We start from the raw sequence: 44,376 nt of genomic DNA, 5'->3' as shown, positions 1-44,376 counted from the left end.
CAGACGGTGCGGCAGTTGAAGACGTGGTCGGAGCAGCACCGTGACGAGGTCACGGCGCACCAGGAGGACTTCGACGCAACCCACTGACCGACCGGACGTGCTGTGCCAGCCAGTATCGCGCTCCGTCTCGACCTCCGCGGACCTCTGGCGGGAAGTGGAATCGGGTTCCGGCTCAGAACTGCTCCTCGACTCACCAGCGTGCCCGTCTCGCTCGCCGATCGGCAACTGGACACTTCTTGTGAGTCTCTGCGTTGACCCACTGGCCCGGAGCGGTCACGGCTGGCGCAGAATGATGATCCTGGCGATGAGCGCCCAGGCCTGGAGTGGGAACACCGTGATGCGTTCTGCCATCTCGATTCCGACAGGCCGACGGGGTTGACGATGGCGATCGCGGTCAGGATGAAGCCGAGCAGCCCCGTGATCCCGAGCACGAGTGCGGAGCGACGAACAATCGGGCAACCTCGGGTCGACCCGGAACGACCGGCGACGACGAGGGCGATGTTCCCGACGATGAAGATCGGGAGAGCGCCGACGGAGTGTCCGGCGATGTTGACGTCCTCTGGGATCAGGCCGACGATGATCCAACACCGTCCGGCAAGGACGACCATGACCTGCCATGCCGGCTTCCGGCGGGTCTGGGACCAGGCGGTGGACACCAAGACCGTTCCGAGGGCCGTTGAGGTGCTCACGATCCTCACGGCGGCTGGAGACCACGCGCACGTCGCGCCGTGACCACCCTCGGCACCGACTCGGTGTCGACCGGCCCACTGTCATGAGTGGTTCAGGCGTTGACGGTGGTACCGCGGCGTCGATCGATCCTGCACATCGCGAGGGCGATGGCTGCTGCAAGGACTGCTCCGACCGTGTTCATGAACCAGTCGTTCGTGTCGCACCGGCGGCCGAGCGCGGGTGCGAGGGCCTGGACGGCCTCGATGCCGGCGGAGAGCGCGACCGCACCCGCGAGGACCGTGAGGGGGCGGCCCGTCGCAGCTCCGAGGAAGAGCACGAGCGGCAGGAGCAGCGCGACGTTGGCGAGAGTGTCGAGGCCCTGGAAGGGGACGGAGAACTGCACCGTACAGCTGACACCGCCGGGTCGGGTGCCGTCGGGCAGCAGGGTGAGGACGAACGCCGCGACGAGCGACACCGCGGACAGACCGAGCAGCACCCCGCGGAGGCGCAGCCGGTGGAGCACCCATGCGAGCACGGCTGCGAGCACGACGACCACCCAGAACCCCGCGCGGAACAGGGATGCGTGTTCGACGAGGAACGTGGAAATCATCAGGAGGCCTTCCGGTCGCGGTCGCGGTCTCGGTCGCGGTCGTGGTCGTGGTCGTGGTCGAGTCGGTCGAGCCAGATGCGCATGAGTGCAGACTCCTCCGGGAGGAGCGCGTCCGACGCCCCCTGCTCGAGCTGGGCGCGGACCTGGCGACGCGCGGCCGCGCTGGCGCCGTCCGGGTCCGAGGCGCCGCCCCGGCGCGACGGGGCGACGAGGACCGCGTCGAGGACGGCGTCCCGCAGGGTGTCAGCGACCTCGCTCGTGCCGACAGCGTCGGGGTCCGCCATCCGGTCGAGCGCGAACCCGACGTTGGCAGCCAGGAGCATCGTCGCCGCGACGGGGACGTCGATCCGGAGCATGCCGGCGGCGGCGCAGCGGGACAGGGTCCGCTCGAGCAGCACCGTCAGACCGTCCCTCGCGGCGCTGCTCGCCCAGGGGCGCGGTGCGAACATCAGCCGGTAGAGCGCGGCGTGCTCGCGGGCGAAGGCGAGGTGGTCGTCCCAACCCCGGCGGAGGTCCACCGAAGGGTCGTCGGACACCTCGAGTTCGGCCTTCCGCTGCGTGTAGCGCTCGAGCCCCGCGTCCGCGAGGGCGTCGAGCAACCCACGCTTGTCGCCGAACAGGCGGTAGAGCACCGGTTGGGTGACACCCGCCGCCTCGCACACCGCACGGGTGGCGACGTCGCCGTCGGGCGCAGCGACCAGCTGCTCCTCCGCGGCGCGGAGCAGATCGCTCCGGAGTGCTTCGTCAGTACGGGCCATGCGCCAATCGTAGCGCAGGTTGTATCGATGATCGTATCCGTGTTAGCGTCTGCGTAACGTCGAAATGAACGACGCGTACCAGTGAAAGGAAGCACCATGAGCACCGCACCCGAGCGCATCGCCGTGGTCACTGGCGGATCCCGCGGCATCGGCCGCGCGATCTCGACCCGACTCGCCGCAGACGGTTTCACCGTCGTCGTGAACCACGCCAGCGGCACAGACGCCGCAGCCGCCACCGTCGCCGAGATCGAAGGAGCAGGCGGGCGCGCTCTCGCCGTGCAGGCCGACGTCGCCGACGAGCACGCCGTCGCCGCGATGCTCGACCGGGTCGAGACCGACCACGGCGGCGTCGACGTCGTCGTGCACTCCGCCGGACGGCTCGCCCTGTCGACCATCGCCGACCAGGACCTCGAGGCCCTCGACGCACTCCACCGGACGAACATCCGTGGCACCTTCGTCGTCGCGCAGCAGGCAGCCCACCGACTCCGGGCAGGCGGCGCCTTCGTCGGCTTGTCCACGTCGGTCGTGGGGACGCAGGTCCCGACCTACGGCGCGTACGTCGCGAGCAAGAGCGCGGCGGAGGGCATGGTGATGATCCTGGCGAAGGAGCTCCGCGGCCGGGACGTCACCGCGAACGTCGTGGCCCCTGGGCCGACGGCGACCGAGCTGTTCCTCGACGGCAAGACGCAGGAGCAGATCGACGCGCTGGCGAAGGTGCCGCCGTTGGAGCGCCTCGGGCGGCCGGAGGACATCGCCGGCGTCGTGGCGTTCCTCGTCGGGCCCGACGGCCGTTGGGTCAACGGGCAGACGATCCGCGCCAACGGCGGGATGGTCTGATGACCACGCCCCGCATCATCCTCGTCACGGGCGCGTCCAGCGGCTTCGGTCGACTGACCGCGGAGTCGCTCGCGCGGGCCGGCAACGTCGTCGTCGCGGGGATGCGTGCCGTCGACGGCCGGAACGCACCCGCCCGCACCGCGCTCGCGGACCTCGCCGCGCAGGAGGGCCTGCAGCTCGGCGCCGTCGAGCTGGACGTCCAGTCGCAGCAGTCCGTCGACGACGCCGTCGACACGGTCGTCCGCAAGCACGGACGCATCGACGTCCTCGTGCAGAACGCCGGGCACATGGCGTACGGACCCGCCGAGGCGTTCACGCCGGAGCAGTTCGCGGCGCTCTACGACGTCAACGTCGTCGGCGCCCAGCGCGTCGCCCGTGCCGCCCTGCCGCACATGCGCGACCGGCGATCCGGCCTGGTCGTCTGGGTCGGCAGTTCGTCCACCCGCGGCGGCCACCCGCCGTTCCTCGCGCCGTACTTCGCCGCGAAGGCCGGCATGGACGCCCTCGCCGAGAGCTACGCCGCGGAACTGATCCGCTTCGGCATCGACACCACCATCGTCGTGCCGGGGGCCTTCACCTCCGGGACGAACCACTTCACCAACGCCGCGGTCCCCGACGACACCGCACGTGTCGCAGAACACGACGCCGAGTACGGGACGCTCCGCCAGGACCTGACCGGGCGTCTCGCCGCGATCGTACCGGTGGACGCCGACGTGCAGGACGTCGCCGACGAGATCGTCCGCCTGGTCGGTCTCCCCGCCGGCAGTCGCCCGTACCGGGTCCACGTCGACCCCTCGCGCGACGGCAGCGAGGTCGTGTCGGCGGTGGCCGACCGCATCCGAGCCGAGTTCTACCACCGCGTCGGCATCGGGGACCTCCTGTCCGCGAACGCCGCACTCTGACCCCGGACCGTCCGGGACACCCACCGAGAGGAACACCATGCCCTTCGCCAACATCAAGGTCCCCGCTGACACCCTGACCCCCGAGTCGAAGAAGAAGCTCCAGGACGCCGTCACCGACGCCATCGTCGCCGCGTACGGCGAACGAGCCCGCCCCACGACGCTCGTCATCCTCGACGAGGTCGCCGACGGCGGCTGGATGCTCGGCGGCACCATCCTCAACGAGGCGCTGCTCGGCCGCGTCTGATCGCCCGCCCGTGGTGGGGGCCGGCACGACCGGCTCCCACCACACTCCGCGGGTCGACGCTGCTGCTCACCGTCGACACGCACCCCGCACCTGGGGCTCCGCCTGCGGCCACCCCAGACACCGTTCTCCGAAACCCGACACAGTCGCGCGTCCGCGATCTCGGTGTGTCGACACTCCTGAAGGAAGACCATGCAGCTCACCCAGCGAGCACGCCGCACCATCGCCCTCGCCGTCGTCCCGACTGCGGTCCTGACGTCCGGCCTCATCATCGCGCAGGCGTCCTACGCCGCCTTCTCCGCCACCACGAGCAACGCCCCGAACAGCTGGTCCGCCGGGTCGGTCGCGCTCAGCGACGACGACTCCGACACCGCGCTCTTCACGGCCACCGGCCTGAAGCCCGGCGACAGCCAGACCTCGTGCATCGTCGTCACGTCGACCGGCTCGCTCCCGTCGACGGTCAAGCTGTACGGCACGAGCCCCGCGACCACCAACGCGCTGTCGAGTTCGCTGAACGTCTCCATCACGCAGGGCACCGGTGGCACCTTCGGCAACTGCAGCGGATTCACCCCGCTGCCGTCCGGCGCCATGGTCTGGTCGGGCACCCTCGCCGACTTCGGGACGACCGCCACGAAGGCCTCGAACGGCGTCGGCACCTGGCGCACCGCCGGCGGCTCACCCGAGTCGCGCACCTACCAGATGACGGTCGCACTCGACCCTGCGACGCCGAACTCCGCCCAGAACGGGACCGCACGCATCGGTTTCACCTGGGAAGCCCAGAGTTCCTGAGTCCGGTCGTGGTCGACGTCGCCCCGCGTCCGGACGGACGACGCGAACGGTCCCCCGCAACGGTGGCGACGCTGTCCGAGGACGCCTCTACCGCGACCTGGGTGGTGTTCGTCGCAGCACTGCTCGGCCGCACGGTCCTCCTGGTCACGGTGGGCCTGCTGCTGTGGGCAGCGCTGCCCGCGGCGTGGGCGTGGATCCCCACGACGGTGGTCTCCGGCTCGATGGCGCCGCAGATCCGCCCCGGCGACGTCGTCGTCGCCATGCCGGTCCACGGTCGGGACGTGACGGTCGGGCAGGTGCTCCTGGTCGAGGACCCCGATCGCCCGGGAGCGCTGCTGCTGCACCGACTCGTCGCGCGGACGCCGTCGGGTGCCCTGCAGCTCCGCGGCGACGCCAACCCCGCGCCGGACGCCCGGACGGTGGACCCAGAGGACGTGCGCGGCATCGGCGTGCTCCGGGTCCCGCTGGTCGGTCTCCCCGCACTGTGGGTCCGCGAGCACGACACCGGCAGGCTCGCCGCGGCGGCGCTCGGACTCGGCGGCGCCCTCGTGCTCTCGTCCCGACTGAGCGGCCCCGGCGGGTCCGAGGTGACCCGTCCGGTCGGGCACGGACGGCGACGGCGACGGTCCGGCCGGGCGGAACGAGCCCGGAGCGTGGCCCTGATCGGTGTGCTGGCCGCGGGCCTCGCCGTGGCGGTCGTTGCGAACAGCGCCGCGCACGCGGCGTTCACGGCGGCCGCCGCGAACACGGCGGACCGCTTCGCCACCGGCACCTTCCCGTGCCTTCAGCGCGCCCCGTTCGCGCACACGTATCTGACCTACCGCTTCGACGACGCACCCGGGACCACTGCGGCCGACGGATCCGGGAACGGGCACCACGGCACCCTCAGGCCGGGCGTCTCCCTCGCCCCGGGCACGTGTCGTCCCGGGGACAGCCCGTCCCTGCTGACCGGCGGGGTCCGCGGGCAGGTGATCACGGACACGGCGATCGAGGCGCCGCAGGTGTTCGCGATCGAGACCTGGTTCAGGACGACCACCACCACCGGCGGGATGCTCCTCGGCTTCGGGGACCTCCAGACCGACCAGTCCACCAAGTACGACCGCCAGCTCTACCTCTCCGACGAGGGCGCCGTGTTCTTCGGCGCCTACAACGGCACCAACACCGCGATCAGCTCCGCAGCCGGCCTCAACGACGGCGCCTGGCACCTCGCCACCGCGACCATGGACGCCTCGGGCATGCGCCTCTACATCGACGGCAAGCAGGTCGTGGCGAACAGCAACACCAGGGCCGAGGTCAGCACCGGATGGTGGCGGATCGGCTTCGACAACCTCAACGGCTGGCCCGGCAACCACACGACGTTCCACTTCAAGGGCAACCTCGACGACGTCACCATCTACGACGACACGTTGTCGGCAGCAGCTGTCGAGGAACACTTCGCAGCCGGCCGGTGAGCGGCAGGTCGCCCCGGCGTCGCGTGCCGAGACGTCGGAGTTCAGCCGAGCTGCTGCTCGATCTGCGGCAGGAGCATCCGCACCGCCGCGGTGACGACGTCGTCCACCCGGTCGGGCGGGATCCGGCCGGCGGCCGCCAGCGCGCTGATGCCCTCGGTCGTCGCCGCGAGCAGGAACGGGATGGGGCCCATCGACGACGGGTCGCGCTCGCCGAGCAGCTCCGCACCGAGCGTGAAGAACCGCTCCGCCGAGGACCGCGAGGCCTCGTCCCGGGTCTCGCCCTCCGTCGAGGCGAACATCAGCTGCATGAGGGGCCCGTTCTGCTGGGCGAAGCGGACGTGCGCCCGGACGTACGCCGTGAGGCGAGGCTCGAGGTCCCCCGGTCCGCGAGCGGCCTCCAGGTGACCGCGGAGCTCGTCGAAGCCGTCCGCGGCGATCGCGCCGAGGACGGCGTCGCGGTCGCGGAAGTGGCGCAGCGGCGCAGCGTGGCTCACACCGACGCGACGCGCGAGTTCACGCACCGTCACCGCCTGCTGCCCCTCCTCGATCAGCAGCGCGCGCCCCTCGCGCACGAGCTCCTGCCGGAGCGACCCGTGATGGTACGTCCGCGCTTGCGCACTCATGCCTCCAGTGTAGGCGTTGACAACAATGTTTGCAGTGTCTACATTGGCGTCATGGACGACACCAGGACCGGTCGGGCACCGACCGACGAGACCGTGATCATCACCGGCGGCACGAGCGGCATCGGGAGGGCGACGGCCGTCGCACTGGCCGGGGCGGGAGCGCGGATCGTCCTCGCGGTCCGGAACACGGCGAAGGGGCGCGCGGTCGCGTCGACCCTCCCGGGAACGCCGGGAACGCACCGGGTCCGCGCGCTCGACCTCGCGCGACTGGAGACCGTCGAGGCGTTCGCGGCCAGCATCGGCGAGCCGATCGCGATCCTCGTCAACAATGCCGGCGTCGAGTCGAAGGACCTCCAGCGGACCGCGGACGGGCACGAACTCCAGTTCGGCACGAACCACCTCGGGCACTTCCTGCTGACGACTCTGCTCCTGCCGCACATCACCGACCGGGTCGTCACCGTCGCCTCCCAAGCGGAGCGTATGGCCCGACTCGACCTCACGGACCTCGACTGGTACCGACGCACGTACAACGGCGGCCGCGCCTACGCCGACTCGAAGGCCGCCAACCTGCTCTTCACCTCTGAACTCGACCGGCGGCTGCTGGCGGCGGGGTCCCGCGTGCGCGCCCTCGCCGCGCACCCCGGGCTGGTCAAGACGGCCATCTACGAGCGACCGGCCGGAGCGCGCCCCAACCTCTGGGACCGACTCGTCCCGGTCCTCGGACAGGAGCCGGAGGACGGGGCGCTACCCTCCCTCATGGCCGCGACGGCCGACCTGCCCGGGGACACCTTCGTCGGGCCGCAGCGCATGATGCACATGCGGGGCGGCGCCGAGGTGATCGGGCGGTCCAAGCGCGTGCAGGACCCGGACATCGCGGCTCGTCTCTGGTCGATCTCGGAGGACATGACCGCAGTGGACGCCCGCCGGTGAGCACCGTCCGCGTCGACACCCCGGCGGTCCGTCCCGGGGCGCGCGGGTGGCATCGACCGCTCGTGGCCTTCGCCGCGGCGATGTGCGTCTGGGCGGTGGTCTGCCTCGTGGGGATGCTCGTCGACCACCGCACGCTCGCCGCGGACCCGATCTGGGCGAAGCCGCTCAAGTTCTCGATCTCGCTGGCGCTCTACGCGGTGACGCTGGCGTGGATGCTCTCCATGGTGCAGCGCCCCGTCCTCCGTCGACTCGGCTGGTGGGCCGGGACCATCGGCGCGGGCGCGTCCCTCCTGGAGATCGTCGTCATCGCCGTCCAGGTGGTGCGCGGTGTCGGCAGCCACTTCAACGTCTCGACGCCGACGAACCAGCTCTTCTACCAGCTCATGGCCGGCGGGGTCACCCTGATGTACTGCGCCACCCTGCTGGTCGGCGCCGCGGTCGCCGTCTTCTCGCACCTGCCGGACCGGGCAACGGCCTGGGCACTGCGGATCGGTCTCGTCATCGCGCTGGTCGGCCTGTCCGTCGGCTTCCTCATGGTCGTCCCGACGGCGGCGCAGCTCGCGGACCCGGGTTCGGGGACGTACGGGTCACACTCCGTCGGCGGTGACGACGCGTCCGGCGGCATCCCCTTCCTCGGGTGGAACACCGTCCACGGCGACCTCCGGGTGTCCCACTTCGTGGGAATGCACGCTCTGCAGGTACTCCCCCTCCTCGCGCTCGTCCTGCCGGCGACCATGCGCGAACAGACTCGGCTGCGCGTCGTGGTCACCGCCGGGGCGGGCTACGCCGCAGCCACCTCGATCACGCTGTGGCAGGCACTACGAGGCCAGTCGGTCCTCCACCCCGACCTCCTCACAATCGAGGTCGTCGGAATCGTCGCCCTCCTCACGGGCTCCGCCTCAGTGATCATCCGCCACCGAAACTCGTGACACTCATCGACGAGCCACGAAACGATCAAAGGCTCCTCGAAGACCTCGCTAGGGGATCGGTCGGTGAGACAGGTCGGCTACGAACCGAATAGGCCGAGAGCCCCCGCAACGGCCACAGAGCAACCCGCAACCACCGCCACCACGCCCCCGATGATCGCGGCCAGTCGCTGATCCTTATTCATCCCCATGCCCCGAGCTTAGAGGTGTCCGATAGCCGGTCCTGGACCGGACGCAGTCGCACGCAGGACCGGCTCAGCGACCGCCTGTCGCACATGGCCCGTCCGCAATCGTTCTCGGTGAAGGGGCGCCATCCGGAGGCGTCCACAGCTCGGGAAGCACGAAAACGCCCCGCCGGCCGAAGCCAGCGGGGCGTTCCCTCGAGTCAGACCAGGATCAGAAGTCCCAGTCCTCGTCCTCCGTCACGACGGCCTTGCCGATGACGTACGACGACCCCGACCCCGAGAAGAAGTCGTGGTTCTCGTCCGCGTTCGGCGACAGCGCCGACAGGATCGCCGGGTTCACGTCCGTCGTCTCCTTGGGGAACATCGGCTCGTAGCCCAGGTTCATCAGCGCCTTGTTTGCGTTGTAGTGCAGGAACTTCTTGACGTCCTCGGTCAGCCCGACACCGTCGTAGAGGTCCTGCGTGTACTGCACCTCGTTCTCGTAGAGCTCGAACAGCAGGTTGAACGTGTAGTCCTTGATCTCCTGCTTGCGCTCCTCGGAAGCGCCCTCGAGGCCCTTCTGGAACTTGTAGCCGATGTAGTACCCGTGGACGGCTTCGTCGCGGATGATCAGGCGGATCAAGTCGGCAGTGTTGGTGAGCTTGGCGCGCGAGGACCAGTACATCGGCAGGTAGAAGCCGGAGTAGAACAGGAACGACTCGAGCAGCGTCGAGGCGACCTTGCGCTTCAGGGGGTCGTCACCGGTGTAGTAGTCGAGGACGATCTGAGCCTTCTTCTGCAGGTTCACGTTCTCGGTGGACCAGCGGAAGGCGTCGTCGATCTCGGGCGTCGAGGCGAGCGTCGAGAAGATCGACGAGTAGCTCTTCGCGTGCACCGACTCCATGAACGCGATGTTCGTGTAGACGGCCTCTTCGTGCGGGGTGATCGCGTCGGGGATCAGGCTGATCGCGCCGACGGTTCCCTGGATGGTGTCGAGCAGCGTCAGGCCGGTGAAGACCCGCATGGTGAGCTGCTGCTCCTCCGGCGTGAGCGTGTTCCACGACTGCACGTCGTTCGACAGCGGCACCTTCTCGGGCAGCCAGAAGTTGTTGACCAGACGGTTCCAGACCTCGACGTCCTTGTCGTCCTGGATGCGGTTCCAGTTGATGGCACTGACCGCGCTGATCAGCGGGATGGACTTGCCCGTGGCGTGGACCGGGTCGGTGAGGGTCATGGTCTCTTCCTGAATGTAGCTTGCCGTCGAGGTGAACGGGGCAGGCCGTAACCTGCCCCGTCCCAGCGCTTACACGCGCTGCGTGATGGTGCCGCCGGGGTTCCGCTTCGCGGTTGCCTCGGTCACGAACCGGCCGCTGCTGGCCGACCGGCTCACGGTACGGGAGTTCCCAGTCCCGCTACCGACGCGCTCGGTGGTCGTCTTCGACGGCCAACGAGCGGCAGCAGCGTTACTGACGAAGCGCCCACTTGCCGCACTCCTGTTAACGCTCTTGCCCACTGTCATCACCTCCTCTCGGGGCTACCTCAGCCCCGAGAGCCCGACCCGGGAGGGTCGGTTCGACTCATGTACAGTGGACGTTCCAGCCGACAAGTTGGAGTCCCTGTTAGGGGCTGTTCAGGACCAGGTTTTCGCGAACCTGGTCCTGAGCTCTTTGTGGACTTGTATCGACTGGAGGCGCGGGGCGGGGCCCGCCCCGCGCCTCCAGGAAGAGAGCAGCAGCTCTACAGCATGCAGCTGACGCAGCCCTCGACCTCGGTGCCCTCGAGGGCGAGCTGGCGCAGACGGATGTAGTAGATCGTCTTGATGCCCTTGCGCCATGCGTAGATCTGCGCCTTGTTGATGTCGCGCGTGGTGGCGGTGTCCTTGAAGAACAGCGTCAGGGACAGGCCCTGGTCGACGTGCTGCGTGGCAGCCGCGTAGGTGTCGATGATCTTCTCGGCACCGATCTCGTACGCGTCCTGGTAGTAGTCCAGGTTGTCGTTCGTCATGAACGGCGCCGGGTAGTAGACGCGGCCGAGCTTGCCTTCCTTGCGGATCTCGATCTTCGACGCGATCGGGTGGATCGACGACGTCGAGTGGTTGATGTACGAGATCGAACCGGTCGGCGGGACGGCCTGCAGGTTCTGGTTGTAGATGCCGTGCTCCTGGATGGACGCCTTCAGCGCCTTCCAGTCGTCCTGCGTCGGGATCGCGATGTTCGCGTCGTCGAACAGCGAGGCGACGCGCTGGGTCGCCGGCGTCCACGCCTGCTCGGTGTACTTGTCGAAGAACTCACCCGACGCGTACTTCGAGTCACGGAAGCCGTCGAACGTCTCACCCGTCTCGATCGCGATGTTGTTCGAGGCACGCAGGGCGTGGAACAGCACCGTGTAGAAGTAGATGTTCGTGAAGTCGATGCCCTCTTCGGAGCCGTAGTACACCCGCTCACGAGCGAGGTAGCCGTGCAGGTTCATCTGGCCGAGGCCGATGGCGTGCGACTTGTCGTTGCCGTCCTCGACCGAGCGGACCGACGAGATGTGCGACATCTGCGACACCGAGGTCAAGCCGCGGATCGCCGTCTCGATGGTCTTGCCGAAGTCCGGCGAGTCCATCGTCAGCGCGATGTTCAGCGAGCCGAGGTTGCAGGAGATGTCCTTGCCGATCTCCTTGTAGGACAGGTCCTCGTTGAAGGTCGTCGGGGTGTTGACCTGCAGGATCTCCGAGCACAGGTTGGACATGTTGATCCGACCCTTGATCGGGTTGGCCTTGTTCACCGTGTCCTCGAACACGATGTACGGGTAGCCCGACTCGAACTGGATCTCGGCGATCGTCGTGAAGAAGTCACGCGCCTTGATCTTCGTCTTCTTGATGCGCGGGTCGTCGACCATCGCGCGGTAGTTCTCGGAGATCGGGACGTCGCCGAAGGGGACGCCGTAGACCTTCTCGACGTCGTACGGCGAGAACAAGTACATGTCCTCGTTGTTCTTCGCGAGCTCGAACGTGATGTCCGGCACGACGACACCGAGCGACAGTGTCTTGATGCGGATCTTCTCGTCGGCGTTCTCGCGCTTGGTGTCGAGGAACTTCATGATGTCCGGGTGGTGCGCCGACAGGTAGACGGCACCGGCACCCTGACGCGCACCGAGCTGGTTCGCGTAGGAGAAGGAGTCTTCCAGCAGCTTCATCACGGGGATGATGCCCGAGGACTGGTTCTCGATCTGCTTGATCGGGGCGCCGGCCTCGCGGATGTTGGAGAGGAGCAGGGCCACGCCGCCGCCGCGCTTCGAGAGCTGCAGCGAGGAGTTGATGCCGCGCGAGATCGACTCCATGTTGTCCTCGATGCGGAGGAGGAAGCAGGAGACGAGCTCGCCGCGCTGGGCCTTCGCGGTGTTGAGGAACGTCGGGGTCGCGGGCTGGAAGCGGCCGGCGACGATCTCCTCGACGAGGTCGATCGCGAGCTGCTGGTTGCCCTGCGCCAGGCCGAGAGCGGTCATGACGACGCGGTCCTCGAAGCGCTCGAGGTAGCGCTTGCCGTCGAACGTCTTGAGCGTGTAGCTCGTGTAGTACTTGAACGCACCGAGGAACGTCTGGAACCGGAACTTCTTCGAGTACGCCAGGTCGTTGAGCTGCTGGATGAACTCCAGCGAGTACATGTCGATCGTCTCGCGCTCGTAGTACTCGTTCTCGACCAGGTAGTCGAGCCGCTCCTTCAGGTTGTGGAAGAAGACGGTGTTCTGGTTGACGTGCTGCAGGAAGAACTGCTTGGCAGCCTCACGATCCTTGTCGAACTGGATGTTCCCGTTCGCGTCGTAGAGGTTGAGCATCGCGTTGAGGGAGTGGTAGTCCATCCCCGTCTGCGGCGACGTCAGATCGACGTCTGCAACTGCTGCGTCCAAAATGCATCCAATCCTTGGTTGACCGCCTGGACGTCGTCCGGCGTTCCGAAGAGTTCGAACCTGTAGAGCAGAGGGACGCCGCACTTCTGCGCGATGACGTCCCCGGCGAGGCCGTAGGCCTCGCCGAAGTTCGTGTTGCCCCCGACGATCACGCCGCGGATGAGCGAGCGGTTGCGTTCGTCGTTGAGGAACTTGATGACCTGCTTGGGCACCGCGCCCTGCCCGTTGCCGCCCCCGTACGTCGGCAGGACGAGCACGTAGGGCTCGTCGGCTTGGAGGAACGGATCACGCGGGTGGAGCGGGATGCGGTCCGCGTCCCTGCCGAGCTTCTCGACGAAACGGGCCGTGTAGCCGGAAACGCTGGAGAAGTAGACGAGGCGACTCATGCGCGCGCTCCTTGGGAGAGGTGCGGACAGCAGATCGGGGGTGGCCCGTCGGAGGCGGTGCGTGCCTCCAGGCCGGCGGAGGTGCGGGTCCCGTGACGGGACCCGCACGCATCACGCGAGTTCGGCGCTGAGCGTCGCGATCTTGTCGGGACGGAAGCCCGACCAGTGGTCGTCGTCGGTGACGACGACGGGGGCCTGCATGTAGCCGAGGCTCTTGACGTGCTCGAGCGCTGCCTCGTCCGCGGAGACGTCGAGGACCTCGTACTGGATGCCCTTGTTGTCGAGGGCGCGGTACGTCGCGGTGCACTGGACGCAGGACGGCTTGGTGTAGACGGTGACGGCCATGATCTCCCCTGGTTCTTGCTGGGTGTTCCGATGCTGTGGAGGTGGTGCTGATGCTTGTCCGCAGACACGGTCCGGGAGGGGCCGCTGCGATGACTCCACACTACATCTAGTGGCTGGCCCCCGCACCGACCACAAGAGGAAGTGTTACAGCCGTGTAGTTCTCCACAAGCTCTCCACAGTGTGAACACCTCGGGGAGGCCCGTGATTCCGCCAGTCTGGGGCCGACCACCGACACTTCCCCACACACGTGGACAGGTTCGATCCACATGTGTGGAATCCGACGATCGGCGTGTCGCGGAGGGCCCTCCGGAGGTCGCTCGTCCCCAGTGCCCCCGGACGGGTGACAGCCCCTTCCGTCCGGTCCGTACACTCGTCTCGTGAGTGCCTACGGACCCCTGCTGAAGACCCCCGGCGTCGGTCGCGTCATCGCTGCGCAGCTCACCGCCCGGTTCCCGTTCGGCATGCTGTCGCTCGCGTACCTGCTGCACGTCGAGCACATCTTCGGCTCGTACGGCGCCGCCGGTCTCGTGCTCGCGACGACCAGCATCGGCCAGGCGATCGCCGGACCGCTCACCAGCCGGTGGATGGGCAGCTGGGGCATGCGCCCGGTGCTCGTCCTGACCAGCGCGGTCGCGCTCGTGAGCATGGGCGTCGTCGCGTTCGTGCTCATGCCGCTGTGGGCCTACGTGGTCGTCGGGTTCCTCGGCGGCCTCGCGGTGCCGCCCGTGCAGCCCGCGGTGCGCACCATCTACCCGAAGATGGTGACCTCGTCGCAGCTCACGCCCCTGTTCTCCCTCGACGCGAGCGCGCAGGAGCTCATCTGGGTGGCCGGGCCCGTCATCACGACGTTCGTCGCGACGCAGATCGGGACCGTGCAGGCGATCGTCGTCGCGATGGTGTTCCTGGTCGTCGGCGGCGTGTGGTTCATCGCCTCCCCCGAGCTCGGCCGCGTCCGCATCCCCCGGTCCAAGCGCGCGTTCGGCGTCGTCCTCCGGCGCCCCTCGGTCGTCGTGGCGACCCTGACCGGTCTGCTGCTCATCGGCGCGTGCTCCGCGGTCGAGGCGAGCGTCACGAGCGTCTTCGGCGAGGGCAGCCCGAACGCCGGCATCGTCCTCGCCGTGTTCGCGGTCGGGTCGCTCGCGGGCGGCCTCGCGCTCGGACACCGCCCGATCTCGCGCAACACCCTCTGGGCCCGCATGTCGATCGTCTTCGTCGGCCTCGCCCTGGCGGTCGGCGGCACCGACTTCTGGTGGCTCTGCCTGGCGCTCGTGATCGCCGGCGCCGGCATCGCGCCCGCCCTCGCGGTCATGTTCGGCTCGGTGTCGGCGACGGTGAAGTTCTCCGACACCGCCGAGGCCTACGGCTGGATGGGGACCGGGCAGCTCATCGGCGCGGCCGGCGGCTCCGCGGTGGCCGGGTTCCTCATCGACGCGAACGGCCCCACCGGCGGCATGACCGTCGGCGCCGTGATGGCCGCGGCCGGGGTGTTGCTCCCGCTGTTCACGAAGCGGTGGCTGCCGGACCTGCGCGGTCGCGACGCGAGCCCCCTGCCGGACACCGAGCCGGTCACGCTGCCGAGCTGACGCGGCGCGCCGACGGGGCGGGCGTGCCTGGTCGGACCGGGCGTGCCTGGACGGACCGGGCGTACCTGGTGGAAACGGGCGTACCTGGCCGGATGATCCGACCAGGTACGCCCGGTTGCACCTGCCACAGCAGGCGTCATGGGAAGGAACGGGCGTCCGGCCCGTCGTCGGTCCGGGAGGCCGGCGTCCGGCGTCAGGCGCGCGTGGCGTAGAACGGCGTCCAGAGGTCGGCCATCGGCATGAAGGAGCCGAAGAAGTCCTTGCCGAAGCGCAGCGCGTAGTCCTGCGACGGGCGGTCGCCCTCGGTCGGGAAGCGGATCTCGAACGACCCGTCGGCGGCGACCGGCGCCAGCGTCTGGTAGCCCTTCCCCGCCGCCGCCTGGACGGCCTGCGGCTTGTTCTTCTGCGTGACGACGCCGCGCACCAGCACCTCGTCGCCCTGGATGACGCTCGTGGTGATCGTCACGTTGCGGTAGGCGATCGTCGGGCCGGTGTGCTCGGCCTGCGCGCCGGCGGCGGCGACGGTCGGCGCGGCCTCGTGGGCGGTCGCCGCGGTGGCCGGGGTGGCGGCCAGGAGCGAGGCACCGAGCGCGAGGGCGACGCCGGCGGTCGTGGCGAGTCGGGCGGTCTTCTGCATGGGGGTACTCCTTCAGGGTGACGGCCCGCTCCGTCGGCGGGCCGGGACGATGATGGCGGGGAGCGACTGTGGGCATTTCGTATGTCATGTCTTCGAAGGAGGACGGTCCCAGCAGGTCCGGGCAGGATGGCGGGATGCTGCCCGTGATCACCCTCCGTGACGGCGCGACGATCCCCGCGGTCGGGTTCGGCGTCTACAAGGTCGACGACGCCGAGGCCGAGACGGCCGTCGGTCTCGCGCTCGATGCCGGGTACCGGCACGTCGACACCGCCGAGATGTACGGCAACGAGACGGGCGTCGGGAAGGCGATCCGTGCCTCCCGGCTGGACCGCGACGACGTCTTCGTCACCACCAAGGTGTGGAACGACCACCAGGGGCGCGACGCGACCCTGCGGGCGTTCGACGCCAGCCTGGGACGGCTGGGACTCGACGCGGTCGACCTCTACCTGATCCACTGGCCGGCGGCGGCGAACGACCGCTACGTCGAGACCTGGCGGACGCTCGTCGAACTGCGCGAACAGGGTCGGGCACGGAGCGTCGGCGTCTCGAACTTCCAGGTGCCGCACCTGCAGCGCGTGATCGACGAGACCGGCGAGGTGCCGGCCGTCAACCAGGTCGAGCGGCACCCGTGGCTGCCGCAGCGGGAGCTGATGGCGTTCCACGAGCAGCACGGCATCGTGACCGAGGCGTGGTCGCCGCTCGGGCGCGGGCGGCTCGTCGACGACCCGGTGCTCAGCGGCATCGCGGCGGCGCACGGGGTGAGCGTCGCGCAGGTCCTCGTGCGGTGGAACGTGCAGCAGGGGGTCGTGGTGCTGCCGAAGTCGGTCACGCCCGCGCGGATCCGGTCGAACCTCGACGTCGACGGCTTCGTGCTGACCGACGAGGACCTCGCGGCCATCGCGACGCTCGAGTCCGGCCAGCGGACGGGGTCGCACCCGGACGCCGTGTCCTGACGGGGCAGGACCGGCGTCGACCCGCCGGACCCTGACAGCGCGGGGCTGGCGCCGGTCAGCCCTTCCGGTCCTCCTCGGACTGCCACGGCAGGTGCAGGTCACCGGGCTCGGGCTCGACGTCACCGGCGTCGTCCGCACCACCGGTGCCCGGCGCAGCGACGACCCGCGACGGGTCGATCCCGTCCTGCTCGAGGTCCTCGTCACTGCGCTGCTGCGTCTGCGACGCGACGGTCTCCCGCTCACTCGACGGGCTGTAGGAGGTGTCGGCGGCCCGCTGCTCGGACTCGCTCACGCCGTCGCGGTCGTCGCCGTGCGCAGCGTCGCGCAGCGCGTCGTTGCGCGCGCGGTCGTCGGACGGCTCGGGGCCGCGGACGTCGGGGGTGTTGTCGCTCATGCCCCGCACAGTAGGCGTCGACCCTGGGGTACCGGTTCGGTCACGACGGCGCTGATCCGGTTCCCGCTCCGGTACGGTCGTCCCGACGAAGGGGGACGTTGATGGGTCGGACGAGGACGCGGGGCGCGACGGCCGTCGCACTGGTGGGTGCGAGCACGCTGCTGTTGGCGGGCTGCTCGCTGTTCGGCGACGACGCACCGTTGCCGGCGCCGACCGGGCATGCGGCACCGAGCGCCTCCGCGACGCCGGGGCCCGTCGACGGGTCGGCTGCCGCCGACGCCACCGCTCAGCCCGTCGCGGCGCCGCAGGCGGTCCCGACCGGAACGGTGGTCGCGGAGACCGACGCCGTGTCGAAGTCCGGCGACACCGCGGTCCACGTCAAGGTCGTCGCGAACGACCACGGCACCTTCGACGCGGAGCTCTCCGGCTACCGCACCACGCAGCCGCAGCCGATGTCGGTGGAGTTCCGGCGCACGGCGCAGTACGGGGACGGCTACGACGGCCGCGCCGTGAGCACGACGAGGTGGGGCGCGCAGGCGCAGCCCCCGGCCGTCGTCAGCCTGTCCGCAGCAGGGGCGGATCCGGACTGGCTGCGCACCGTCGTCCTCGTGCCCGACCAATCCGACGGTGACGACAGCGACCGCCCGTGGGCCCACAAGGTGCTCGCGATCGGCACGCTGTCGTGGTCGATCCCGGACCCGGAGCCGGATCTCCACGTCACGCTCGGCAAGGCTCGCCCGGGCGCCTACGGCTACGCGTTCGACGCCGCCGACGAGACCCTCCGCGGGACCACCGGCACGCCGGTCAGCTACCGCGTCAACCAGGGTGACGACCTGATCACGATCGCGAAGCGCTTCGGCGTCACCGTCGCCCAGTTGCGGTGGCTGAACCCGCAGATGGAGACGGAGGGCGACGACTGGGTGATCAAGGGGACCCTGCTCAACCTCGACCCCGCCACGCGCTGACACCGGGCGCGGGCGCTGTTCCGTTACGCTCGACGGGCAGTCCGCACCACCCAGGAGGTCCCACCGTGACGATCGTCGCAGCCGCAGACGGCTCCGCACTCGGCAACCCCGGCCCGGCCGGCTGGGCCTGGTACGTCGACGACGACCGGTGGGCAGCCGGCGGATGGCCGAAGGCGACGAACAACATCGGTGAGCTCACGGCCGTGCTGCAGCTGCTCCGCGCCACGAAGGACACCGGCGAGCCGCTGCACATCCTGTGCGACAGCCAGTACGCGATCAAGGCGTGCACCGAGTGGCTCGCCGGGTGGAAGCGGAAGGGCTGGCGCAAGGCCGACGGCAAGCCGGTGCTGAACGTCGAGATCATCAAGGAGCTCGACGCCGAGCTGCAGGGCCGCACGGTCACGTTCGAGTGGGTGCGCGGGCACGTCGGTCACGAGATGAACGAGGCGGCCGACGTCCGTGCCCGCGGCGCTGCGACGGCCTACCAGAACCGCACCGAGGTCCCGACGGGGCCGGGCTGGCCGGGCGTCGAGGTCACGGAGCCGTCGGCCCTCCCCGAAGCGACCCCGCCCGCGACGCTGTTCTGACGCGCGTCAGTACGTCCCGTCCCGCCGGTCCTGCCGCGTGATCTGCTCCCCCGACGCCGGGTCGACGCCCGACCGGGTGGTGGTCGTGGTCCGACGTCCGCCGAAACCGACGGCGAGACTGATGATGAGCAGCACGACCCCGGCCGCCATCAGGATGTAGCCGATCAGGCGCAGGTCGACGCCCGCCACCTGGAAGTCCAACGCGAACGCGACGATGGCGCCGATCACGATCAGGGCGATGCTCGAGCCGATGCGCATGGCAGGTCCTTCCGATGGTCCCGACCGCCGGGTGGCTCGGGATTCCCACCGAACCTACCGAGAGTTCAGCAGCGACGTTCCCACAGGGCGACGGTGCTTCGCAGGTGGTCGTACCGGTACGGCTTCGTCTCCCCGGTCGGCTCGTAGCCGAGGGCCCGCCAGAACGGCTCCGCCACGGCCGCGTTCGTCGCGACGATCCCGAGCCGCAGCCGGGTGACCGTCGAGGCCGAGCGCGCCAGGTCCACCACGGCGTCGTGCATCCGACGACCGAGCCCACGGCGGTGGGCACCGCCCCGCACGACGAGGAGGCCGACGAACGCGACGGCAGGGTCCGGGTACCCGACGAGCACGTCCGTGAACGCCACGAGCTCGCCCCCGTCCCACAGCCCGAGGCCGTGCTTGCCGGACGGGTCGAAGCCGTCGGGCACCGAGATGAGCGCGCTCAGCCCGTCGGACGGCCCCGGCGGGTACCCGGTGATGCGTTCCGCGTACGACGGCACACTCTCGAGCAGGCCCTGCAACGCCTCGACGTCGTCGGGACCCAGCAGACGGAGCGACAGCGCCACGATCAGTCCACGTCCACCTCGGACCAGCCGTCGAAGCGGCCGATCTCGGTCACCCGCACGACGGCCTCGCCGGTCTCGTCCGAGGCGTCGAGGTCGATCGTGGCCGAGAACCCGAAGTCCTTGTCCCCTGACGGGTCGGCGAAGATCTGCCGCGCCCGCCAGGTACGCCCTGCGCCGTTCTCGTCGAGCACGAGGTACTGCATCGAGCGGGCGTCCCCGTCGGTGCCGATGGTGTCGTGCTCGTCGTAGTACTCCTCGAGCACCGCGTCCCACTCGTCCTGACCGAAGCCCGCCGCACCGTCGAAGGCAGCGAGTCCCGCGACGTCGTCCGCCGCGGCGAGCAGCACCCGCTGGAAGAGCGCGTTCCGCACGAGCACCCGGAACGCCCGCGGGTTCCCGGTGAGCCGGGCGGGCTGCGGCGGAGCGATCTCGTCGTGTTCCGCCGCGGCCTCCGCCACGTCGCCGTTGACCAGGGCCTCCCACTCGTCGACGAGCGACGAGTCGGTCTGCCGGACGACCTCGCCGAGCCACTCGATCAGGTCGTCGAGCTCGGGGGTCCGCTGTTCCTCGGAGATGGTCTGCCGCATGGTCCGGTACGCGTCGGACAGGTAGCGGAGCACGAGTCCCTCGGACCGGGTGAGCTGGTAGAACCGCACGAAGTCGCCGAAGGTCATCGCCCGCTCGTACACGTCGCGCACGACGGACTTCGGGGAGAGCCGGAAGTCGAGCACCCACGGCTGCTCGGCGGCGTACGCCTCGTAGGCGGCGGTGAGCAGCTCGTCCAGCGGCTTGGGCCACGTGACCTCCTCGAGCAGCTCCATCCGCTCCTCGTACTCGATGCCCTCCTGCTTCATCCGGGCGACGGCCTCGCCGCGCTCCTTGAACTGCTGCTGCGCGAGGATCGCCCGTGGGTCGTCGAGGGTCGCCTCGACGATGGACACCATGTCGAGCGCGTACGTGGGCGACTCCGGGTCGAGCAGCTCGAACGCGGCGAGCGCGAACGGCGACAGCGGCTGGTTGAGGGCGAAGTTGACCGGCAGGTCGACGGTCATGCGGTACTGCCCGTCGATCTTCTCGATCACCCGGGCGTTCACGAGCGTCCGTGCGATGGACAGCGCGCGTCGGGCCATGTCGAGCTGTCGCGCGCGCGGCTCGTGGTTGTCGAACACGAGCGAGCGCACCGACGCGAAGGAGTCGCCACCTCGTGCGACGACGGCGAGCACCATCGCGTGCGTGATCCGCATCCGCGACACCATCGGTTCGGGTTCCGCCGCGATGAGCCGGTCGAACGAGGCCGGCCCCCACGACACGAAGCCCTCGGGCGCCTTCTTCTTCTTGACCTTGTTCTTCTTCTTCGGGTCGTCCCCGGCCTTGGCGACGGCGCGGGCGTTCTCGATCTCGTGCTCGGGGGCCTCGGCGACGACGTCACCCTCGGTGTCGTACCCGGCACGGCCGGCGCGACCGGCGATCTGGTGGAACTCGCGCGCGGACAGCTGCCGCATGCGGGACCCGTCGAACTTCGTCAGCCCGGTGAGCAGCACGGCGCGGATCGGCACGTTGATCCCGACCCCGAGGGTGTCGGTGCCGCAGATCACGGGCAGCAGTCCCCGCTGCGCGAGCTGCTCGACGAGCCGCCGGTACTTCGGCAGCATCCCCGCGTGGTGCACGCCGATGCCGGCGCGGATGAGTCGCGAGAGGGTCTGCCCGAAGCCGGCGCTGAAGCGGAACCCGGCGATGGCGTCGGCGATCTCGTCGCGCCGCTCTCGCGATGCGACCTTGACCGACATGAGCGCCTGCGCCCGCTCGAGCGCCGCCGCCTGCGCGAAGTGCACGATGTAGACGGGCGCCTTGCCCTCCTCGAGCAGCCGTTCGACCGTCTCCTGCACGGGCGTGAGCACGTACTCGTACGACAGCGGCACGGGCCGCGAGACCCCGGTCACGCGAGCGGTCGGACGCCCGGTCCGGCGCGACAGGTCGTCGGCGATGGTGGTGACGTCACCGAGGGTGGCGGACATGAGCAGGAACTGCGCCCGCTCGAGCACGAGCAACGGCACCTGCCAGGCCCACCCGCGGTCGGCGTCGCCGTAGAAGTGGAACTCGTCCATGACGACGACGTCGACCTCGGCGTCCGGACCCTGCCGGAGCGCGGTGTTCGCGAGGATCTCGGCCGTGCAGCAGATGATCGGGGCGTCGGCGTTGACGCTCGAGTCGCCCGTCACCATGCCGACGTTCTGCGCGCCGAACAGGTCGACGAGCTGGAAGAACTTCTCGGACACGAGCGCCTTGATCGGTGCCGTGTAGTAGCTGCGCTTCCCCTCGGCCATCGCCGCGAAGTGAGCGCCGGCGGCGACGAGCGACTTGCCGGTACCGGTCGGGGTGCTGAGCACGACGTTCGCGCCCGACACGAGCTCGATGAGCGCTTCGTCCTGCGCCGGGTAGAGCGGTCGTCCGCCGGCCTCGGCCCAGTCGGCGAATGCCTGGTAGACCGCGTCGGGGTCGACGGCGCCGTCGACCGCCGCCGGCAGGGCGGCGACGAGTGGCGGGGCGGTGGTGACGTCGGTCATGGGTCCATCCTCCCAGGTGGGTGGTGACCGGGCGACGGACGGGAGGCACGGTGCGGCCCCGCCACGCGCCTCCCGGCCGACGCCCTGTCGCCTTTCAATGCATTCGCATACGATCGAGGCGTGCGCGAACTCGGCTTCCTCTCCTTCGTCCCCAACCACGGCGGCACCGCGGGTGCGGCCGCAGCGCTGGAGGACGGCCTCCGCCTCTTCGCGACGGCCGAGTCCCTCGGCTACGGCACCGGCTGGGTGCGCGGGCGCCACTTCGAGCCGTTCCTGACGAGCCCGATGACCTTCTTCGCCGCCGCGGCGCAGCGAACGAGCACCATCGGGTTCGGCACCGCCGTGCTCGGCATGCGCTACGAGGACCCGGTGCGCCTCGCCGAGGACGCCAGCACGGTCGACCTGCTCAGCGGCGGCCGGGTGCAGCTCGGCATCAGCACCGGCATCGCGGGGTACGGGCCGATCCTCGACCCGGTCTTCGGTGCGTCGGAGCGCAGCTTCCGCGACGAGGCCGAGGCCCGCGCGGCCCGTCTGCTCGAGGTCCTGCAGGGCGATCCGCTCGGCAGCGCCGGCAAGGGGTACGAGAGCATCCCGGCCGGCGCCGACCTCACGCTGCAGCCCCTGTCGCCGGGCCTGCGCGACCGCGTGTGGTGGGGCGGCGGCAGCACGGGCACCGCGATCCGCACGGCCGAGAAGGGCCTGCTGCTGCACTGCTCGACGCTCAACACCGAGGACACCGGGGCGCCGTTCGCCGAGGCGCAGGCCGACCAGGTCCGGGCGTACCGCGAGCGCTTCGCCGAGCTGCACCCGTCCCGAACCCCGAAGGTGGCGGTCGGTCGGATCGTCGTCCCGCTGCTCGACGACCACGACCGACAGGTCCACGAGGAGTTCCTCACCGGCTACGCGAGCGGGATGGACGACGAGGGTCGCCCCCTGAGCGGTCCGCCGTTCCGCTTCAGCAAGGTCGTGTCCGGCGGCGTCGACGAGATCGTCGATGCCCTGTCCGCGGACCCGGCGGTGCAGGCGACCGACGAGCTCGTCATCACCCTGCCGGCGAACGGCGACACGGCATCGCACGAGCGGATCCTGCGGATCGTCGCCGAGGAGATCGCTCCCCGCCTGGCCTGACGCCCGCTCCCCCGAGGGCACCCGGCCGGGGCACTGGTGTGGTGAGGACCCGGTCCCCGGCCGGATGGCCATCCCGTTCCTGATCCGCACGGGATGGTCGTTCCACTCTCGCACCGAGCGGAGTGTTTGTCACTATCGGGAACCGGACAAACGAGGATCATTCGGAGGGTCGGCAGCCGGCTCACGGAGTGGGCGGCGCCGAGCGGCGAGCTGCGCCGGGACGACGAATGCGCCCCCGCGCGGACGCGGGGACGCATTCTGGACGCATCGGGACCGAAGGGGCTCCGCGACCGGATCAGGAGGCCACTTCGCGCGCACGACGATCCCTCGATGATGCGCGCGCCGACGGTAACCAGCCGTCAGGCGCAGATCAATGGTACTGAACGAAACCCTTCGTGCGCGGAAACCGGATCACTCCAGTTCGAGGGGAGTCGAACCGACGATGTCCGTCACCGACGCCCCGACGTGGAGCTCGAAGGTGCCGGGCTCGTACCGCCAGGCGCCTTCCCAGTGCGCGAACGCCCGTGCCGGCACCTCGATCGAGACCTCGGTCGACTCGCCGGCACCGAGCCGCACGGGCGCGAAGCCCACGAGCCACCGCACCGGCCGGTCCACCGCGGACTCGGCACGCGAGGCGTAGACCTGCACGACGTGCTTGCCGGCGCGGTCCCCCGTGTTCGCCACCGTCGCGGTCACGATCGCGGCGTCCCCCTCGGTCACGGTCGGCGAGGCCGAGACCCCGTCGATCGTCCAGGTGGTGTAGCCGAGGCCGTGGCCGAACGGGTACGCGGGCTCGGTGCCGGCGCGGAGCCAGGCCCGGTAGCCGACGTGCACGCCCTCGTCGTACGCGACCTTGCCGTCCACCGGGGTCACGTCGAGCACCGGGACGTCGGCCATCGTCGCCGGCCAGGTGGTGGGCAGGCGCCCGCCGGGCTCGGCTGCACCGGTCAGCACGTCGGCGAGGGCGTTGCCGTACTCCTGCCCGCCGAACCAGGTCAGCAGCACCGCGGCGACGTCGTCCCGCCACGGCATCTCGACCGGCGACCCGGAGTTGACCACCACGACGGTGTTCGGGTTCGCGGCGGCGACGGCGCGGACCAGGTCGTCCTGGTGCCCGGGCAGCGCGAGCGACGAACGGTCGTACCCCTCGGACTCCACCTTGCTGTTCGTCCCGACCACGACGATCGCGACGTCCGCGCCGGTGGCGGTGGCCACGGCCGCGTCGATGAGCGTCGCCGGGTCCTCGTCGCTCGGCTCGGTGCCGAACTGGTACGCGAGCACCCCACCGAGCGCCTCGTCCTGCACGATGTCGTACTCGATGCGTATCGCGACCTGCTGGCCGGCCTCGACCGACACCGGCACCGAGCGCGCCGGCGGGTTGAGGAACGCGGCGCCGAGCTGGTCGCCCTCGTACGGCACCGTCTCGTCGAGCAGGAGCTCGCCGTCGATCCACAGGCGCGAGTGACCCGCGGCACCGATGCCGATGCGCACGGTGCCGGTGGTCTCGGCGGTGTACGTGGTGGTGATGTCGAGCCGGTCGGCCTCACGGGTCGGGGCATCGCCGCCGAACCAGAACAGCGCGGTGGCGCGACGGTCCTCGACGTACAGCTCCTCGCCGTCCTTGACGAAGGCGACCCGCGCGCCCGGCTCGCCGGTGGACGGGTTCGTGATGGCCGACAGCGGGAACTCCGCGATGCCCTCCTGCACCACCGCACCGATGGCGTAGTCGACGGTCGCACCCGGGAACGCGGCGCGGATCCCCTCGATCGGGGTGACCACGTGCTCCGGGACCACGGTCGCCGAACCGCCGCCCTGGGAGCGGGCCTGGTCGGCGTTGTGCCCGACGAGTGCGATCCGCGACACGGCGCCGGCGTCGATCGGCAGCGCCCCGGTGTTGCGGACGAGGACGGTGCCCTCGGCCTCGGCCTCGCGGACGAACGCGACGCCGTCCTCGACGTGCACGGGCTGCGCGGCGACCGGCTCGAAGCCCTCGAGCGCGCCGACGCGGGCCGCCAGCGTCAGGATGCGGCGCACCTTCCGGTCGATCGCGTCCACCGGGACCTCGCCCGACTCGACCGCCGCCAGCAGCGGGCCCTCGCTCCACCACGGGTTCGGCCCGGGCATGGCGACGTCCTGCGACGCCTTCGCCGAGTCGACCGAGCGCACGCCGGTCCAGTCCGACACGACGATGCCGTCGAAGCCCCACTCGGAGTTGAGCGGGGTCTCGAGCAGGTCGTTCTCCGACGCGGTGACGCCGTTGATCGCGTTGTACGACGACATGACCGCCCAGGCGTGCGCCTCGGTCACGGCCTTCTCGAACGCGAGCAGGTACAGCTCGCGGAGCGCACGGTCGGACACCTCGGTCGACGCGGTGAAGCGGTCGGTCTCGTAGTCGTTCGCGATGTAGTGCTTCGGGGTCGCGGCGACGCCGTTCTCCTGCACGCCCGCGACGTAGGACGCCGCGAGGTCGCCGGTGAGCACCGGGTCCTCGCTGAACGCCTCGAAGTGGCGGCCACCGAGCGGCGAGCGGTGCAGGTTGATGGTCGGGCCGAGCACGACGTCGACGCCCTTGCGTCGGGCCTCCACCGCGGCGGCGGCGCCGTAGCGCTTCGCGATCGCGCGGTCCCAACTGGCGGACAGGGCCGTCGCGGACGGCAGGTTGAGCGAGGGGTCGCGCTCGTCCCACACCTCGCCGCGGACACCCGACGGGCCGTCGGACATGAGGATGCGGCGCAGCCCGATCTTCTCGATCGGCCAGGTCGTCCAGAAGTCACGGCCCGTGAGCAGCTGGACCTTCTCCTCCGTCGTCAGCTGCGCGAGGAGCGCCTCGATGCGCTCGGTCAGCGGCGCGGCGGTCGGCCGGGAGGCGCGGGTGGTGTCGTCCACGGTGGTCACGATGGTCGGTCCCTTCGTTGTGCGACGGGCGCCGGGGCATGACCTCCGCGCGCCATCGTCGGCGGCTGGCGTCAGCGTAGCAGGCAAAACCTATCGGAGGTAGGTTTCTTCGCCGACAGACAGGGCGGTACGCTCGCGCCATGACACGACGGGGTTCGTACGCGAAGGGCATCGCGAAGCGCGAGGAGATCCTCACGGTGGCGCTCGACCTCGTCGCCCGCCAGGGCTTCCGGCGGACGAGCATCAAGGACATCGCCGACGCGGTCGGGCTGACCCAGGCGGGGCTGCTGCACTACTTCGACTCGAAGGACGACCTCTGGGTCGAGGTCCTCCGTCGGCGCGACGAGATCGACAACACGACGGAGTGGGACGCGGCGGACCCGGCCGAGCTCCTCGCCGCCATCGTGCGGCACAACGCCGAGGTCCCCGGCCTCGTGCAGATGTTCGTGAACCTGTCCGCCGCAGCCGCGACGGACTCGGAGCACCCCGCCCACGAGTACTTCCGGGAGCGCTACGCCAGCTCCCGCCGGAACCTCGCGGCGGACTTCCGGGTCATGCAGGAGGACGGCCGCCTGCGTCCCGACGTCGACGTCGAGCAGCTCACGAGCGTGCTCCTGGCGATCTCCGACGGCATGCAGATCCAGTGGCTGTACGACCCGTCCCGCGACATGGCCGAACACGTCGAACTCGTGGCCCAGCTCGCCATCGCCCGCGCGTCGACGGCGACCGCGCCCTCCTGACACCCCGACGCGTCCGCCGGACAGGTACCGCCAGTGCCTGGTCCCCTCCGAGCGTCGCGCGGCAGGATGGGACCCGGCCGACCAGGCCGTCCGACGACGATGTGGAGTGACGCGATGACGCGTGTTGTGGTGACCGGTGGCAGCGGCAAGCTCGGGCGGGCGGTCGTCCGCGACCTCGACGAGCACGGGTACGACGTGGTCCTGCTCGACCGCGTGCCGTCGCCGGACAAGCCGGAGCGGGTGCCCTTCGTGCGCGTCGACCTGAGCGACTACGGCCAGGTGCTCGGCGCACTCACCGGCATCGACGACCGCTACGACGCGATCGACGCCGTCGTGCACCTCGCCGCCGTGCCCGCCCCCGGCCAGGTGCCGGACGTGGCGCTCATCACGAACAACGTCACCGCGTCGATCAACGTCTTCCACGCCGCTCGCGTCGCGGGGATCAGGAACGTGGTCTGGGCGTCGAGCGAGACCCTGCTCGGCATCCCGATGGGCGAGCACCACCCGCCCTACCTGCCCGTCGACGAGGAGTTCCCCGTCCGGCCGCAGTCGTCGTACTCCCTCGGCAAGGCCGTCGAGGAGGAGATGGCCCGCCACTTCACGCGCTGGGACCCGGAGCTGAAGATGATCGGTCTCCGGTTCTCGAACGTCATGGACGAGACCGACTACCCGTCGTTCCCGTGGGACGCCTCCCCCGAGGCCAAGACGTTCAACCTGTGGTCGTACATCGACTCCCGCGACGGCGCCCAGGCCGTGCGGAAGGCGCTCGAGGCCGACCTCACCGGGTTCGAGGCCTTCGTCATCGCGAGCCCGGACACCGTGATGGACACCCCGACGATCGAGCTCGTCGAGCGCTTCGTGCCGGACATCGAGCGGCGCACGGACATCGACGGCACGAGCTCGCTCCTGTCATCCGACAAGGCCCGCGAGCTCCTCGGCTACGCCCCCGAGCACACGTGGCGGAACCACCGCGCCTGACCCCGACACGCACCGCGGGTGCGGACGGGAGGCGCGGGTCGTCTCAGGACGTCGGTGCGAGCAGCAGGCCGTCCAGCACCAGGTCCCGCACCCGCGGCAGCAGGTCGGCCGTCAGCGCGTCCTCGTCGACCCCGGTGATCTGCGCGATCGCCCCGACGATCGCGGTGACCGAGAGCTCCCCGTCGCAGGCCCCGACGAACGCGGCGAGCGCCGTGTCCGCGTCGACCCGTCGACCGAAGCCGCCGCCCTGCACCAGCGTCATCACTGTCGGGTCGTCGTTGCCGGGCCAGTAGTGGCGCTCCTCGGTGACGTCGCCGGCGACCCGCAGGTGTGCGGCGGCGAGCGCGGTGTCGTCGTGCGACGCGAGCCACTCGGCAGCGTCCAGCACCCGGGCGACCGTCGCGCCGAGCCCCGCGGGGTTGGACCCGAGCGCCTCGGGGACGCGCTCGACGCGACGGAGGCCGGCAGTCTCTCCCGTCCGTGCGCGCACCACGACGTAGCCGAAGCCGACCCCGGTCACCCGCCGCGTGGCGAAGTCGTCGAGCCAGGCGTCGACGAGCATGTCGAACTCGGCCGTGCCCGGCTTCGTCCCGCCGTCCCGGATCCAGGTCTCGGCGTAGGCGGGCGGGTCCTCGCGCTCCCGCTCGACGACCCAGGTGTCCAGGCCGTGCGCGTCGTCGAACCAGGAGCGCACCCGGTCGAGGCCGTCGACGCCCCAGTGGTACTCCCAGTTGCCGAGCAGCTGCGCGGTCCCGCCGGGCTCGAGGTGGTCGGCCAGGCCGCGCAGGACCGTCTCGACGAGTGCGTCCCCGACCATCCCGCCGTCGCGGTACTCGTACGCGGGCACGCCCTCGCGCCGCGGGGTGATGACGAACGGCGGGTTCGACACGATCCGGTCGAACCGCTCCCCCGCCACCGGCTCGTAGAGCGAACCGAGCCGGAACTCGATGCCGTCGATGCCGTTCAGCTGCGTGTTGAAGCGGGCGATGTCGAGGGCACGGCGGGAGATGTCGGTGGCGACGACCTCGTCCGCGAAGCGTCGGGCATGCATGGCCTGGATGCCGCACCCGGTGCCGAGGTCCAGCACCCGGCGGACGGGCACGGGGACCTGCAGCCCGGACAGCGTGGTCGAGGCACCGCCGATGCCGAGCACGTGCTCCTCGCCGAGCTCGGTGCCGAGCGCGAGCTCCCCGAGGTCCGACACGATCCACCAGCTGCCGGCGCCGAGGTCGTCGACGAACGCGTAGGGCCGCAGGTCGACCGTCGGGTGCACCAGGACGTGGTCGGCGTCGGGCAGGCCGGTGTCGTCGGTGTCGCGGTCAATCCGGAGCAGGCCGGCGGCGAGCACCGCGTCGAGCCCGGCGGACGGGAACGCCCGCTCGGCGTCGGCGCGGTCGACGGGCAGGCCGAGCACGAACAGCGTCGCGAGGGTCGTCAGCGGCATGGTCTCCCGCGCGGCGAGGGCCCGGAGCGCGGCGACCCGCGAGCCGCGGTGCAGCGACGCGGCGGCCTCGGTGCCCCAGAGCCCGTCGATGCGGTCCACGGTGAAGCCGGCGGCGTCGAGGTCCGCGGCGAGCGCCGTCGTCACCGCCGGCTCGGCGACGATCATGGGCAGGGCGTGGGCGACGCTCACGCGGGGACCGCCTCGCGCATGATCGCGGCCGGCACCTGCCACGCCGCGACCAGGTCGAGGAGTCCGGGGAACCGCTGCTGCACGTCCTCGACACGCACGCGGCTCGAGCGGGTCAGCCCCTCCTGGTGCTGCTCGAGCAGGCCGGCCTCGCGGAGCACGCGGAAGTGGTGGGTGAGCGTGGACTTCGGGCGGTCGATGCCGACCCACCCGCAGCTCCGGACCCCGCCGGCGGCGTCCACCAGGTAGCGGTGCAGGATCGCGAGGCGGATCGGGTCGCTCAGCGCATCGAGCACGACGGGCAGGTCCAGCTCGGCGACGGCGGGTTGGGGCAGCCGTTCCGGGGCGTCGACGTTCGCGGGCATGCCCGAGACGGTAGCACCGTTCCGGTCATGTACGACTTGCGTCGTACTGCGGAACTGCTGTACGAATACTCTCGTACAGCAGCTCGTCCGACGGGAAGGTGCCACCATGCAGTCAGCACGCGGAGTCGCGGGGTTCTGGATCCTCGCCGCCATGCTCTTCGTCGCGATGGCCTCGTCCTCGGTCCCCTCGCCGATCTACCCCGTCTACGCCGCGGAGTGGCAGCTGACCCCGCTCATGCTGACGGCGGTGTTCGCGATCTACGTCGCGGGGCTCCTCGTCACCATGCTCGTGGCCGGCCGACTGTCCGACCACGTCGGCCGGAAGCCCGTCCTCGTCGCCGGGGGCCTGTTGCTCGTGGTCTCGCTCGTGCTCTTCACCGGAGCGGACGGGTTCGTCGCGCTCGTCGTCGACCGGATCGTGCAGGGGGTCGCCGTCGGACTGCTCATCGGTGCCCTCGGCGCGGCGCTCATCGACAACTCGCTCGAGCGCCACCCGTCGCTCGCGGGCGTGCTGAACGGCGCCGTCCCGCCCTTCGCCCTGGCCACCGGCGCCGTGTCGAGCGGCGCGCTGGTCGAGTGGGGACCGGCACCGGAGCAGCTCGTCTACGTGCTCTTCGGTGCACTCCTCCTGCTGCTCGTCGCCGCGCTGTTCGTCGTGCCCGAGCGGGTCACCCGACGGCCCGGCGCGCTCCGCTCCCTGCGCCCGACGGTGTCCGTCCCACGGGCCTCGCGGACGCTCTTCCGCGGAGTCGCCGGCGCACTCGTCGCCAGCTGGGCGCTCGGTGGGCTCTTCCTGTCGCTCGTCCCGTCGGCGCTCGGTGCCGTGTTCGGCATCCACGACCACTTCGCGGCCGGTGCCCTGATCGCGGTCGTCACCGGGGTCGGTGGCCTCACCGGGCTCGCGATCCAGCGCCTCGACACGCGTCGGAGCCTGTTCCTCGGACTCGTCGCACTCATCGTCGGACCGGTCGTGACCGTGTCGTTCGTGTTCGCGCACTCGCTGCCCGGGCTCGTCGTCGGCAGCGCGATCGCCGGTGTCGGCTTCGGCGCCGGGTTCCAGGCGCCCCTGCGGATGCTGCTCGCCACGGCGGCGCCGACCCACCGCGCGGGGCTGCTGTCGTCGGTCTACGTCGTCAGCTACCTGGCGTTCGGCGTCCCGGCCGTCGTGGCGGGGCTCGTCGAACCGGCGTTCGGCTTCGTGCCGGTGCTCGCCGGGTACGGCGCGTTCATCGTCCTCGCGGCGGCGATCGCGCTGGTGCTGCAGCTCGTCGCACGCGACGCTGCAGCGGTCGAGGAGCGCGCTGCCGAGGCGGTCGAGCGGACCGCGACCGGCTCCGTCCGGACCGTCGCGGAGTAGCGCTGCGCGAGGGTCAGTGCCCCGCTCGTGCCCGGTTGGGACGCTGAGCACGCACCCCGGTGCTGCGGTGCGCATCAGCGTGCGCGGCGTCCACGTCGGCCTTCCCGCGGTCGGCCGCCTTCCGCAGCCACTGCGGGCCGTGACGCTTCGCCCAGTCCCAGAAGCGGTGCAGCTGCGCGCGGAGCCACGTGATGATCCGGTGGAAGAAGTGGAACTCGCTCGCGAGGATCGTCAGCCCGATGAACACCACCAGCCACCCCGGCCCGGGCAGCGGGACGAGGATCAGCCCGATGACCACGACGAGCCCGCCGACGATGCCGACGAGCACCTTGTAGAACAGGTGCCAGCCCGGGCGTGCGTGGATCCACGCACGCATGCGGCGGAACCAGCGGAAGCGCTGGGAGCGGTCTTCGCCGTCGGTTCCGGGGGCCTCGGTGTCGGCACGCACGACCGCGTCGGGTCGCTCGTGGGTGTCGTCCATGTCGGCACCGTAGGGCGCGCGGCTGGGAAACGGCGGCGCAACCGGTCCACGCCACGTGAGCGGCGGGACGGGCGCGTGCTGCGCCTCCCGTCCGCCCTTCCGCCGAGACGCCGCGGCCCCACCGAGACGGTCCTGGAAGCGGCGGCGTCTCACGCGCCGCGCGGCGTCCCACGCAGACGGGCCCGTTCCGGCCGGGAGGCGCGTCAGGCGTGGGCGACGCAGGTCGCCGCCCACGGGACGGCGGCCAGGCGGGCCTCGGGGATCGGCTCCCCGCCGACGGCGCACCGCCCGTAGGTACCAGCGTCGAGCCGCGCGAGCGCGGCGTCGACCATCCGGATGCGGTCGCGGGCGGCGTCACGGACCGCGCCCAGCGACCCGCGTTCCCAGGCCAGCGTCGCGCCCTCCGGGTCGTGCTCGTCGTCGGAGTTGGCGTCCTGCCGCGCATCGCTCACGTCGCGCATGCTCCGCTCGACGTCGGCGAGCAGGCGCTCGTTGCGCTGCCGCTCCGTCGTCAGTGCGTCACGGGGATCGTCCACGGCGACGACGGTAGTCGCATCGGCCGAGCGGAATGGCGGCGCCGCAGCATGCGTTCGCATCGGCATGACGAAGATCGGGTTCCTGTCCTTCGGGCACTGGCGCGACGTGCCGGGCTCGCGTGTCCGCAGCGGACGCGAGGCCCTCGTGCAGGCGATCGACCTCGCCGTCGCCGCCGAGGAGGCCGGGGTCGACGGCGCGTACTTCCGCGTGCACCACTTCGCACCGCAGCAGGCCGCTCCGTTCCCGCTGCTCTCGGCCATCGCCGCCCGCACCAGCCGGATCGAGATCGGCACCGGTGTGATCGACATGCGCTACGAGAACCCGCTGTACATGGCGGAGGAGGCGGCCGCGACCGACCTCATCTCCGGCGGCCGACTGCAGCTCGGTGTCTCGCGTGGGTCACCCGAGACCGCCCTCGCCGGGTACCAGCAGTTCGGGTACGTGCCCGAGGCGCACGACCAGAACGGCGGCGACATGGCGCGCTCGCACACCGACGTGTTCCGCCGCGCGATCGCCGGCGAGCCGATGGCGCACGCGAACCCGCAGATGACCGGCTCGGCCGGGTCGCTCGCGGTGTCCCCGCTCTCGGACACGCTCGGAGACCGGATCTGGTGGGGTGCCGGCACCCGCGCCACCGCCGAGTGGACGGCGGAGCAGGGCATGAACCTCATGTCGTCGACACTCCTCACCGAGGACACCGGTGTGCCGTTCGACGAGCTGCAGGCCGAGCAGATCCAGCGCTTCCGGTCGACCTGGGCCGAGATGGGCTGGGCGCGCGAGCCCCGCGTCTCGGTCTCGCGCAGCATCATCCCGATCACGGACGACGAGTCGCGCCACTACTTCGGCGTGCGCGCGCAGGTCGAGGGGCAGGACCAGGTCGGGCACCTCGACGGTGGTCTCGCCCGCTTCGGACGGTCCTACATCGGGGAGCCGGAGCAGCTCGTGGCCGAGCTCGCCGCCGACGCCGCGGTTCGTGCCGCCGACACCGTGCTCGTCACGGTGCCGAACCAGCTCGGTGTCGACTTCAACGCCCGGCTGCTCGCGGCGACGAAGGCCGTGATGGACGAGGTGGACGCCGCGCCGGTCCCCGCCTGACGCGTCCGACGACGCCACCGCCGGGGTGGACCGGCGTCCCCCTTGTTGCCGACACCCGCTGTGGGACTGTGGACGCGCCTCCCGTCCGCGTAGCGTCGTCGTGCACCATCCACCGCACCCTCCAGGAGCACCCCGTGACGCTGCCGGCAGCCGGCTGGTTCCCGGACCCGCAGGACACCCACCGCCTGCGGTGGTGGGACGGCCACGCCTGGGGAGGCGAGACGCGGGTCCTGCAGGAGCGGGCCGAGCCCGTCGCCCCCGCGGTCGTCGCGCCGGCCGGGCCGTCGTTCTCGGTCGAGGGTGTACCCGTGCACGCGGCGTCCTGGGCGTCCGGCAGCACGGTGCAGCGCGTCGGCGTCACGGCCGTCGCAGCGGTGCTGCTCGCGGTCCTGTCCGTGGTCTGGAACCCGGAGGGCGTGGCGAGTGCAGCGACCCTGGTCGCCGCCGTCGTCGGCATCGTGCGCCCCGGGGCCACGGGTGGATGGCGGGTGCTCGCGCGGAGCGCTGCGGCGAGCGCCCTCGTGGTCGCGGTCGCGACGGCGGCGGTCGCTGCCTCGCTGCAGTTCCACCTGTTCTGACGCTGCCGGCGCCGAGCGCCCGGCGCCCCGCGCCCCGGCGCTCGTCGTCCGCACAACGGGGAGCACCTCGCGCCACGCGATCACGTGGTGCGACGTGCTCCCCGTTGTGCACGGGCACCCCGCACCGCCACACGCCACCCCGCGCCAGCCCGCCCGCCCGCCCGCCCGCCCGCGCTACCGCCGCGCCCTCGGGTGCGCCGTCTGGTACACGTCCCGCAGCATGTCCGCCGTGACGAGCGTGTAGATCTGCGTCGTCGCGACGCTCGCGTGCCCGAGCAGCTCCTGCACGACACGGACGTCCGCGCCGCCCTCGAGCAGGTGCGTCGCGAACGAGTGCCGGAACGTGTGCGGCGACACGTGCGCGGCGAGTCCGGCACGCTCGGCCGCCGCCTGGATCACGAGCCAGGCGCTCTGCCGTGAGAGTCTCGCTCCCCGCGCACCGAGGAACAGCGCCGGCGTCGAGGCCCCGCGCGCGGCGAACACCGGTCGCGCCCGCACCAGGTAGGCGTCCACCGCAGCCCGCGCGAAGCTGCCGAGCGGCACGACGCGCTGCTTGTTCCCCTTGCCCGTGACCCGGACCACAGCGAGCCCGTCACCGCCGCCGTCCTCGTCCTCGTCCTCGTCCTCGTCCTGGGGATCGGACAGCGTCGTGACGTCGTCGACCGACAGCCCCATCGCCTCCGAGATGCGCGCACCCGTGGCGTACAGCAGCTCGAGGAGCGCCCGGTCCCGCAGCTGCACGGGGTCGTCGTCAGCCGTCCCCGCGGCACTGAGCAGCCTCTCCATGTCGTGCACCGAGATCGCCTTCGGCAGCCGCGACGGCGCCTTCGGCGGGCGGACGGCGGTGCCCGGGTCCAGGGGCAGCCACCCCTCGGCGGCGGCGAACGCGGTGAAGGACCGCACCGAGCTGAGCATCCGGGCGACCGACCGCGGAGCGAGGGGCTGTTCCGGACGGGTGGTCAGGTGTGCGACGAACCCGGCGACGTCCGCACGGGCGAGGCGCGCGACGTCGGCGAGCGCTGCCGCTCCCCCGGCGCGGTCGGCACCGTCGGACTCGACCGCCGGCGCCGAGGCGAGCCACTCCGCGAAGACCGCGAGGTCCCGTCGGTACGCCGCGACCGTGTGCTGCGAGAGTCCCCGCTCGACGGCGACGTGCCGCAGGTAGGTGTCGACGGCACGACTGAGCGGGATCACCCCACCACGCTATCCGCGCCGATGCCGGGCACGCCGCTCAGTGCAGCGACGCGTCCGGTTCCCCGAACCGGCACCCCGTGAAGGACACGGTGAGCCCGGACCGTGTCGGCGCCGCGCAGAACAGCCCGGCTGCGACCACCGCACCGGGGTCGAGGTGCGCGACCCGGACGAGCCGGGGTTCCTCGCCCTCGGCCCACGCCCGGATCGTCACGGCGTCGCCCGAGCGGCTCGCCCGCACCGTCACGGTGCGGCCCGTCCACGCCGGCACCGGTCCGACCGACCAGTCCGACGTCCCGTGCGTGACCACGGCGCCGACCTGCGGCACACCGTCGGACCGTTCGACGCCGGCCTTGATCCACTCCCGCTCGTCGACGCGCAGGAAGAGCCCGGCCTGGTCGAACTGCTCCGTGAAGTCGAGGACGAAGGACACCTCGACAGCGAACGCCCCGTCGGTCGGACGGAGCAGCGCGTGCTCGGAGTCGTGCACGAACCCGTACGAGGTGGTCCGCCAGGCGTCGCTGCCCTCGACCGCGGTGACGCGCAGGACGTCGCCGTCGAGCTCGGCCGCCGCCGGCTCGTGCGTCCACCGACCGTCCGTCAGCAGCGCGTCGAGCCCGGAGGCGCTCACCGGCCGGCGCGCCGTTCGATCGCCTCGACCGCGAGCGTCGCCGCGACCAGGGCGGAGTTGTGCAGCCGTCCGTCGAGGATCGCCTCCACCAGTTCCTCGCGCGGCACCCAGCGGGTCACGATGTCGGCCTCCTCGGCCTCGCGCTCGAACGCGCTGTCCGTCGCCCGGACCCCGCGTGCACGGAAGACCTCGATGAACTCGTCGCTGCCGCCGGACGACGTGTTGTACGTCAGGAGCGGCTCCCAGTGGTCCGCCGCGAGGTCCGCCTCCTCGCCCAGCTCGCGCTGTGCTGCGGTGAGGTGGTCCTCGCCCTCCTGGTCGAGCAGCCCGGCCGGCAGCTCCCAGTCGCGGAGGCCCACCGGGTGTCGGTACTGCTGGATGACGAGGACACGGCCCTCGTCGTCCTCGGCGTAGACCGCGACGGCTCCGGTGTGGTCGACGTACTCGCGCACCATGTCGTGCCCGTCGTAGTCGACGTGGTCGCGGCGGATGTCCCACACCACGCCCTCGTACACGACGGTGGACTCGGTGACCTCGTACGAGGCCGGTTCGTCGGCGATGGGGGCGTCAGCGTCAGTCACGTCCCCATCCAAGCACGCGTCGCCCACGACGCACCCGCAACGGACGGGAGGCGCGGTGCCAGCCGGCACCGCGCCTCCCGGCCGTCGAGCAGTCGCGTTACGCGACGACCTCCGCCGACTCCTCGGCCGGGTCGAAGAGGCTGGACGCCTCGTGCCGCGCGATCGCCGCGTCGACGAGCCCCGCGAACAGCGGGTGCGCGTCCGTCGGCCGCGAGCGCAGCTCGGGGTGTGCCTGCGTGGCGATGTAGAACGGGTGCACGTCGCGCGGCAGCTCCACGTACTCGACGAGCGTGCCGTCGGGCGAGGTGCCCGAGAAGACGAGCCCGGCGTCCGCGATCTGCTGCCGGTAGGTGTTGTTCACCTCGTAGCGGTGACGGTGACGCTCCGAGGCCTCGGACGCGCCGTACAGCTCGGCCGCGAGGGACCCGTCGGAGAAGTGCGCCGGGTACAGGCCGAGGCGCATCGTGCCGCCCAGGTCGCCACCGGCGATGATGTCCACCTGCTCCGCCATGGTCGCGATGACCGGCGTCGAGGTCTCCGGGTCGAACTCGGTGCTCGACGCATCGGTCAGGCCGGCCTCGTGGCGGGCGTACTCGATGACCATGCACTGCAGGCCGAGGCACAGGCCGAGCGTCGGGATGCCCTGCTCACGCGCGAACCTGAGCGCGCCGAGCTTGCCCTCGATGCCGCGCACACCGAACCCGCCGGGCACGCAGATGCCGTCGACGTCGCCGAGCTGCTTCGCGGCGCCCTCGGGCGTGGTGCAGTCGTCCGACACGACCCACTTCAGCGTAACCTTGGCGCTGTGGGCGAAGCCGCCGGCGCGCAGGGCCTCGGTGACCGACAGGTACGCGTCGGGCAGGTCGATGTACTTCCCGACGAGGGCGATCGTGACGGCCTTCTTCGGCTCGTGCACGGCGTCCAGCACCGGGTTCCACGCCGACCAGTCGACGTCGTGGGCGTCGAGCTTCAGGGCGTCGATGATGACCTGGTCGAGGCCCTGGTCGTGCAGCAGCGTCGGGAGGTCGTAGATCGACGGCACGTCCACGGCGTTCACCACGGCGTCCTCGTCGACGTCGCACATCAGGGCGATCTTGCGCTTGTTCGAGTCCGACACCGGGCGGTCCGACCGGAGCACCAGGGCGTCCGGCTGGATGCCGATCGAGCGGAGCGCGGCGACGCTGTGCTGCGTCGGCTTCGTCTTCTGCTCCCCCGAGGCGCTCATGAACGGCACGAGCGACACGTGCACGAAGAACACGTTGTTGCGGCCGAGCTCGTGGCGCACCTGCCGCGCCGACTCGATGAACGGCTGGGACTCGATGTCGCCGACTGTGCCGCCGACCTCGGTGATGATGACGTCGGGCTGCGGGTCGTTCTCGGCCTGCTCGCGCATCCGACGCTTGATCTCGTCGGTGATGTGCGGGATGACCTGCACGGTGTCGCCGAGGTACTCGCCGCGACGCTCCTTGGCGATGACGCTCGAGTAGACCTGCCCGGTGGTCACGTTGGCGGCCTGCGACAGGTTGATGTCGAGGAAGCGCTCGTAGTGGCCGATGTCGAGGTCCGTCTCGGCACCGTCGTCGGTCACGAAGACCTCGCCGTGCTGGAACGGGTTCATGGTGCCCGGGTCCACGTTGAGGTACGGGTCGAGCTTCTGCATGACGACCTTGAGGCCGCGCGCCGTGAGCAGGTTGCCGAGGCTGGCCGCCGTCAGGCCCTTGCCGAGGGACGAGACGACCCCGCCGGTCACGAAGATCTGCTTCGTGACCTTCGGGGTCGAGGTCGAAGAATTGGTTCCGCCGCTGAGAGTGTCCGCCACGGGGTTCCATCGTACGTCAGAACGGCCGGGAGGCGCGACCCGCGTTCGCCGCGGGCGTTGCGTCCGGCACCGACGCGGGACGGGAGGCGCGTGGCGGGCCCGCCACGCGCCTCCCGTCCGGTCCGTGGACGCTCGGTGCCTACGCGCGCTGGCCGGCGACGTCGAGGAGCTCGCGCGCGTGCTCGATGCCGCTGGCGCTGTCGCCGAGGCCGGACAGGAGCCGGGCCATCTCCTGCAGGCGGTCCTCGCCCTCGAGCCGGCGCACGCTGGACGAGGTGACCGCGCCGCTGGCGTCCTTGACGACGTTCAGGTGGTTGTTCGCGAAGGCCGCGACCTGCGCGAGGTGCGTGACGACGATGACCTGCGTCCGCTCCGCGAGCTTGGCGAGCCGGCGCCCGATCTCGATGGCAGCCGCACCGCCGACTCCCGCGTCCACCTCGTCGAAGACGAAGGTGGGGACGGTCGTGCTGCCGGCCATGACGACCTCGATCGCGAGCATCACCCGGCTCAGCTCGCCACCGGATGCGCCCTTGCCGATGGGGCGGGGGTCCGTGCCCGAGTGCGGCTGCAGCAGGATCGCGACCTGGTCCCGCCCGTGCCGGCGGTACTCGCCGGCGTCGGTGACCTCGACGACGAGGGTCGCCCCGGCCATCGCGAGGGTCCGCAGCTCGGCGGTGACCCGCTTCGCCAGGTCCGTCGCTGCCTTCGTCCGAGCGGTCGTGAGGGCAGAAGCGGCCTGCTCGAGCGCCTGTTCGTCCTGTTCGACGGCCTGCTGCAGACCCACGATGCGGTCGTCGTCACCGTCGAGCTCGAGCAACCGGTCGCTCGCCCGCTGCCCGTACGCGATGACGTCGTCGACGGTGTCGCCGTACTTGCGGGTGAGGTTCGCCAGCAGCGCGCGACGCTCGTTGATGAGCTCGAGGTCGTGTCCCGCGTCGGGCTCGAGCGAGCCGAGGTAGCTCGACAGGCTCGCCGAGGCCTCCGACGCCTGGATGCCGAGTTCGGTGAGCTGCTCGAGGACGGGCTGCAGCGCGGCGTCCGAGCCGGCGACGCGTTCGACCGCGCGGCGGGCGGACTCGACGAGCCCGATCACGTCCGGGCTGTCGTCGAGCGACTCGCTCGACAGCGCCTCGTGCGCCAGCCCCGCGGACAGCCGGAGCTCCTCGAGGTTGCCGAGCCGTTCCGCACGCTCCGCGAGCTCGACGTCCTCACCCGGCTGCGGGTCGGCCGCCTCGATCTCGTCCGATGCCGCGCGGATCCGCTCGGCCTCGGCCACGCGGTCGTCGCGGTCGCGCACGAGCGTCTCGAGCTCGCCGGTGTGCTCCTGCCACGTGTCGTACGCGGTGACGTACCGCGCGAGTGCCTTCGCGAGCGCCGCACCGCCGAAGCCGTCGAGCGCCGCACGCTGCGCCGACGCCGAGGTCAGGCGGATCTGGTCGGACTGCCCGTGCACCGTGACGAGCTGGTCGGCGAGTTCACCGAGCACCGCGACGGGCGCGCTGCGGCCGCCGACGGTCGCCCGGCTGCGTCCCTCGGCCGAGACCGTGCGCGTGAGGATGAGCTCGCCGTCCTCCACCGTGCCGCCGGCGTCCTCGACGCGTTCCGCGACGGCGTCGTGCTCGGGGACGTGCCAACGGCCCTCGACCACGGCGCTCGGCGCACCGCGGCGCACGGAACCGGCGTCCGCGCGCGCGCCGAGCAGCAGTCCGAGCGCGGTGACGATCATCGTCTTGCCCGCACCGGTCTCCCCCGTGACGACGGTGAACCCCGGCCCGAGCTCGAGCGTGGTCTCGCCGATGACGCCGAGGTCGGAGATGACGATCTCCTCGATCATGCGTCGTCCTCGACGGCGGGTCCGCGCCACCCCGCGACCGGCAGCTGGAACTTGGCGACGAGACGGTCGGCGAACGGGGCGTCCTTCAGCCGCGCGACCCGCACGGGGTCCGACGACCGACGGACCTCGACCCGGGCGCCGGGCGGCAGGTCGTGCGTCCGGCGGCCGTCGCACCACAGCACGCCGACGCCGCTCGTGCGGCGGAGGACCTCGACCGCGAGGGTGCAGTCCGGTCCGACGACGATCGGACGGGCGAACAGGGCGTGGGCGCTCAGCGGCACCATGAGCAGGGCGTCGACGTCGGGCCACACGATGGGTCCGCCGCCGGAGAACGAGTACGCGGTCGACCCCGTGGGCGTGGCGATCACGACACCGTCGCAGCCGAACGAGGACAGCGGCCGGCCGTCGACCTCGGTGACGACCTCGAGCATGCGCTCCCGCGACGCCTTCTCGATGGTGGCCTCGTTGAGCGCCCACGACGTGTAGACGACCTGGTGCCCGACGACCACGTCGACCTGCAGGGTGACGCGCTCCTCGACCTTGTAGTCACCGCTCAGGGCACGTTCCACGGTCGCACGCAGGCCGTCGCGCTCGCTCTCGGCGAGGAAGCCCACGTGCCCGAGGTTCACGCCCACGATCGGAGCGCCGGTCCCGCGGACGAGCTCGGCCGCACGGAGGATCGTGCCGTCGCCGCCGAGGACGATGACGATCTCGAGCTGGTCCGCCTGCACGTCCACGCCGAGGATGTCGACCTGCCCGACCGAGGCCTCGGCCCGGCGGACGTCCGCGTACTCGTCGAACGGCATGACCGGGGTGAGGCCGGCTGCGTGCAGGAGGTCGCAGACCTCGACCGCAGCGTCGATCGAGTCCTGTCGGCCGGTGTGGGACACGAGCAGGATGTGCCGGTCGTCGCTCATGCGAGTCCTTCGGTGAGTTCGGTGGCCCGACCGATCCAGACCGTCGGGTTCCCCCATCCTGCCGGATCACCCCCGACACGACGCTGGAAGTGGGCGAGGTACTCGTGGTTGCCGTGCGTCCCCACGATCGGCGATGACGCCAGCCCGACCGTGCCGAGCCCGGCGTCCCACGCGGACCACAGCACGTTCATGAGCGCGTCGTTCCGGAGTGCGGCGTCGCGGACGATGCCCTCGCGCACGCCGCCCCGACCGACCTCGAACTGCGGCTTGACGAGCAGCACGAACTCGTCGGCGGGAACGGCCTCGGCGAGGACGGGCAGCACCAGGCGCAGCGAGATGAACGACAGGTCGCCGACGACCAGGCTCGTGCGGGGTGCCGCGGCGTCGAGTGCCGCGTAGGCCTCCGGGGTGAGCTCCCGGGCGTTGCACCCCTCGACAACGCGCACGCGGTCGTCCAGGGCGAGCACCGGGTCGAGCTGCCCGTGCCCGACGTCGAGCGCGATCACCCGCTCGGCGCCGTGGTGCAGGAGGACCTGGGTGAACCCGCCCGTGCTCGCGCCCACGTCGAGCACGACCCGACCGTCCGGGTCGACGCCGAACACCTCGAGGGCGCTGACGAGCTTGCGCGCCGCCCGCGAGACCCACTCGTCCTCCGTGTCGACGACGAGCTCGGCGTCCGGGGCGACCGCGGTCGACGGCTTCACGACCGCGGTGCCGGACACGGTCACCCGGCCGGCCTGGACGAGCTTGGCGGCCGCGGTGCGGGACCGGACGAGTCCGCGGGCCGCCAGCAGGGCGTCGAGGCGCACTGGTGCACCCGCGCCGTCCGGGAGGCCGGCTTCAGGCACGCTGTCCGCCGTCGCGACGACCGCTGCCCCACACCTGACCGGCGCCGGCAACGCGGCCCGAGGTGTGCCCGGTGGTGGGCTCTGTGGTGTGCTGGGTCCTGCGCTCTGCCGGCGGTGCCTGGCCGCTCTCGAGACGGGTGCGCAGCTCGTCGTGCAGCGCGGCGAAGGCGTCGGCGCGTTCGGGCAGCGGCAGGTCCTCCGCAGCGGCAGTGCGAGCGGCGAAGTCGTCCGGGCCGGGCTGCTGCTCGTCCTGGTCCTGGTCCTGGTCCCGCTCTGCCGGCACCTGGTCCTGGTCCTGCGCCTGCTCCGTCTGCTCCTCTGGCACGTCGGTCAGGCTACTCGCCGCCGTACAGGGTCGGGTCGACGTCGAGCCCGTAGATCGCCAGGCCAGACTCCCAGATCAGCGCGGCACCCGCACGGAGCCGGTCGATCGGTTCGCCGCGGTCCAGCACGCGGACGACGTGCCCGTGCATCGCGACGGTGGCGTCGCCGACGGAGACGTACCGGGTACCGTCCGGGTCCTGCCGTCGGACCGTCACCGGGTAGGGCGCCGAGAGCCCGCGCAGGTCCTGCAGCAGGTACGTCGGACGCGACCGCTGGTCGGCGGCGAGCACCTGCTTCGCCTGGTCGATCCCGGTGAGCACGAGCACGCTCGGGATGCCGGCGTCGTTGGCGCCCTTGATGTCGGTGTCGAGCCGGTCGCCGATGAACAGCGGGTGCTCCCCGCCGAACCGGGCGATCGCCGCGTCGAAGATCGGTCGCTCGGGCTTGCCCGCGACAACGGGCATCCTGCCGACCGCCTGGTGCACGGCGGACACGAGCGTGCCGTTCCCGGGCGCGATGCCGCGCTCGACCGGGATCGACCAGTCCATGTTCGTCGCCACCCAGGGCACGTCGGGGTCGGCGAGGGCGAACGACGCCTCGGCGAGGTGGGTCCACCCGAGGTCCGGCGAGAACCCCTGGATGACCGCCGCCGGTGCGTCCTCGGCGCTCGTCGTCACCGTGAAGCCGGCCTCCTCGACGATGCTCGTGAGCCCGAGTCCGCCGGTGACCAGGACGGTCGAGCCGGCCGGCACCAGGGTCTCGAGCAGCCGGACGCCCGCCTGCGACGAGGTGACGACGTCGTCCGCGGACACCTCGAGCCCGTAGCGCTCGAGGTGCTCCGCCACGTCGGCCGGACGGCGCGACGCGTTGTTCGTGATGTAGCCGACCCGAGCGTGCAGGGAGGCGCGCGTCAGCGCCTCCACGGCGTGCGGGATGGCGTTCCGGCCGCGGTAGACGACGCCGTCGAGGTCGGTGAGGACGACGTCCACACCGTCCGTCGGCGGCCTCGGCGTGTCAGCCGGCTGCGGAGCCGTCGACGTCGCGGGGGTTGTCGTCGTCGATCTCGCCGAGGTCGTCGTCGGGGTCGTCGCCGCCGAGCTGGTCGGTGTCGTCGAGTCCGTCAGCTCCGTGCTCGGGAGCGCCGAGCTCGTCCGCGCCGGGCTCGCCGGGCTCGTCGGTGCCGCGCTCGTCGTGTCCTTCGACTTCTTCCTCGACCACATCAACAGTCTCCCATGCGTTCTCGTCGGCGACCTCGGCGAGTGCTGCGGCCGCACGGTCGACCCGTGCCCACCACTCGTCGGCCTCGTCCTGGCGGCCGAGCTCCTCGAGCGTGGCCGCGTAAGCACTGTAGAGCGCCGGGGACCAGCTGTAGGCCGTGGTGGGGTCGAGCTGTGGGATCTCGAGTTCCCCCAGCGCCGCCGTGGGGTTGCCCAGGTCGAGTCGGGCGCCCGACATCGCGATCGCGAGCTCCACCTGCACCGCGGTGTCCAGCGCGGCACGGTCGATCGACCGCCCGAGCTCGAGCGCACGCTCCGGACGGCCCAGGCCGCGCTCGCAGTCCACCATCATCGGCAGCTGGTCGTTCTTGCCGGCGATGCGCCGGTACGTCCGCAGCTCCCGCAGCGCCGTCGCGAAGTCACCCGTACGGTAGGCCGTGATCGCGGCGGTCTCCCGCACGACGGCGACGCGACCGGCACGACGAGCGGCGCTCAGGGCGTGCTGGTTCGCCGTCTCCGGGTCGTCGTCGACGAGCAGCGCGGCCATGACGAGGTGCTTCGCGACCCAGTCCGCGTTGTCCTTGCTGAGCGTCTTGAGCTCGGCACGGGCGGCCGGGTCGAGGTCGCGCGCCGAGACGCTCTCGTCGATCTCGGGGTCCTCGTGCCGAGGGCGGATCGACTTGGTGCCGTACGGGTCACGGTCCTCCCAGTCGTCGCGTGCCGACTCACCGAAGCGAGCGCCGACGTGCCGGGAGCCGTCACCGAAGCGGGGCCGCGCGCCGCGGTCGTCGTCGCGACGGGGCCGGTCGTCGCCGCGGAAGGGACGACGTTCACCGTCACGCTGCGGACGACGGTCGTCACCACCGGAACGGTAGGGGCGGTCCCCGTCACGCGGGGGACGACGGTCATCGCCCCCGCCGCGGAAGGGACGACGCTCACCGTCACGAGGCGGACGACGGTCGTCACCACCAGAGCGGTACGGACGGTCGCCGTCACGGGGCGGACGTCGGTCGTCACCACCGCTGCGGAAGGGACGACGCTCCCCGTCACGCGGGGGACGACGGTCATCGCCACCGCTGCGGAAGGGACGACGCTCCCCGTCACGCTGCGGACGACGGTCGTCACCACCGGAACGGTACGGACGGTCGCCGTCACGCGGCGGACGACGGTCATCGCCACCGGAACGGTACGGACGGTCGCC

At 71.3% G+C, this 44,376-nt stretch carries 46 protein-coding genes; 19 read left to right on the top strand and 27 right to left on the bottom strand.

Annotated features, from left to right (window positions below; translation table 11 throughout):
- Positions 1 to 381 precede the first annotated feature (381 nt).
- Positions 382 to 732 (top strand): hypothetical protein, encoded by a 351-nt coding sequence (locus QUG92_RS16835; RefSeq protein ID WP_182046280.1) that lies wholly within the window; start codon positions 382 to 384, stop codon positions 730 to 732.
- 49 nt (positions 733 to 781) lie between these two features.
- Here QUG92_RS16835 and QUG92_RS16830 read toward each other — a convergent pair whose 3' ends face one another.
- Both QUG92_RS16830 and QUG92_RS16825 read right to left on the bottom strand, forming a co-directional pair.
- Positions 782 to 1,279, bottom strand: coding sequence for a VanZ family protein (locus tag QUG92_RS16830; protein ID WP_289460053.1), 498 nt, complete (start codon positions 1,277 to 1,279; stop codon positions 782 to 784).
- Entirely contained in the window at positions 1,279 to 2,037 is a 759-nt protein-coding gene (locus QUG92_RS16825) for a TetR/AcrR family transcriptional regulator (RefSeq protein ID WP_182046282.1), read from the bottom strand. The genes QUG92_RS16830 and QUG92_RS16825 overlap by 1 nt, the downstream gene beginning before the upstream one ends.
- Before the next feature lie 96 nt (positions 2,038 to 2,133).
- On the opposite strand from QUG92_RS16825, the gene QUG92_RS16820 reads away from it, so the two are divergent.
- The 5 genes from QUG92_RS16820 (at position 2,134) to QUG92_RS16800 (ending at position 6,257) form a co-directional block, all read left to right on the top strand.
- A complete protein-coding gene (locus QUG92_RS16820) occupies positions 2,134 to 2,874 on the top strand; it encodes an SDR family oxidoreductase (RefSeq protein ID WP_289460052.1) in 741 nt (246 codons plus the stop codon).
- On the top strand, positions 2,874 to 3,776 hold the full coding sequence (locus QUG92_RS16815) for an SDR family oxidoreductase (RefSeq protein WP_182046284.1): 903 nt from the start codon (positions 2,874 to 2,876) through the stop codon (positions 3,774 to 3,776). Before QUG92_RS16820 ends, QUG92_RS16815 begins: the two co-directional genes overlap by 1 nt.
- Positions 3,777 to 3,813: 37 nt before the next feature.
- Positions 3,814 to 4,020 (top strand): tautomerase family protein, encoded by a 207-nt coding sequence (locus tag QUG92_RS16810; RefSeq protein ID WP_182046285.1) that lies wholly within the window; start codon positions 3,814 to 3,816, stop codon positions 4,018 to 4,020.
- A gap of 189 nt (positions 4,021 to 4,209) precedes the next feature.
- Positions 4,210 to 4,806, top strand: a complete 597-nt coding sequence (locus QUG92_RS16805; RefSeq protein ID WP_182046286.1) for a M73 family metallopeptidase — start codon at positions 4,210 to 4,212, stop codon at positions 4,804 to 4,806.
- Between the two features lie 101 nt (positions 4,807 to 4,907).
- On the top strand, positions 4,908 to 6,257 hold the full coding sequence (locus tag QUG92_RS16800) for a LamG-like jellyroll fold domain-containing protein (RefSeq protein ID WP_289460051.1): 1,350 nt from the start codon (positions 4,908 to 4,910) through the stop codon (positions 6,255 to 6,257).
- A 41-nt stretch (positions 6,258 to 6,298) separates the two neighbouring features.
- On the opposite strand, the gene QUG92_RS16795 is transcribed toward QUG92_RS16800, so the two are convergent.
- On the bottom strand, positions 6,299 to 6,880 hold the full coding sequence (locus QUG92_RS16795; RefSeq protein WP_289460050.1) for a TetR/AcrR family transcriptional regulator: 582 nt from the start codon (positions 6,878 to 6,880) through the stop codon (positions 6,299 to 6,301).
- A 51-nt stretch (positions 6,881 to 6,931) separates the two neighbouring features.
- Here QUG92_RS16795 and QUG92_RS16790 point away from each other — a divergent pair, with 51 nt between their 5' ends.
- Both QUG92_RS16790 and QUG92_RS16785 read left to right on the top strand, forming a co-directional pair.
- Positions 6,932 to 7,810 (top strand): SDR family NAD(P)-dependent oxidoreductase, encoded by an 879-nt coding sequence (locus QUG92_RS16790; protein ID WP_289460049.1) that lies wholly within the window; start codon positions 6,932 to 6,934, stop codon positions 7,808 to 7,810.
- Complete coding sequence (locus QUG92_RS16785; RefSeq protein WP_182046290.1) at positions 7,807 to 8,739, top strand: hypothetical protein; 933 nt, start codon at positions 7,807 to 7,809, stop codon at positions 8,737 to 8,739. The genes QUG92_RS16790 and QUG92_RS16785 overlap by 4 nt, the downstream gene beginning before the upstream one ends.
- 393 nt (positions 8,740 to 9,132) lie before the next feature.
- Here the strand turns inward: QUG92_RS16785 and nrdF are convergent, their stop codons facing one another.
- The 4 genes from nrdF to nrdH all read right to left on the bottom strand — a co-directional run bounded on the left by nrdF (position 9,133) and on the right by nrdH (position 13,522).
- Positions 9,133 to 10,134, bottom strand: a complete 1,002-nt coding sequence (gene nrdF / locus QUG92_RS16780; RefSeq protein WP_065963154.1) for a class 1b ribonucleoside-diphosphate reductase subunit beta — start codon at positions 10,132 to 10,134, stop codon at positions 9,133 to 9,135.
- A gap of 503 nt (positions 10,135 to 10,637) precedes the next feature.
- Positions 10,638 to 12,743: a class 1b ribonucleoside-diphosphate reductase subunit alpha gene (gene nrdE, locus QUG92_RS16775; RefSeq protein WP_289460048.1), complete on the bottom strand. Its 2,106-nt coding sequence runs from the start codon at positions 12,741 to 12,743 to the stop codon at positions 10,638 to 10,640.
- A gap of 17 nt (positions 12,744 to 12,760) precedes the next feature.
- Positions 12,761 to 13,177 carry a class Ib ribonucleoside-diphosphate reductase assembly flavoprotein NrdI gene (gene nrdI, locus QUG92_RS16770; protein ID WP_182046291.1) on the bottom strand — a complete coding sequence of 139 codons (417 nt, stop codon included), beginning with the start codon at positions 13,175 to 13,177 and terminating at the stop codon, positions 12,761 to 12,763.
- Positions 13,178 to 13,288: 111 nt separating this feature from the next.
- A complete protein-coding gene (gene nrdH, locus QUG92_RS16765; protein ID WP_058727719.1) occupies positions 13,289 to 13,522 on the bottom strand; it encodes a glutaredoxin-like protein NrdH in 234 nt (77 codons plus the stop codon).
- A 377-nt stretch (positions 13,523 to 13,899) separates the two neighbouring features.
- Here nrdH and QUG92_RS16760 point away from each other — a divergent pair, with 377 nt between their 5' ends.
- Positions 13,900 to 15,105, top strand: a complete 1,206-nt coding sequence (locus tag QUG92_RS16760; RefSeq protein WP_069713515.1) for an MFS transporter — start codon at positions 13,900 to 13,902, stop codon at positions 15,103 to 15,105.
- Between the two features lie 193 nt (positions 15,106 to 15,298).
- On the opposite strand, the gene QUG92_RS16755 is transcribed toward QUG92_RS16760, so the two are convergent.
- Positions 15,299 to 15,742 carry a hypothetical protein gene (locus QUG92_RS16755; protein ID WP_289460047.1) on the bottom strand — a complete coding sequence of 148 codons (444 nt, stop codon included), beginning with the start codon at positions 15,740 to 15,742 and terminating at the stop codon, positions 15,299 to 15,301.
- Between the two features lie 134 nt (positions 15,743 to 15,876).
- Between QUG92_RS16755 and QUG92_RS16750 the strand changes: the two genes are divergently transcribed.
- A complete protein-coding gene (locus tag QUG92_RS16750) occupies positions 15,877 to 16,695 on the top strand; it encodes an aldo/keto reductase (protein WP_182047613.1) in 819 nt (272 codons plus the stop codon).
- Positions 16,696 to 16,750: 55 nt separating this feature from the next.
- Here the strand turns inward: QUG92_RS16750 and QUG92_RS16745 are convergent, their stop codons facing one another.
- A complete protein-coding gene (locus tag QUG92_RS16745; protein WP_182047612.1) occupies positions 16,751 to 17,089 on the bottom strand; it encodes a hypothetical protein in 339 nt (112 codons plus the stop codon).
- Positions 17,090 to 17,190: 101 nt separating this feature from the next.
- Between QUG92_RS16745 and QUG92_RS16740 the strand changes: the two genes are divergently transcribed.
- Positions 17,191 to 18,054: a LysM peptidoglycan-binding domain-containing protein gene (locus QUG92_RS16740; protein WP_182047611.1), complete on the top strand. Its 864-nt coding sequence runs from the start codon at positions 17,191 to 17,193 to the stop codon at positions 18,052 to 18,054.
- Positions 18,055 to 18,119: 65 nt separating this feature from the next.
- The gene (locus QUG92_RS16735; RefSeq protein WP_182047610.1) at positions 18,120 to 18,641 is read left to right on the top strand and encodes a ribonuclease H family protein; all 522 of its coding nucleotides are present in this window, start codon (positions 18,120 to 18,122) and stop codon (positions 18,639 to 18,641) included.
- Between the two features lie 6 nt (positions 18,642 to 18,647).
- Here QUG92_RS16735 and QUG92_RS16730 read toward each other — a convergent pair whose 3' ends face one another.
- The 3 genes from QUG92_RS16730 to QUG92_RS16720 form a co-directional block, all read right to left on the bottom strand.
- Positions 18,648 to 18,899 carry a DUF6458 family protein gene (locus tag QUG92_RS16730; RefSeq protein WP_069713507.1) on the bottom strand — a complete coding sequence of 84 codons (252 nt, stop codon included), beginning with the start codon at positions 18,897 to 18,899 and terminating at the stop codon, positions 18,648 to 18,650.
- Positions 18,900 to 18,964: 65 nt separating this feature from the next.
- Positions 18,965 to 19,465 carry a GNAT family N-acetyltransferase gene (locus QUG92_RS16725; protein WP_182047609.1) on the bottom strand — a complete coding sequence of 167 codons (501 nt, stop codon included), beginning with the start codon at positions 19,463 to 19,465 and terminating at the stop codon, positions 18,965 to 18,967.
- A 2-nt stretch (positions 19,466 to 19,467) separates the two neighbouring features.
- Positions 19,468 to 22,029: a DEAD/DEAH box helicase gene (locus tag QUG92_RS16720; protein ID WP_289460046.1), complete on the bottom strand. Its 2,562-nt coding sequence runs from the start codon at positions 22,027 to 22,029 to the stop codon at positions 19,468 to 19,470.
- A 120-nt stretch (positions 22,030 to 22,149) separates the two neighbouring features.
- Between QUG92_RS16720 and QUG92_RS16715 the strand changes: the two genes are divergently transcribed.
- On the top strand, positions 22,150 to 23,157 hold the full coding sequence (locus tag QUG92_RS16715) for an LLM class flavin-dependent oxidoreductase (RefSeq protein WP_289460045.1): 1,008 nt from the start codon (positions 22,150 to 22,152) through the stop codon (positions 23,155 to 23,157).
- A 411-nt stretch (positions 23,158 to 23,568) separates the two neighbouring features.
- Here QUG92_RS16715 and QUG92_RS16710 read toward each other — a convergent pair whose 3' ends face one another.
- Positions 23,569 to 26,052, bottom strand: coding sequence for a glycoside hydrolase family 3 protein (locus QUG92_RS16710; protein ID WP_182047618.1), 2,484 nt, complete (start codon positions 26,050 to 26,052; stop codon positions 23,569 to 23,571).
- 140 nt (positions 26,053 to 26,192) lie between these two features.
- Between QUG92_RS16710 and QUG92_RS16705 the strand changes: the two genes are divergently transcribed.
- Both QUG92_RS16705 and QUG92_RS16700 read left to right on the top strand, forming a co-directional pair.
- Positions 26,193 to 26,792: a TetR/AcrR family transcriptional regulator gene (locus tag QUG92_RS16705; protein WP_182047606.1), complete on the top strand. Its 600-nt coding sequence runs from the start codon at positions 26,193 to 26,195 to the stop codon at positions 26,790 to 26,792.
- 114 nt (positions 26,793 to 26,906) lie between these two features.
- Positions 26,907 to 27,770, top strand: coding sequence for an NAD-dependent epimerase/dehydratase family protein (locus QUG92_RS16700; protein WP_289460044.1), 864 nt, complete (start codon positions 26,907 to 26,909; stop codon positions 27,768 to 27,770).
- Between the two features lie 43 nt (positions 27,771 to 27,813).
- Here QUG92_RS16700 and QUG92_RS16695 read toward each other — a convergent pair whose 3' ends face one another.
- Both QUG92_RS16695 and QUG92_RS16690 read right to left on the bottom strand, forming a co-directional pair.
- Positions 27,814 to 29,379, bottom strand: coding sequence for a DUF7059 domain-containing protein (locus QUG92_RS16695; protein WP_289460055.1), 1,566 nt, complete (start codon positions 29,377 to 29,379; stop codon positions 27,814 to 27,816).
- A gap of 20 nt (positions 29,380 to 29,399) precedes the next feature.
- On the bottom strand, positions 29,400 to 29,765 hold the full coding sequence (locus QUG92_RS16690) for an ArsR/SmtB family transcription factor (RefSeq protein WP_069713503.1): 366 nt from the start codon (positions 29,763 to 29,765) through the stop codon (positions 29,400 to 29,402).
- Positions 29,766 to 29,871: 106 nt separating this feature from the next.
- On the opposite strand from QUG92_RS16690, the gene QUG92_RS16685 reads away from it, so the two are divergent.
- The gene (locus QUG92_RS16685) at positions 29,872 to 31,122 is read left to right on the top strand and encodes an MFS transporter (RefSeq protein WP_289460043.1); all 1,251 of its coding nucleotides are present in this window, start codon (positions 29,872 to 29,874) and stop codon (positions 31,120 to 31,122) included.
- 13 nt (positions 31,123 to 31,135) lie between these two features.
- Here QUG92_RS16685 and QUG92_RS16680 read toward each other — a convergent pair whose 3' ends face one another.
- Positions 31,136 to 31,603 carry a TIGR02611 family protein gene (locus QUG92_RS16680; RefSeq protein WP_289460042.1) on the bottom strand — a complete coding sequence of 156 codons (468 nt, stop codon included), beginning with the start codon at positions 31,601 to 31,603 and terminating at the stop codon, positions 31,136 to 31,138.
- Between the two features lie 203 nt (positions 31,604 to 31,806).
- Entirely contained in the window at positions 31,807 to 32,139 is a 333-nt protein-coding gene (locus QUG92_RS16675) for a TraR/DksA family transcriptional regulator (RefSeq protein ID WP_289460041.1), read from the bottom strand.
- Between the two features lie 64 nt (positions 32,140 to 32,203).
- On the opposite strand from QUG92_RS16675, the gene QUG92_RS16670 reads away from it, so the two are divergent.
- Both QUG92_RS16670 and QUG92_RS16665 read left to right on the top strand, forming a co-directional pair.
- Positions 32,204 to 33,235, top strand: coding sequence for an LLM class flavin-dependent oxidoreductase (locus tag QUG92_RS16670; RefSeq protein WP_259346245.1), 1,032 nt, complete (start codon positions 32,204 to 32,206; stop codon positions 33,233 to 33,235).
- A gap of 134 nt (positions 33,236 to 33,369) precedes the next feature.
- Complete coding sequence (locus QUG92_RS16665) at positions 33,370 to 33,813, top strand: DUF2510 domain-containing protein (protein ID WP_289460040.1); 444 nt, start codon at positions 33,370 to 33,372, stop codon at positions 33,811 to 33,813.
- A 174-nt stretch (positions 33,814 to 33,987) separates the two neighbouring features.
- Here QUG92_RS16665 and QUG92_RS16660 read toward each other — a convergent pair whose 3' ends face one another.
- The 10 genes from QUG92_RS16660 to QUG92_RS16615 form a co-directional block, all read right to left on the bottom strand.
- Positions 33,988 to 35,004, bottom strand: coding sequence for a site-specific tyrosine recombinase XerD (locus QUG92_RS16660; protein ID WP_289460054.1), 1,017 nt, complete (start codon positions 35,002 to 35,004; stop codon positions 33,988 to 33,990).
- A 40-nt stretch (positions 35,005 to 35,044) separates the two neighbouring features.
- Entirely contained in the window at positions 35,045 to 35,635 is a 591-nt protein-coding gene (locus QUG92_RS16655) for a DUF1349 domain-containing protein (protein ID WP_289460039.1), read from the bottom strand.
- A complete protein-coding gene (locus QUG92_RS16650; RefSeq protein WP_289460038.1) occupies positions 35,632 to 36,216 on the bottom strand; it encodes an NUDIX domain-containing protein in 585 nt (194 codons plus the stop codon). Before QUG92_RS16650 ends, QUG92_RS16655 begins: the two co-directional genes overlap by 4 nt.
- 97 nt (positions 36,217 to 36,313) lie before the next feature.
- Positions 36,314 to 38,035: a CTP synthase gene (gene pyrG, locus QUG92_RS16645; RefSeq protein ID WP_289460037.1), complete on the bottom strand. Its 1,722-nt coding sequence runs from the start codon at positions 38,033 to 38,035 to the stop codon at positions 36,314 to 36,316.
- Between the two features lie 139 nt (positions 38,036 to 38,174).
- Positions 38,175 to 39,869: a DNA repair protein RecN gene (gene recN / locus QUG92_RS16640; protein ID WP_289460036.1), complete on the bottom strand. Its 1,695-nt coding sequence runs from the start codon at positions 39,867 to 39,869 to the stop codon at positions 38,175 to 38,177.
- Positions 39,866 to 40,786: an NAD kinase gene (locus tag QUG92_RS16635; protein ID WP_182048009.1), complete on the bottom strand. Its 921-nt coding sequence runs from the start codon at positions 40,784 to 40,786 to the stop codon at positions 39,866 to 39,868. Before QUG92_RS16635 ends, recN begins: the two co-directional genes overlap by 4 nt.
- Positions 40,783 to 41,634 carry a TlyA family RNA methyltransferase gene (locus QUG92_RS16630; protein WP_289460035.1) on the bottom strand — a complete coding sequence of 284 codons (852 nt, stop codon included), beginning with the start codon at positions 41,632 to 41,634 and terminating at the stop codon, positions 40,783 to 40,785. Before QUG92_RS16630 ends, QUG92_RS16635 begins: the two co-directional genes overlap by 4 nt.
- Entirely contained in the window at positions 41,627 to 41,959 is a 333-nt protein-coding gene (locus tag QUG92_RS16625) for a hypothetical protein (protein WP_289460034.1), read from the bottom strand. The genes QUG92_RS16630 and QUG92_RS16625 overlap by 8 nt, the downstream gene beginning before the upstream one ends.
- A gap of 10 nt (positions 41,960 to 41,969) precedes the next feature.
- Positions 41,970 to 42,947: an HAD-IIA family hydrolase gene (locus tag QUG92_RS16620; RefSeq protein ID WP_182048006.1), complete on the bottom strand. Its 978-nt coding sequence runs from the start codon at positions 42,945 to 42,947 to the stop codon at positions 41,970 to 41,972.
- Between the two features lie 25 nt (positions 42,948 to 42,972).
- On the bottom strand, positions 42,973 to 43,722 hold the full coding sequence (locus QUG92_RS16615; RefSeq protein WP_182048005.1) for a hypothetical protein: 750 nt from the start codon (positions 43,720 to 43,722) through the stop codon (positions 42,973 to 42,975).
- Between QUG92_RS16615 and QUG92_RS16610 the strand changes: the two genes are divergently transcribed.
- A partial coding sequence (locus QUG92_RS16610; RefSeq protein ID WP_289460033.1) for a hypothetical protein occupies positions 43,675 to 44,376 on the top strand: 702 nt, incomplete at its 3' end. The two genes, QUG92_RS16615 and QUG92_RS16610, sit on opposite strands and share 48 nt — an antisense overlap.

The organism is Curtobacterium citri, from assembly GCF_030362955.1.
GTDB lineage: Bacteria > Actinomycetota > Actinomycetes > Actinomycetales > Microbacteriaceae > Curtobacterium > Curtobacterium citri.
This window is presented reverse-complemented; position numbering and strand designations above follow the sequence as displayed.

Excerpts from the sequence above, each read along its gene's own strand:
- QUG92_RS16835 (WP_182046280.1), top strand. The coding sequence starts at position 382 with ATGGCGATCGCGGTCAGGATGAAGCCGAGCAGCCCCGTGATCCCGAGC.
- QUG92_RS16830 (WP_289460053.1), bottom strand. The coding sequence starts at position 1,279 with ATGATTTCCACGTTCCTCGTCGAACACGCATCCCTGTTCCGCGCGGGG.
- QUG92_RS16825 (WP_182046282.1), bottom strand. The coding sequence starts at position 2,037 with ATGGCCCGTACTGACGAAGCACTCCGGAGCGATCTGCTCCGCGCCGCG.
- QUG92_RS16820 (WP_289460052.1), top strand. The coding sequence starts at position 2,134 with ATGAGCACCGCACCCGAGCGCATCGCCGTGGTCACTGGCGGATCCCGC.
- QUG92_RS16815 (WP_182046284.1), top strand. The coding sequence starts at position 2,874 with ATGACCACGCCCCGCATCATCCTCGTCACGGGCGCGTCCAGCGGCTTC.
- QUG92_RS16810 (WP_182046285.1), top strand. The coding sequence starts at position 3,814 with ATGCCCTTCGCCAACATCAAGGTCCCCGCTGACACCCTGACCCCCGAG.
- QUG92_RS16805 (WP_182046286.1), top strand. The coding sequence starts at position 4,210 with ATGCAGCTCACCCAGCGAGCACGCCGCACCATCGCCCTCGCCGTCGTC.
- QUG92_RS16795 (WP_289460050.1), bottom strand. The coding sequence starts at position 6,880 with ATGAGTGCGCAAGCGCGGACGTACCATCACGGGTCGCTCCGGCAGGAG.
- QUG92_RS16790 (WP_289460049.1), top strand. The coding sequence starts at position 6,932 with ATGGACGACACCAGGACCGGTCGGGCACCGACCGACGAGACCGTGATC.
- nrdF (WP_065963154.1), bottom strand. The coding sequence starts at position 10,134 with ATGACCCTCACCGACCCGGTCCACGCCACGGGCAAGTCCATCCCGCTG.
- nrdE (WP_289460048.1), bottom strand. The coding sequence starts at position 12,743 with ATGGACTACCACTCCCTCAACGCGATGCTCAACCTCTACGACGCGAAC.
- nrdI (WP_182046291.1), bottom strand. The coding sequence starts at position 13,177 with ATGAGTCGCCTCGTCTACTTCTCCAGCGTTTCCGGCTACACGGCCCGT.
- nrdH (WP_058727719.1), bottom strand. The coding sequence starts at position 13,522 with ATGGCCGTCACCGTCTACACCAAGCCGTCCTGCGTCCAGTGCACCGCG.
- QUG92_RS16755 (WP_289460047.1), bottom strand. The coding sequence starts at position 15,742 with ATGCAGAAGACCGCCCGACTCGCCACGACCGCCGGCGTCGCCCTCGCG.
- QUG92_RS16750 (WP_182047613.1), top strand. The coding sequence starts at position 15,877 with ATGCTGCCCGTGATCACCCTCCGTGACGGCGCGACGATCCCCGCGGTC.
- QUG92_RS16745 (WP_182047612.1), bottom strand. The coding sequence starts at position 17,089 with ATGAGCGACAACACCCCCGACGTCCGCGGCCCCGAGCCGTCCGACGAC.
- QUG92_RS16740 (WP_182047611.1), top strand. The coding sequence starts at position 17,191 with ATGGGTCGGACGAGGACGCGGGGCGCGACGGCCGTCGCACTGGTGGGT.
- QUG92_RS16730 (WP_069713507.1), bottom strand. The coding sequence starts at position 18,899 with ATGCGCATCGGCTCGAGCATCGCCCTGATCGTGATCGGCGCCATCGTC.
- QUG92_RS16720 (WP_289460046.1), bottom strand. The coding sequence starts at position 22,029 with ATGACCGACGTCACCACCGCCCCGCCACTCGTCGCCGCCCTGCCGGCG.
- QUG92_RS16705 (WP_182047606.1), top strand. The coding sequence starts at position 26,193 with ATGACACGACGGGGTTCGTACGCGAAGGGCATCGCGAAGCGCGAGGAG.
- QUG92_RS16700 (WP_289460044.1), top strand. The coding sequence starts at position 26,907 with ATGACGCGTGTTGTGGTGACCGGTGGCAGCGGCAAGCTCGGGCGGGCG.
- QUG92_RS16695 (WP_289460055.1), bottom strand. The coding sequence starts at position 29,379 with ATGATCGTCGCCGAGCCGGCGGTGACGACGGCGCTCGCCGCGGACCTC.
- QUG92_RS16690 (WP_069713503.1), bottom strand. The coding sequence starts at position 29,765 with ATGCCCGCGAACGTCGACGCCCCGGAACGGCTGCCCCAACCCGCCGTC.
- QUG92_RS16685 (WP_289460043.1), top strand. The coding sequence starts at position 29,872 with ATGCAGTCAGCACGCGGAGTCGCGGGGTTCTGGATCCTCGCCGCCATG.
- QUG92_RS16680 (WP_289460042.1), bottom strand. The coding sequence starts at position 31,603 with ATGGACGACACCCACGAGCGACCCGACGCGGTCGTGCGTGCCGACACC.
- QUG92_RS16670 (WP_259346245.1), top strand. The coding sequence starts at position 32,204 with ATGACGAAGATCGGGTTCCTGTCCTTCGGGCACTGGCGCGACGTGCCG.
- recN (WP_289460036.1), bottom strand. The coding sequence starts at position 39,869 with ATGATCGAGGAGATCGTCATCTCCGACCTCGGCGTCATCGGCGAGACC.
- QUG92_RS16635 (WP_182048009.1), bottom strand. The coding sequence starts at position 40,786 with ATGAGCGACGACCGGCACATCCTGCTCGTGTCCCACACCGGCCGACAG.
- QUG92_RS16615 (WP_182048005.1), bottom strand. The coding sequence starts at position 43,722 with ATGGCCGCGCTGCTCGTCGACGACGACCCGGAGACGGCGAACCAGCAC.